Below are 57,671 nucleotides of genomic sequence, written 5' to 3'. Positions count from 1 at the left end.
AGTTTCATCTTTTCCAAACTTTTTCCACGCCAGCATACTTTTACAAATATGGATTCCGCGGTCGTTGATGATTTGGGTTTTATATACTTTTTTACCAGAAGCCTTTAAAATTTCAGCAACTGAATATCCTAATAAATTGTTACGCACATGCCCTAAGTGCAAAGGTTTATTGGTATTTGGCGAAGAATACTCAACCATAATCGCTTTACCTGATTCCGGCTCGTGACCAAAGTTTTCTTGTGTACGAATACGCTCAAAAAAATCAAGATAAAAAGAGTCTGCTATAACCAGATTTAAAAAACCCTTTACCACATTAAAATCTGAAATTTCAGCAAGGTTTTCTTTCACATAAGCCCCTATTTGCTCTCCTATCACAGCGGGATTACCTTTGGCAACGCGCAGAATCGGAAAAACAACAACCGTAAGATCACCTTCAAAATCCTTGCGAGTTGACTGAATTTCAACGCTTTCTAATTCGGCATTAAAAATACTTTGCACCGCATCTTTTACGGCTTGTGTAAGTTTATCTGATAAATTCATGAGTGCTTTTTCTGAAGGCGCAAAGATACGTAAAACCTAGCGTTGACAAAGCTAAAATACCACAGAGGCTTCAAAATTGATTTTTGATAAAAAGTTTATCTTTAAAAGAAAAAATGCTGCTGAATGTCTCTTACAATAATCTTGAAGTTAAACGGAAAATAGACACCCAAGTCGGCCCGCCCTTTACCATACGTGAACGTCTGAAAATGAAAGGTATTGGTTCTTCAAAACTCTTTATCACCAGTGCCTCTATAGAAATTCACAACCTGCTTATCCTTGACAGTTACATCAATACCTGTAATATAGAAATGCGCCCTAACGGAATTATTGTGGGTTTTAGATCTCTTTTGGAGTCTTATGCACTAATCATCCCCTACTACAAATTGAGTCTCTATAAAGGTAAAGCCGAAGAATACAGCATTTTCCGGGATCATTATTTTATAAAAATTAGAGCAAAAGCTAACGATAAAGCGACCCATAAATTCATTAAAAAAATAATGGATTATAAAGCTGAAAATCTACCCTTAGGCCCCGAAGGTCTTTAAGTGCGTTTGTAAAAACTTGCTATAAGTGCAACCACGCCAAGACCTATTAAAAGTAAAGATTCTGTTGTGAGTCCTTCTTTTGCACGAACACTAAGACCTGCAAAGTCTACTACTTTTTGCGGCACAAAAACTTGATATATACCAAGACTTATTAAAACCACTCCTACAACTAGAGTTATTGTGCGCATTGTTTTATTCATAGCATTTCAACATTTAAAAGGTATAAGTTAATCCTTTAGTATTTGTTTTACCTAAAAAATCTTTCAAATGGCTATCTTTAAAGAAAAGCGCTATGAAAATATTATTAACCGGAGCTAACGGGTATATTGGTATGCGGCTGCTTCCTCTCCTTCTGGAGCAAGAACACGAAGTAATTTGTGCTGTGCGGGACTCTAAACGCCTTTCGGTAAGTTCTAAAATACGAGAGAAAATACAAATTGTAGAAATTGATTTTCTTACAGAGCCAGAGACTTCCAAGCTGCCTAAAGATTTGGATGCTGCCTATTATCTAATCCATTCTATGACTTCTTCTACTTCTGACTTTGATGAGAAAGAAGAACTTTCTGCTAAAAATTTCAACAAATACCTTGCTAAAACCAATTGCGAACAGGTCATTTATTTAAGCGGAATTGTAAATGAAGAAAATTTAAGCAAACACTTAAGTTCACGCAAAAAGGTTGAAGACACCCTCTACCAAGGAACGTTTAATCTTACTGTTTTACGAGCGGCAATTATTGTAGGTTCTGGCAGTTCTTCTTTTGAGATCATTAGAGATTTATGCGAAAAACTACCCATTATGATTACTCCGAAATGGGTGAAAACAAGATGTCAACCCATTGCGATACGCAATGTGCTGCAATACCTTAGCGGTGTTTTAGGAAATGAAAAATGCTATAATGAATCCTTTGATATAGGCGGCCCAGACATCTTATCCTATAAGCAAATGATGTTGCTATACGCAAAAGTGCGAGAACTTTCGCTCACGATTATTGATGTTCCGGTAATGACGCCTAAAGTTTCTTCATATTGGCTTTATTTTGTTACTTCCACAAGCTATAAACTGGCTTTGAATCTCGTGGACAGCATGCGTATTGAAGTTATAAGCAAAGACACGCGCTTACAGAAAATGCTTCAGGTAAAGCCCATAAATTATATGGATGCAATACGTCTGGCTTTTGAAAAAATAGAACAAAATCAGGTCGTTTCTAGTTGGAAAGATTCTATGGTGAGCGGTCGGTTTAGAAAAGACCTCAACCACTATATCAAAGTGCCAGAATATGGTTGTCTTAAAGACAGACAAACCATCAAACTCGAAAATCCGGAGCAGGCTTTAGAAAACATCTGGTCCATCGGCGGAAAACGCGGCTGGTATTATGCCAATACGCTGTGGAAAATTCGTGGTTTTATGGATAAAGTTGCCGGCGGTGTTGGACTCAGACGTGGCCGTACGCACGACAACGAGTTATATGAAGGTGATTCTCTTGATTTTTGGCGCGTCTTACTTGCCGATAAAGAAGAAAAAAGACTGCTATTATTTGCTGAAATGAAAGTACCCGGAGAAGCCTGGTTAGATTGGGAAATAGACGACAATAATGCTTTGCATCAAACCGCAACCTTTAGACCTCGCGGGCTTTGGGGAAGATTATATTGGTTTAGTATGTTGCCGTTTCATTATTTTATTTTCGGCGGAATGATTCGTAATATCGCTCGTTATAAACCTAAAGAAAGAAAATTATTAAACACCTAAATTTTTTTAAAAAGAATCATCTCCTTTTTATTTCAGGAGCGATACTGTTAAGTATCTCTGCACTATTTTATGTCTTTACCGCAGAAAGTTATCAGATCATTGAAGCGCTTTCAATATGGGTTAGAGAATGGTTTGGCCAGTTTTATTTAGTACTCGGTCTTTTTTCCGTTTTGCTTCTTGTTGTTGTTGCATTTTCAAAATGGGGATTTTACAAATTAGGAAAAGCAAATGAGAAACCAGCTTTCTCTAATATCGCCTGGATCTCGATGTTGTACAGCGCTGGTATGGGTGCAGGTATTTTACTACGAGCGGTACAAGAACCAGTTTTTATGCAGCAAAACCCACCGATTCAAAACAATGCTTCCGCAGAAATTAAAGCGCTAGAATTCACATTTTACCAATGGGGGGTTACAGCTTGGGCGTTCTACACACTTTTTGCGCTCGCAATAGGCACCGTAGCTTTTAAGTACGGAAGGCCATTAATCACAAGCAGTACCGTTTTTGACACCAAAAAATATTCTTCAAAAAATAGATTTAAATATCTGGGAATTGCGCTAACAGATCTTTTAACAATTCTTACTACAGTTTTTGGACTCGTAGCTGCTGTAGCTCTTGGCGCCAGTCAAATTAAAGGTGGCTTGGATCATTTATTGGGGCTGACTTTAAATGCAAATTACAGTATTGCACTGATACTCTTTATTGGCTTTTTGGCGTTACTTTCCGCATTAAGTGGAGTAGAAAAAGGAATAAAAATAATATCCACTGCAAATATTTACCTGACACTTGCCTTACTGATTTTTGTATTTCTACAAACAGATATGCTTTTAATACTGAAGCAATATGCTCATGCATTGTATAGGTATCTTATAGACTTTATACCTATGAGCTTAGCGCTGGGAGCTTTTGATCCCGGTAAAAAATTCCTTACTGACTGGACCTATTATTATTGGGCGTTTTGGTTGGCTTGGGCTCCCTTCACCGGATTATTCATTGCCCGAATCTCAAGAGGAAGAACTATCAGAGAGATTATACTTGGAGTTTTACTTATACCCTCTCTGGGCAGTTTCTTTTGGTTTACCGTTTTTGGGCAATCTGCTTTTGAAATGATTAATGCCGCAGGAGAATACAAAGGGGAATTTGACAATGTTTTTACTTCGCTATTTATATTTCTTTCTCACTATCCTGCTCAAAGTATTGTAAACACAATTGTTGTGATTTTATTAGTAAGCTTTTTAGTTACATCTCTAGATTCGGCGATCTTGGTTTTGAGCATGTTTACTTCAAAAAATACTGACACCCCTTCTAAAAAACATCGAATAGTCTGGAGCACATTACTTACAATTTGTGCAATTGGAATAGTGCTGCTAAGTTTTGCCAAAAAAGAAGAAGATGTTTTGAGCGCTGTTCAGAAGCTCTTAATCATCACCTCGCTACCGCTAAGCTTCTTTATGATCGTGATGAGTTTTAAATGGATTCAAAATCTCAATAAAAAAGAATGCTAATTGGCTTTAGGGAGAAAAATCTCCGCCATCATACAACGGGCACTTCCACCACCACAGGTTTCGATGGTTTCCAGATCACTGCTTAAAATATCACAGTATTTAGTAATAGCTTCTATCTGGTTTTCTTTTAAAGCATTGTGTGCGCTGGCACTCATTACTAAATACTTTTTTCCAGCATTATTTTTTACCTGAAGCATATTACCTGCAAACTGATGCATTTGCTTTTCTGAAATTGCTATCACTTCTTTGCCTGATTCTTTCAACTGTTTAACAACAAGTTTACGCTCCTTCTTATCATCTATACTTTCCAGACAAATTACCGCAAACTCCTCTGCAATACACATCATCACATTGGTGTGATAAATAGGCAAACGTTTACTTGCTACAGACTGATATGCTGTAAAAATCACCGGTAGGTACCCAAAGTCTTCGCAAAATTCAACAAACAAATCTTCATCTGCACGAGCCGAAAGTGCGCAGTACGCTTTTTCATTTTCCCTATCTAAAATAATACTCCCAGTTCCTTCTAAGAAGACACCTTCCTCCTCTGCCTCAGTATAATCAACAACATTTTTGATTTCAAAACCAGAATCTTCAAGCAACTCAAAGAACTCGTTCCTGCGCTCTCTCCTTCGGTTTTCGGCATACATAGGGTAGACTCCAACATCTCCATTTGCGTGAGTACTCACCCAATTATTAGGAAAAATTGAATCTGGTGTATCCAGTTCTTTTTTATCCTGAAGTACCAAAACTCCAACATCAGCAGCTTTTAATTTATCTACAAACGCATCAAATTCTTGCTGAGCCTTAAGGTTAATTTCCTCATTTTTTAAGGAAACATCTTCCTGAAAATAATTATTTACAGCGGTTTGCTCATTCATTCTAAATGCAGCAGGGCGCACCATCAATACAGTATCTGTAACTTGTTTCATAAGGATTTTTTGAAATTGAATAGAAAAGAAAAACTTCAGTATTGAATTGTTGAACTACTCACGTACAAGCGGTAAAGTACTGCAACGCAATAAGCCTTCTTGCTTTGAGATTTCAGCATAAGGTACTTCTTCTACAGTAATTCCTTTACTTCGCAACCACGTATTTAAACGCGTAAAATTTCTTTCAGAAATCACAACATCAGGCGAAATGGAAAAGATATTAGAATTCATACTAAACATCTCTTCTGAAGTGATCTCAAAAATATTTTCAGAACCAAAATGATCTACAAGCCATTGATATTCTTCTTCTTCAAGAAAACCATTTTTATGCAGAATAGCATATTTATTTCCTACCGGCTGAAAACAGCAATCTAAATGCAAAGCATTTTCATACGGATTTGTATTCGATTTTCTCAAATTGAAAGATTTCACCTGTTTTTCTGGAAATGCTTGCTGAAGATGCTCTACTGCTAACATATTTGTACGCGCAATTATATAATCAGAATAATCAGAACCGCGGTAAACACCCACAAAAATGTAATTCCCAAAAGGCATCACATCGCCTCCTTCTATATGCGCTTCTTCAGGAAATCTTATAATTTTTTCCGGATCAATCTGAGTCAGCACGTGCTCTATCGCTTCAATTTCCTGCTCACGATCTGGTAATATATTGGCTTTTATAAAAATATCATCAATAACAAAACCAATATCTCTCGTAAAAATCTGATTGTAATTTTCAATCAATTTTGGTCTGAAAACCTGAACACCATATTTATTAAAAACTGCTTCAACTGCTTCCATCTCTACAATCATATCCTCTTCTTTGGGATAAGTATTTGCCTTGATGTGTAATAAAGATTTAGGATCATAAGCCTCTTCTACAGCAGGAATACCGCCGTTAGTTTTTGCTATTCCTAAAATCACAGACCGAAGTCGTGAGGTCTCATCGTTAATATTCAGCTTTATCATAAAAATTGAAGTTATCGCAAATATAAAAACATAAAGCGGGTTTTTGAACTATTGCCAAAAACCCGCTTTATTATTTAAAATCTTTAGGATTTCTATCTTTCTTCCATAGGTTTAAAGGCTCTTAAAGTCTCTCCAATATAAACCTGACGAGGTCTTCCTATAGGCTCTTTGCGTAAACGCATTTCACGCCACTGAGCAATCCATCCTGGTACACGTCCCATAGCAAACATCACGGTAAACATTTCTACCGGAATACCTAATGCTCTATAAATAATTCCTGAATAGAAATCTACGTTAGGATATAGTTTACGTTTCACGAAATAATCGTCTTCTAAAGCTTCTTTTTCTAATCCTTTAGCAATAGCTAAAACTTCATCTTCTACACCTAGTTGTTCTAAAACTTCGTCTGCAGCTTTTTTAATGATTTTAGCGCGAGGATCAAAGTTTTTATAAACTCTATGACCAAAGCCCATTAAACGGAAAGGATCTTCTTTATCCTTAGCCTTTGCCATATATTTTTTAGTATCACCACCGTCAGCTTTAATCGCTTCAAGCATTTCTATCACTGCTTGGTTAGCACCACCGTGAAGAGGACCCCACAATGCAGAAATACCTGCAGAAATTGAAGCAAATAATCCGGCGTGTGAAGAACCTACAATCCGTACTGTTGAAGTAGAACAGTTTTGCTCGTGATCAGCGTGTAGAATCAAAAGCTTATCAATGGCATCAATTATCGCCTTGTCAACCTTATATTCACTGTTAGGCTTAGAGAACATCATTTTATGTAAATTCTCTACATAATCTAAGCTATCATCCCCATAGTCAAGAGGCTTACTCATTTTTGTACGCATTGTCCAAGCTACGAGAACAGGAAACTTACCTAAAAGCTTAACAATAGCTGCGTACATATCTTCTTCAGAATCTACATTTACAGCACCTGGATTAAATGCTGTTAAGGCTGATGTCAAAGATGCTAAGACGCCCATAGGGTGAGCCGATTTAGGAAAACCATTTAAAATTTTCTTTACATCTTCATCAACGTGATTCTCTTCTTTTATATCATTATGGAATTTCGTTAATTGATCTTCGGTAGGTAATTCTCCAAAGATTAATAGATAAACCACCTCTAAAAATGAAGCCTTTTCAGCTAAATCCTCAATAGAATATCCTCTATACCTCAAAATTCCTTCTTCTCCATTTAAGAAAGTAATTGCACTCTCACAACTTCCGGTATTTTTAAAACCAGGGTCAATTGTGGTTAATCCACCAGTTACTGCTCGTAAACTGGCGATATCGATTGCACTTTCATTTTCAGTACCTGTAACTATAGGAAATTCGTAGGATTTCTCACCTATTATTAATTTAGCATTATCTGCCATTTTTAAATATGTTTTAGCTGATTATCAAAATTTTCAAGAGTTGCTAAATTACGAAATACAAAGGAATTTATAAAGGAATTAAGCCTTTAGCAAGGTTAAAAAAAAGCAAATAAAAAAGGGGTGCATACTTAGCAGCATGTCACCCCTCACCCAACTTCAAAACTTAGATATCATAGTTTGGACAAAAAAGAGCGATACATACTAATTTCAGAATCGCTCTTTCACCCAACTTCAAATTTTCAAATCTTTTAAATTAGATTTCGTTAGGTTAACAATCTAATTTGAAGCTTGGTAAAACCTTTTTAATTTTCAAGCTAAATTAATAGTTTTTTTCTTACCAATAATAAATAAAAGAGACAATTTAAACACTTAATCGTTAAAATATTACTTTTAAATATTATTATACAAGTAAAATATAATTAATGAAGAATTGCATTCTACTTAAAGATTGACCACAAAAAAAGGCATTGAATTCAATGCCTTTTGAAAAAATCCATAATGAAACCTTATTTCACTTTAAAAGCCTTAAGCTTAGGAAAATAAGCAACAGACCCTAATTCTTCTTCAATACGAAGTAATTGATTGTATTTTGCCATACGGTCACTACGTGAAGCAGAACCAGTTTTAATCTGACCTGTATTTAATGCTACTGCTAAATCTGCAATAGTATTGTCTTCTGTTTCACCAGAACGGTGTGACATAACCGAAGTATACCCTGCATTATGCGCCATATTTACAGCTGCGATAGTTTCCGTTAACGTACCTATCTGGTTTACCTTAATTAAAATTGAATTTGCAATACCATTCTCAATACCTCTAAATAGACGTTCTACATTAGTAACAAACAAATCGTCTCCTACTAACTGAACTTTATCTCCTATCTTTTCAGTTAAAGACTTCCATCCATCCCAATCGTTTTCATCCATACCGTCTTCAATAGAAATAATAGGATATTTACCAGCTAATTCAGCTAAATATGAAGCTTGCTCTTCACTAGTTCTTACCACACCTTTACCACCTTCAAATTTGGTATAATCATATTTACCATCTACATAGAATTCTGCTGCTGCACAGTCTAAAGCAATCATCACTTCATCACCAAACTTATAACCTGCATTTTCAACAGCTTTCTGAATACTTTCAATAGCATCTTCAGTACCCTCTAAAGTTGGCGCAAAACCACCTTCATCACCTACTGCTGTACTTAAACCACGATCGTGAAGCACTTTTTTAAGATTATGAAAAATCTCAGTACCCATTTTCATAGCGTGCGTAAAATTTTCAGCTTTTACTGGCATAACCATAAATTCTTGAAAAGCGATAGGCGCATCACTATGAGAACCACCGTTTATGATATTCATCATTGGTACCGGAAGTGTATTTGCACTTACCCCACCTACGTAGCGATAAAGTGGCATATTTAATTCGTTTGCCGCTGCTTTAGCGACTGCTAAAGAAACACCTAAAATAGCATTTGCTCCTAGCTTAGATTTATTTGGAGTACCATCTAAATCAATCATAGTTTGATCGATAAGGTTTTGTTCAAAAACAGAAACCCCTAAAAGTTCTTGAGCTATAATTGCATTTACATTTTCTACTGCTTTTAAAACTCCCTTACCCATATAATCAGAACCACCATCACGCAATTCAACAGCCTCATGCTCACCAGTAGAAGCTCCAGAAGGAACTGCAGCTCTTCCTAAAACACCATTTTCCGTTAAGACATCTACTTCAACTGTGGGATTTCCACGAGAATCCAAAATTTGACGTGCGTGGATATTGATAATTATACTCATTTTATTAAAAATTGATTAGTTCATTTAGCTCCCGCAATATAAGGAATACTTGACTATTTATAAGGAAGCCAACCTCCTTTTGGAGGATTTTAATGATTATTTAAAACATATATCTACCCTTTAATTAAATCACAGAAACGAATTCAACAAATTCATTGAAATAGATTAGAATTTACACAAAAAAATCCCGACTACTTGTCGGGATTTTTTCTTTATACAGTTTCTTTACTCATACGCTGAACAAACTCGTCAAATAAGTATGTAGCGTCGTTTGGTCCAGGACCAGCTTCTGGGTGATATTGAACAGAAAAACAGTTTTTATTTTTCATCTTAAGCCCCATTACAGTTTGATCATTAAGGTGCTTATGTGTTACTTCTATATTTGGATTCTGACTTGCTTCTTCATAATTAACAGCAAAACCATGGTTTTGAGAGGTGATCTCTCCTTTTCCTGTACCGTGGTTTAAAACAGGATGATTAATCCCTCTGTGACCATGGTGCATTTTAAACGTACTAATTCCGTTTGCTAGAGCGATAATCTGATGCCCTAAACATATACCGAACAATGGGATATCAGCATCTAATATTTGTTTTGTAGTTTCTATAACTTCGTGCAAAGGTTCTGGATCTCCAGGACCATTAGATAAAAAGAAGCCATCAGGATTCCAGGCTTTCATCTCCTCAAAAGAAGCATTATACGGGAATACTTTAATATACATATCACGCTTAGCCATATTTCGTAATATATTCTTCTTAATTCCAAGATCTATCGCTGCTACTTTAAAACTAGCATCTTCATTTCCGAAATAATAAGGCTCTTGAGTAGAGACTTTAGAAGCTAATTCAAGACCGTGCATATTTGGTACAGAAACTAATTGCTCTTTAAGACCTTCTACGTTTTCAACATCTGTTGAAATCACAGCGTTCATAGCGCCGTTATCTCTTATGTATGCAACAAGAGCTCGCGTATCAACATCTGAAATTACAAAAAGATTATTCTTATTAAGAAACTCCTCTAAAGATTCATCTACACGAATTCTTGAGTAATTATAACTGAAATTTTTACAAATCAGACCTGAAATTTTTACAGTATCAGATTCTGTCTCTTCATTATTACCTCCATAGTTACCTATATGAGCGTTTGTAGTCACCATAAGTTGACCAAAATATGAAGGATCTGTGAAAATTTCTTGATAACCGGTCATTCCGGTATTAAAACAAACTTCTCCAAAAGCAGTTCCTTCTTTATTACCTACAGATTTCCCGTAGAATATAGTTCCATCAGCTAAAAGTAAAATTGCTTTTCTATTGGTTTGGTATTTCATAAGGTAGATTCTATAACTTATAATTTGTTGCAAAAATAATTATAAAAAAAAGGATAAGCCCTAGGGCTTATCCTTTTTTAAAAGTTAAAAAACAAATATGCTTTTATTCTTCTTCGTCATTTGTTTTTACTTCTTTAGCAGGAGCTTCAGTTGTTACAGCTGCAGGAGCTTTTTTACCTGCTCTACGAGTCGATTTTTTCTTCGTTTTACCTAAGTTGTAAATCTCATTGTAATCAACCAATTCAATCATTGCCATATCAGCATTATCACCTAGACGATTTCCTAATTTGATAATTCTAGTATAACCACCTGGACGGTCACCTACTTTTACAGCAACATCTCTAAAGAGTTCTGCAACTGCATCTTTTTGACGCAGTTTACTCATAACAATACGACGATTGTGAGTAGTATCTTCTTTAGATTTTGTTACTAAAGGCTCAACAAACTGCTTAAGCGCTTTTGCTTTTGCAACAGTTGTATTGATACGCTTATGCTCTATTAGTGAACAAGCCATATTAGCTAACATAGACTTTCTATGTGCTGTTTGACGTCCTAAATGATTATTCTTTTTTCCGTGTCTCATGACATTTTAAAATTTTAACATCCATCTTGCTCAACCCTTTTTGAGGAGCAAACTATGGAGTATTACTAGTCTTTATCTAATTTATATTTTGATAGATCCATTCCGAAATTTAAACCTTTTACATTCACTAATTCTTCTAGCTCTGTAAGAGATTTTTTACCGAAGTTACGGAACTTCATCAAATCATTCTTATTGTAAGAAACCAAGTCTCCTAAAGTTTCTACTTCTGCAGCCTTAAGACAGTTAAGAGCACGAACCGAAAGATCCATATCTACTAATTTAGTCTTAAGCAATTGACGCATATGTAATGACTCCTCATCATAGGTCTCAGTTTGAGCAATTTCATCAGCCTCAAGGGTGATACGCTCATCAGAGAACAACATAAAGTGGTGAATCAAAGTTTTTGCAGCCTCAGTTAATGCATCTTTAGGATGAATAGAACCATCAGTAATGATTTCAAAAACTAATTTTTCATAATCAGTTTTTTGCTCAACACGATAGTTTTCAATGCTATACTTCACATTCTTTATTGGAGTATAAATTGAATCTGTAAAAATAGTCCCTACTGGTGCATTTTGCTTTTTGTTCTCTTCCGCAGGAACATAACCACGACCTTTTTCTACCGTGATCTCCATATTGATATTAACCTTCTTCTCCATATTGGCAATTACCAAGTCTGGATTAAGAATTTGGAAACCAGAAATAAATTTCTGAAAATCTCCAGCTGTTAATTGTTCTTTATCAGAAACCGAAATAGTTACCGTCTCATTGTCAATCTCGTCAATTTGTCTTTTAAAACGTACTTGTTTAAGATTTAGAATGATCTCTGTAAAGTCTTCTACAACTCCTGCAATAGTTGAAAACTCATGGTCAACTCCTTCAACACGTACTGAAGTAATTGCAAAACCTTCTAAAGAAGAAAGCAATACTCTACGTAACGCGTTACCCACAGTTAAACCATAACCTGGCTCTAAAGGTCTGAATTCAAACTTACCTTCAAAGTCAGTAGAGTCAATCATTATGACCTTATCAGGCTTCTGGAAATTTAGTAATGCCATATTGTGTTTTCTAAGAGTTGTTATTATTATTTAGAGTACAATTCTACAATGAACTGCTCATTGATATTTTCTGGAATCTGAATACGCTCAGGTATAGAAACGAAAGTACCTTGTTTTGAATCGTTGTTCCAAGTAATCCACTCATATACGTGGCTTGCATTAGCAAGAGAATCTTGGATCGCAGTTAAAGATTTAGACTTTTCACGTACAGCAATAACATCTCCAGGCTTAATTTGATAAGATGGGATATTCACTAACTCACCATTAACAGTGATGTGTCTGTGCGAAACAAATTGACGAGATGCTCTTCTTGACGGAGCGATACCCATTCTAAAAACAACGTTATCTAAACGAGACTCACAAAGTTGTAATAATACAACCCCAGTAATTCCTGTTGCACGTGTTGCTTTTTCAAACATATTTCGGAATTGATTTTCTAAAATTCCATAAGTATATTTTGCTTTTTGCTTCTCTTGAAGCTGTATAGCATATTCAGACTTTTTACCACGACGTCTGTTGTTTCCGTGTTGACCCGGAGGGTAGTTTCTTTTTTCAAAAGATTTGTCATCTCCAAAAATTGCTTCACCAAATTTACGAGCAATTTTAGTCTTAGGACCGGTATATCTTGCCATTATAATGATTATTAGTGGGGTGATTAAGGAATTAAGGTCTAGTCCTTCGCAAAATCAATACTCCCCGATTGATATAAAAAAAATTAATTAAACTCTTCTTCTTTTAGGAGGACGACATCCGTTGTGAGGTAATGGAGTAACATCAATAATTTCAGTTACTTCGATACCACTGTTATGGATAGAACGTATTGCAGATTCGCGACCATTACCAGGTCCTTTCACATACACCTTTACTTTGCGTAAACCAGCTTCGTGAGCTACTTTACTAGCATCTTCTGCAGCTAATTGTGCAGCATAAGGTGTATTTTTCTTAGAACCTCTAAAACCCATTTTACCGGCTGAAGACCAAGAAACAACATCACCTTTCTTATTAGTCAAAGAAATCAATATGTTGTTGAAAGATGCAGCGATATGCGCTTCACCTACAGACTCAACAATTACTTTACGCTTTTTGGTTCCTTTACCAGCTTTAGCGTTTTTTCCTCCACCTTTAGTGTTTTGCTTTGCCATTGTTACTTATTATTTAGTTGCCTTTTTCTTGTTAGCAACCGTTTTACGCTTCCCTTTACGGGTTCTTGAGTTATTCTTAGTACGTTGCCCACGTAATGGTAAACCAGAACGGTGTCTGATTCCACGGTAACAACCTATATCCATAAGACGTTTGATACTCATAGAAACTTCACTTCTAAGTTCACCCTCAATCTTATAAGTACCTACAGCTTCACGAATACGACCAATCTGATCATCATCCCACTCGTTTACTTTTAAATTCTCATCAACGTCAGCTTGAGCTAATATTTTTTCAGCTCTACTTTTTCCGATTCCAAAGATGTACGTCAAAGCGATTACACCTCTTTTTTGTTTTGGGATATCTACCCCTGCAATTCTAGCCATAATCCTTAACCTTGTCTTTGTTTGAACTTAGGGTTCTTTTTATTAATAACGTATAATCTTCCTTTGCGACGCACGATTTTGCAATCCGCACTTCTTTTCTTTACTGATGCTCTTACTTTCATCTTACTAGTATCTATAAGTTATACGAGCCTTAGATAAATCGTATGGGCTCATTTCAAGTTTTACTTTATCCCCAGGAAGTAATTTTATATAATGCATGCGCATCTTACCTGAGATATGCGCAGTCACGATGTGACCATTTTCTAGCTCAACGCGAAACATTGCGTTAGACAATGCTTCAATAATTGAACCGTCTTGTTCTATTGCTTGTTGTTTTGCCATTATGCTACTGCTTTTCTGTTTTTACCAGTTTTCATTAAGCCATCATAATGTCTATTCAACAAATATGAATTTACTTGTTGCATAGTATCGATAGCTACACCTACTAAGATAAGCAATGACGTTCCACCGTAAAACAAAGCCCATCCTTGTTGCATCCCTAAAACACTAACTGCGATTGCTGGGAAGATAGCGATAAGTGCTAAAAATACAGAACCTGGCAGTGTAATCTGAGACATAATTCGATCTAAATACTCAGAAGTTTCAGTACCTGGTCTAATACCCGCGATAAAACCTCCACTTCTCTTAAGATCATCAGCCATTTTATTAGTTGGCACTGTAATCGCCGTATAGAAATACGTGAAAATGATTATTAACAAACCAAATACTAAGTTGTACCAAAATCCAAAAATGTTAGTAAACTGAGATGCTATACTCTGAGCCATTGGAGATTCTGAAAGTCCAATAACTGCACCAGGAATAAACATAATTGCTTGCGCAAATATGATTGGCATTACTCCTGAAGCATTCAATTTCAAAGGAATGTACTGACGACTACCAAAAACATTACGCTCGTAACTACCGCTGGCAGTTCTACGAGCATATTGCACAGGTATTTGACGAACAGCCATAACAAGAAGAACAGAAAGTAAAATGATTACAAACCAAATAACTAATTCTATGAGGATCATAATTAATCCTCCATTAGATTCTGAAACTCTTGAAACCCATTCCTGAAGAAAAGACTGAGGTAAACGCGCGATAATACCCACCATAATTAATAGTGAGATACCATTACCTATACCTTTATCTGTGATCTTTTCTCCTAACCACATTGCAAAAATACAACCTGTAGCTAGAATAATAACCGAAGAAACTATAAATGTTACATTACTACCCATAACAAATGCTTCCGGAGGAAGAATATTGAAAAGATTTGTAATATAACCAGGACCTTGTATAAGTGTAATTGCAATAGTCAACCAACGTGTAATCTGGTTAATTTTACGACGACCACTTTCACCTTCCTTTTGAAGTTTCTGCAAGTAAGGCACTGCTATACCCATAAGCTGCACCACAATAGATGCAGATATATAAGGCATAATACCTAATGCAAATACAGAGGCATTAGAAAATGCGCCTCCTGTAAATGCGTTTAATAATCCAAGTAATCCACCGTCTGTTTGAGCAGACAAATTGGCTAACTGAGATGCATCAATACCCGGAAGTACGATTTGAGCCCCAAAACGGTATACCAAAAGCAAACCTAGGGTTAAAAGAATACGATTCTTCAACTCTTCAATCTTCCAAATATTTTTAATCGTTTCTATAGCCTTCATGCTGATTGTGTTATAAAGTTACTGCTTCTCCGCCTGCCGCTTCTATAGCTTTTTGTGCTGAGGCTGTAAATTTATGAACTGTAATCTTCAATTTAGCTTTTAACTCCCCACGACCTAAGATCTTTACAAGATCATTTTTCCCGGCAAGTCTGTTTTCTACTAAAACATCAATGGTAACTTCATCTTTGATTCTACCAGCATCAACATACTCTTGTAGTGTATCAAGATTTACTCCTGCAAATTCCTTACGGTTGATGTTTGTAAAACCAAATTTAGGAACACGTCTTTGAAGTGGCATTTGCCCACCTTCAAAACCTACTTTTTTAGAATATCCTGATCTTGACTTCGCACCTTTGTGCCCACGGCCAGCAGTTCCACCATTTCCTGTAGCTTCACCACGACCTCGCCTGCTGTCGTTCTTTTTTACCGAGCCTGCTGCCGGTTTTAGATTGTTTAAACCCATTTCTATTTATGTTTAAGCTTCTTCTACAGAAACTAAATGATTTACTTTATTAATCATTCCCAAGATGTTAGGAGTATTTTCATGCTCAACAACTTGACCCATTTTTCTAAGACCTAAAGCCTCTAGAGTTCTCTTCTGGTTCTGAGTACGGTTAATCGCACTCTTTACCTTAGTTACTTTAATTTTTGCCATTGCCTTAAAAATTATCCTTTAAAAACTTTTTCAAGAGAAATCCCTCTTTGTTTAGCTACAGTTTCCGCACTACGTAATTGCAACAAAGCGTCAAAGGTAGCTTTTACCACATTATGTGGGTTTGAAGATCCTTGATTTTTTGAAAGTACATCATGAATGCCTACCGATTCAAGAACCGAACGTATTGCACCACCAGCAATCACACCGGTACCAGGAGCAGCTGGCATAAGCAGAACGCGTGCTCCTCCATATTTACCTTTTTGCTCATGAGGAATCGTACTTTTATTAAGAGGGATACGTACTAAATTTTTCTTTGCGTCTTCAACTGCTTTAGCAATTGCACTAGCAACATCTTTAGACTTACCAAGACCCTGACCTACAACACCACTCTCGTCACCTACAACAACAATAGCAGAAAAACCAAATGCTCTACCACCCTTTGTCACCTTAGTAACACGTTGAACACCAACTAAACGATCCTTAAGATCTAATCCACTTGGTTTAACTAACTCTACGTTTTTATATTTTTGATACATAACTTCTTAGAATTTTAATCCGCCTTCTCGGGCTCCTTCTGCTAATTGTTTTACTCTACCGTGGTATAAATAACCACCTCTATCAAAAGCTACAGCTTCTATACCAGCTTCTTTAGCTTTCTCTGCAATTGCCTTACCTACCAGCTTAGCAACATCAGCCTTATTCCCTTCTGCAGAAAAGTCTTTATCTCTTGAAGACGCAGCACTTAATGTTTTACCAGTAGTATCATCTATAATCTGCGCGTAAATCTCTTTATTACTTCTATATACAGAAAGTCTTGGACGCACTGCAGTACCAGTAAGTGACTTACGAATTCTGCGACGTATCTTATTTCTTCTTGTGTATTTTGAAAATGCCATATCGCTATATATTATGCAGATTTACCTGCTTTTCTTCTGATTTGTTCTCCTACAAACTTGATACCTTTTCCTTTGTAAGGCTCTGGCTTACGGAAGCCTCTAATCTTAGCAGCAACCTGACCAACTAATTGTTTGTCGTAAGATGTTAATTTAACTATTGGGTTTTTACCTTTTTCAGTTATTGTTTCAACAACAACTTCAGGAGCAACTTCTAACACTATATTGTGAGAGAATCCAAGAGCCATATCTAATTTCTGACCTTGATTGCTGGCTCTGTAACCTACACCTACTAACTCTAGAGATTTAGTGTAACCATTAGCAACACCTTCAATCATATTAGCTATAAGAGCACGGTAAAGACCATGCTTAGCTTTATCATCCTTTTTCTCAGAAGAACGTTCTAATGTAATAACACCTTCTTCAATCTTAATATCTATGTTAGAATACTCTTGCTTAAGCTCTCCTAACTTTCCTTTTACAGTAATCATACCTTCAGCTACTTCAACAGTAACACCAGCAGGTATTGTAATTGGGTTTTTTCCTATTCTTGACATTGCTCTGTTCTTTTAACTGATTAATATACGTAGCAAAGTACTTCGCCTCCAACATTTTCACTTTGAGCTTGCTTTCCTGTCATTACTCCTTTTGAAGTAGAAACAATAGAAATCCCTAAACCATTAAGAATACGCGGTACATCTTTAGAAGATGAATATTTACGTAAACCAGGCTTACTGATTCTCTGGATATTTTTGATAACAGACTCTTTAGTCTCTTTATCATACTTCAAAGCAATTTTAATTGTGCCTTGAGCCGTCTTGTCTTCAAATTTGTAACTCAAAATGTAACCTTGATCAAATAAGATCTTAGTTATCTCTTTCTTCAAGTTCGAAGCAGGTATTTCCACAACTCTGTGGTTTGCTGCCGCTGCGTTTCTAATCCTAGTTAGAAAATCTGCAATAGTATCTGTATACATTTATATTAGATTGCGGTCTTGGTTTTCCTTATCGAACTATTCAATAACGAACCTAAAACCAATTTATTCTTAGTTTACCAGCTTGCCTTTTTAACACCTGGTATAAGACCTTGATTAGCCATCTCACGAAACATAACACGTGAAACACCAAAAGTTCTCATATACCCCTTAGGACGTCCTGTTAACTTACAACGATTATGTTGACGCACAGGAGATGCGTTTTTAGGCAGCTTTTGTAATGCTTCATAATCACCAGCCTCTTTTAAGGCTTTTCTTTTTTCAGCATATTTGGCTGCGAGCTTCTCACGTTTTCTTTCGCGAGCTTTCATTGATTCTTTTGCCATAATTACTTCTTTTTAAAGGGTAGCCCCAATTGAGTTAATAATGCTTTCGCTTCTTTATCGGTTTCCGCAGAAGTTTCAAAGGTAACATTCATACCTTCAATTTTACGCACTTTATCAATATCTATTTCAGGAAATATTATTTGCTCTTCGATACCTAAACTATAGTTACCGCGACCATCAAATCCTGTAGCATTGATCCCGTTAAAATCCCTTACTCGAGGTAATGCAGAAGTGATCAAACGATCTAAGAACTCATACATACGCTCGCCGCGCAATGTAACCTTAGCTCCAATCGGCATACCTTTTCTAAGTTTAAAAGCAGCAACATCCTTTTTAGACATTGTAGCGATTGCGCGTTGACCTGCAATAGTGGTTAATTCTTCTACAGAATAATCTATCAACTTTTTGTCAGCCACAGCGGCACCAACACCTCTAGAGATTACAATCTTTTTTAATTTAGGCACTTGCATAACATTCTTATACCCAAATTCTTCAGTAAGAGCCGCGATTACACGCTCTTTATATTCTGTCTTTAGTCTTGAAATGTAAGCCATAACTAAATTACTTCATTTGATTTTTTAGAAAAACGCACTTTCTTATCTCCTTCTACACGGTAACCTACACGAGTAGCATCACCATTACCATCAACTAATGACAGGTTAGAAATATGTAAAGCAGCTTCTTTCTTCGCGATACCACCTTGAGGATTAGAAGCACTTGGCTTCTCATGTTTAGACACTAAATTAATCCCTTCAACGATCGCTTTGTTCTTATCTTTAAAAACACGTTTCACCTTACCTTCTTGACCTTTATGATCACCTGCAGTAACACGAACGGTATCTCCAACTTTTATTTTAAGCTTTGTCATCTTAATACTGTATTAAAGCACCTCTGGTGCTAATGATACAATCTTCATGAATTGTTTCTCACGAAGCTCTCTTGCAACAGGACCAAACACACGAGTACCGCGCATCTCTCCCTGAGCATTTAAAAGTACACAAGCATTATCATCAAAACGGATATAAGATCCATCAGGACGACGTACTTCTTTACGTGTACGCACAACAACTGCAGTAGAAACAGCACCTTTTTTAACTTGGCCGTTTGGAGTTGCATCTTTAACAGAAACAACAATCTTATCACCTACAGAAGCATACCTTCTTTTTGTACCGCCCAACACACGAATAGTCAAAACTTCTTTTGCCCCGGTGTTGTCAGCTACTCTTAATCTTGATTCTTGTTGTAACATAATTACTTAGCTCTTTCAATGATTTCTACAAGTCTCCAACTCTTAGATTTACTTAAAGGTCTAGTTTCCATGATCTTTACTGTATCTCCGATATTGCAGTCATTTTGCTCGTCGTGTGCTACGTATTTTTTCGTTTTTAAAACGAACTTACCATACATAGGGTGCTTTACTTTCTTAACCTCAGAAACCACAATAGATTTCTGCATTTTATTACTGGTAACGACACCTATACGTTCTTTTCTTAAATTTCTTTTTTCCATCTTAAGCAGCATTATTGTAATTCTCGTTTTGTAAGCTCAGTAGCAATACGCGCTACAGATCTTCTTAGACCTCTAAGCTGAATGGGATTTTCCAAAGGAGAAATAGCGTGAGCCATTTTTAAGTCTGAATAAGCTCTCTTAGCTTTCACTAACTCTTCCTGTAATTCTGCTACAGATAGTTCTTTTACTTCTGATTGTTTCATTTTTCTAGAATTTAGTCAGCTTGATAATCCCGAGCCACTACATATTTTGTTCTAACCGGAAGCTTTTGAGCAGCCAAACGTAACGCTTCACGCGCTACAGGCTCAGCAACACCTCCTATTTCAAAAAGCATTCTGCCAGGTTTGACGACAGCTGCCCAATACTCAACAGCACCCTTACCTTTACCCATACGCACCTCAAGAGGTTTCTTAGTGATAGGCTTATCAGGGAATATTCTAATCCATAATGAACCCTCACGCTTCATAAAACGTGTGGCAGCAATACGTGCAGCTTCTATTTGTCTTGACGTAAGAAAGTTAGAATCTAATGATTTGATACCAAAAGTACCATTAGAAAGCTGATGCCCTCTTCCGGCATTACCTTTCATACGACCCTTCTGTTGCTTACGGAATTTTGTCTTTTTAGGCTGTAACATCTTGTTTTACTTTAAAAAATTACTTTCTACGACGTGATTTTGGAGCACCAGATCCACGACCGCCCTTTCCTTGCTTCTTAGCAAGACCTACTAAAGGAGATAATTCTCTTTTACCGTAAACCTCACCTTTCATAATCCACACTTTGATACCCAATCTACCATAAGTAGTATGAGCTTCAACCAAAGCATAGTCTATATCAGCTCTGAATGTTGATAATGGAATACGACCTTCTTTGTAAGATTCTGAACGTGCCATTTCAGCACCATTCAAACGACCTGAAATCTGTATCTTAATACCTTCTGCGTTCATACGCATTGCAGCCGCAATTGCCATCTTAGTAGCACGACGATACGAGATACGGTTTTCAATTTGACGAGCCACTGAGGAAGCAACCAAAAATGCGTCAAGTTCTGGACGTTTGATCTCAAAAATATTGATCTGAACTTCCTTATCTGTAATTTGTTTAAGTTCCTCTTTCAACTTGTCTACCTCTTGACCACCTTTCCCGATAATGATACCAGGGCGAGCAGTAGTGATAGTAACGGTTACAAGCTTAAGCGTACGCTCAATAATTACTCTAGACACACTAGCTTTAGATAAACGAGCGTGAATATACTTTCTAATCTTATCGTCTTCGGCAAGTTTATCACCGTAGTCGTTACCACCATACCAGTTAGATTCCCATCCTCTGATAATACCCAGGCGATTCCCGATTGGATTTGTCTTCTGTCCCATCTATTATTTGCTTTGTGTGTTATCTTTAGCACCAAGCACAACTGTAACGTGATTGCTGCGTTTTCTTATTCTGTGTGCGCGACCCTGTGGTGCTGGACGAAGTCTTTTTAACATACTCCCTCCATCTACACGTATCTCCTTAACAACTAAATCAGCATCTTCTATACTTGCATCTTCGTTTTTTTCTTGCCAATTTGATATGGCAGAAAGAACCAACTTTTCTACGCGACGAGAAGCCTCTTTGTTACTAAATTTCAATATTTGAAGCGCCTTTTCTACTTTCTGACCACGTACAAGATCCGCAACTAAGCGCATCTTACGAGGAGAAGTAGGGCAGTTGTTCAGTTTTGCAAAGGCTACAGTTTTCTTAGCCTCTTTTCTCTGCTCTGCTCTTTCTTTTTTACGAACTCCCATAGCTTCAATTATTTTTTACCTTTATTTTTTGACCCCACATGACCTCTAAAAGATCGTGTTGGTGAAAATTCTCCTAACTTATGACCCACCATATTCTCAGTTACATAAACCGGAACAAACTGGCGACCGTTATGAACAGCTATAGTTTGACCAACGAAATCTGGAGTAATCATTGAAGCTCTTGACCAAGTCTTGATTACTGTCTTTTTATTAGCCTCTATATTAGCAGCAACTTTTTGCTCTAACTTATAATGAACGTAAGGTCCTTTTTTTAATGAACGTGCCATATCTTATTATTTCTTTCTACGTTCTACAATATATTTATTACTCGCTTTCGTCTTAGTACGGGTTCTATAACCTTTAGCAGGTATACCGTTTCTAGAACGTGGATGACCTCCAGAAGCACGACCTTCACCACCACCCATTGGGTGATCGACAGGGTTCATAACCACAGGTCTTGTACGTGGACGTCTACCTAACCAGCGTTTTCTACCAGCTTTACCAGAAACGATAAGCTGATGATCACTATTAGAAACCGCACCTATAGTAGCCATACAGTTAGCAAGAATCAATCTTGTTTCACCTGAAGGCAACTTGACAGTTGCAAATTTTCCGTCACGAGCCATTAACTGCGCAAACGCACCAGCACTACGAGCCATAATAGCTCCTTGACCTGGGCGTAATTCTATACAAGAAATAATAGTACCTAATGGAATATCAGACAAAGGCATCGCATTTCCTATTTCAGGAGCTGAACCAGAACCAGAAACAATATTCTGATCTACCTGCAAACCATTTGGCGCAATAATGTAACGCTTCTCACCGTCTTGATAATTTAAAAGAGCAATAAAAGCAGTACGATTAGGATCATACTCAATGCTCGCTACTGTTGCAGGAACACCTTCTTTATTTCTTTTAAAATCAATAACGCGATAGCGTTTTTTATGACCACCACCTTTATAGCGCATAGTCATTTTTCCTTGACTGTTTCTCCCTCCAGACTTTTTAATCGGAGCCAATAGGCTTTTTTCCGGCTTATCAGTGGTAATGGCGTCAAACCCATTAACTACTCTAAATCGCTGTCCTGGAGTGATCGGTTTTAATTTTCTTACTGACATTTGTTTGTCTTAAATGTTACTATAAAAATCAATCACATCACCTTCCGCCACCTGTACAACAGCTTTCTTAAAGCCTTTTGTTTTACCAGTGATCATACCAGATTTTGTAAATTTGGTATTACGATCCGGGCGGACGTTCATTGTTCTTACTTTAATTACCGAAACACCATAAGTCGCCTCTACAGCGTTTTTAATTTCGATCTTATTCGAACCGGGATTCACTTCAAAGGTATAGCGGCTATTAAGCTCACTATCCGTTGTAGCTTTTTCGGTAATCACGGGTTTTATTAAAATACTCATGTTGTTACTTACTTAAAGTTTGCTCAATTTCTTCTAGAGATCCTTCCAAAAACACTACATTATTCGCATTCATAATTTTGTAAGTGCTTAATTCCGAACTCATTACAACCTCAGAAGTCTTCAAATTGCGTGACGACAAATATACATTATTATTTGAAGCGCCCAACACAAACAGAGACTTTTTATTATCTAAGCCTAAGGCTTTTACAACGTCAACAAAATCCTTAGTTTTTGGAGCATCAAAATTGAAATCCTCAACCACTAAAATTGCCTTGTCATTTGCTTTCAACGTAAGAGCTGAACGGCGTGCTAAACGCTTAAGACCTTTATTCAATTTAAATGAATAATCACGAGGTCTTGGACCGAACATTCTACCACCACCTTTGAATACACCAGACTTGATACTACCAGCACGAGCTGTACCCGTCCCTTTTTGCTTCTTTATCTTACGTGTACTACCTGCGATCTCCGCACGCTCTTTAGACTTATGAGTACCCTGTCTTTTATTAGCAAGGTGCTGCTTTACATCTAAATAAATAGCATGGTCATTAGGCTCTATTGCAAAAATAGCGTCAGAAAGGTTTGCCTCTCTCCCTATTTCTTTTCCTTTGATATCAACTACTGCTACTTTCATTATCTTTCAATAATTACATAAGAATTTTTGTGACCCGGCACACAACCTTTCACCACAAGTAGGTTCTTTTCAGCAACTACCTTTAAAACTCTTAAATTTTGAACTTTTACTCGCTCATTTCCCATTTGACCAGCCATACGCATACCTTTAAATACACGAGCTGGATAAGATGCCGCACCGATAGAACCAGGAGCTCTTAAACGGTTATGCTGACCGTGAGTAGCTTGACCTACACCACCAAATCCATGACGCTTTACAACACCTTGAAAACCTTTACCTTTAGAAGTACCAGCTACATCTACAAACTGACCTTCTTTAAAGACTTCTACAGTTACTGCATCACCTAATTTATACTCACCTTCAAATTCTTGGAACTCGACAACTTTACGCTTTGCAACTGTACCTGCTTTCTTGGCATGACCTTGAGCAGCTTTATTTGCAGTCTTTGCGTCATCGAAACCTAATTGAAGGGCACTATACCCGTCGACCTCTTCGGTTCTGACTTGGGTAACAACGCAGGGACCTGCTTCGATCACAGTACAAGGAATATTCTTCCCGTTCTCATCAAAGATGCTGGTCATTCCCACTTTTTTTCCAATTAACCCAGACATATTAATTATTATTGATTATTACTATTTATTTATTGTTTGGCTTTCGCCGAAATAAAACAGGGTCAAAATACTTTCGACCCTGAATGTATTTTTATCCGTTTTTCCTTCGCACGCAGCTCAGGACATGTTTATTCCGCTATGCGGAAATCAAACTATACTTTGATCTCTACTTCAACCCCACTAGGCAACTCAAGCTTCATCAACGCATCAATGGTTTTTGAAGATGAACTGTAGATATCAAGTAAGCGCTTGTAAGAGCTAAGCTCAAACTGCTCACGCGATTTCTTGTTTACGTGTGGAGAACGTAATACAGTAAAGATTTTTTTGTGAGTAGGCAATGGGATTGGCCCCGTTACTACAGCACCGGTACTTTTTACCGTTTTTACGATTTTTTCAGCAGACTTATCTACTAAGTTATGATCGTAAGATTTAAGTTTTATTCTGATTTTCTGACTCATTTCTTAGTAAATTAAGCGTTAGCAGTTCCTTTTGCCGCAGCGATAACTTCTTCAGATACATTAGAAGGAGTTTCTGCATAATGTGAAAATTCCATAGTAGAAGTTGCACGACCAGAAGAAAGTGTACGTAACGTAGTTACATAACCAAACATCTCAGACAATGGCACAGTTGCTTTAACAACTTTTGCTCCAGCACGGTCACCCATACTACTCATCTGACCACGACGACGGTTAAGATCCCCAACGATATCACCCATATTCTCTTCAGGAGTAATAACTTCAACTTTCATTATAGGTTCAAGCACAACAGCACCAGCAGCTTTAGCGGCAGCTTTGAATCCCATTTTCGCAGCAAGCTCAAAAGACAACGCATCAGAATCCACAGGGTGGAAAGAACCATCCTTAAGCGTAACTTTCATCGCATCAACTTCAAAACCAGCTAAAGGACCGTTGATCATTGCAGCTTTAAAACCTTTCTCTACAGACGGTATATATTCTTTAGGAACGTTACCACCTTTTACCATATTCACAAATTCAAGACCTACCTTACCTTCCTCTGCAGGCTCTAAAGTAAATACTATATCAGCAAACTTACCACGACCACCAGATTGTTTCTTATAAACCTCTCTGTGATCAGCAACTCTTGTAATAGCCTCTTTGTACTCAACTTGTGGCTGACCTTGACTCACCTCTACCTTAAACTCACGTCTAAGACGATCTACGATGATATCCAAGTGCAACTCACCCATACCAGAAATAATAGTCTGACCTGAAGCCTCATCAGTACGAACCTGGAAAGTAGGATCTTCCTCAGCAAGTTTAGCCAAAGCCATACCTAACTTATCAACATCTGCCTTAGTTTTAGGCTCTACAGCAATACCAATTACAGGATCAGGAAAGTCCATACTTTCAAGAACAATTGGGTGTTTCTCATCAGATAAAGTATCACCAGTCTTGATGTCTTTAAATCCTACAGCAGCACCTATATCTCCAGCTTCAATAAAATCAATCGCATTTTGCTTGTTAGCATGCATTTGATAAATACGAGAGATACGCTCTTTATTTCCTGAACGGTTATTTAAAACATATGAACCAGCATCTAAACGACCTGAATAACTACGGAAGAATGCTAAACGACCTACGAAAGGATCTGTAGCAATCTTAAATGCAAGCGCAGCAAATGGAGCAGTTACATCCGGCTTACGAATCTCTTCTTTATCAGTATTTGGATTAACCCCTTTAATACCATCCTTGTCCATTGGAGAAGGCAGGTAACGACATACAGCATCTAACAAGAACTGCACCCCTTTATTCTTAAAGGCAGAACCACAAATCATTGGAATGATAGACATATCCATTACAGCAGCACGAAGCGCAGCATGCACTTCATCTTCAGTAATTGAATCTTCATCTTCCATATATTTCTCAAGTAAATTCTCATCATAAGCAGCAACCTCTTCGATTAGCATACCACGATATTTCTTTACTTCTTCTTTCATTTCTTCAGGAATATCAACAACATCAAAAGTCGCCCCCTGAGTTTCATCATGCCATACAACCGCACGATTCTTCACAAGGTCAATAATCCCTCTAAAATCAGCTTCATCACCAATTGGCAAAACGATAGGCACCGCATTAGAACCTAACATCTCCTTAACTTGCTTACAAACCTCAAGGAAGTTAGATCCTTGACGATCCATTTTATTCACAAAGCCCATACGCGGTACTTTGTAATTATCAGCAAGCCTCCAGTTAGTTTCAGATTGAGGCTCAACACCATCAACTGCACTAAATAAAAAAACCAAACCATCAAGAACACGTAAAGAACGGTTCACCTCAACTGTAAAGTCAACGTGACCCGGAGTATCAATAATGTTAAAGTTATAATCCTTAGTATCAGGAAGTGGTTTAGCATTTTCCATTGGAAACTTCCAGGTACAAGTAGTTGCAGCAGAGGTAATAGTAATACCGCGCTCCTGCTCCTGCTCCATCCAGTCCATTGTAGCCGCACCATCGTGCACCTCTCCAATTTTATGACTTACACCAGTATAATAAAGTATACGCTCTGTTGTTGTTGTTTTACCAGCATCAATATGAGCAGCAATACCTATATTTCTTGTAAATTTTAAATCTCTTTGCGCCATTTTATTTAGAATCTAAAGTGAGAGAATGCTTTGTTAGCTTCCGCCATCTTATGAGTATCTGTACGCTTTTTAACAGCAGCACCTTCTTCTTTAGCAGCAGCTAACACTTCTGCAGCTAATTTAGAAGCCATCGATTTTTCATTACGCTTTCTTGAAAAGCTAATCAACCACTTCATTGCAGTAGAAATCTTACGATCTGGTCTAATCTGCATTGGGATCTGAAAGGTTGCACCACCTACTCTACGACTACGTACTTCCACGTGAGGCATAACATTAGATAACGCATCTTTCCAAACTTCTAAAGCCGTTTTCTCGTCGTTGTTTTTCTTTTCTTCTACGATATCCATTGCATCGTAAAAGATCTTAAAGGCTACCGACTTTTTTCCGTCCCACATCATCATGTTTACGAAACGCGTAACAAGCTGATCGTTAAAACGAGGATCTGGTAAAAGTGGTCTTTTTTTGGCCTGTCTTTTTCTCATTTCTTCTCTTTAAAAGTTTTTAATTACTTCTTAGGGCGTTTTGCTCCATACTTAGAACGACGCTGTAGTCTTCCCTGAACACCTGCTGTATCCAAAGCTCCACGTACAATGTGATATCTAACACCTGGCAAATCTTTCACCCTTCCGCCTCTAACCAATACTATCGAGTGCTCTTGTAAATTGTGACCTTCACCACCAATGTATGCATTAACCTCTTTCCCGTTTGTCAATCTAACACGCGCTACTTTACGCATAGCTGAGTTAGGCTTCTTAGGTGTCGTGGTATACACACGGGTACAAACCCCGCGGCGTTGTGGGCACGAATCTAAAGCAGCCGATTTACTCTTCTTGGTTATCTTGGCTCTTCCTTTTCGTACTAATTGTGAAATTGTTGGCATAATTTCCTTTACCTAAATTATAGTTATTCTAATAGCCCCTTTTCTAAGGGCTTGCAAAGGTATAAAATAAATTAAGTTATTCAACACATAAATCATTAATTTTCAAAGGTATTTTGTTATAATGGATATTTCCCATAAAATACCACTAACCAAACCCAAAACAAAACCTTGAAGCAAAAGCAAACATCCCTCATACTATTTTCAATTATTTGCTTATTAAGCTCACAATCTGTTTTTTCCCAAAAAATTTCTTTAGAAATAATCACAAATTCCAAAACAGAAGACAGCCTTATCTCAGAACACTTTCCAAACAATGAGTTTCACTCACTCATTGCAATAAACGAAGAAATCACCCTAATAAAGAACAAACTTTATTTAGAAGGGTATTTTCAGCATAAATTTTACAACCTCAAAAAAATCTCAAAAAAGCACTACAGCATAGAATTTTTAAGCAGACAAAGAACCAAACAGATTACCTTATATATACATGACAAAAAAACACTTGAACATTTAAAATATCTAAATCACAAAATATCAAAGAATTCGATTGAAATACCACCAAAGGAAATTAGCCAAACTCTCGCCAAGCTATCAGAAAACGAAGCCGAAACAGGCCAACCCCTCACAACATTCAAAATAATCAACATATCAACCTCTACAAAAACCACCTTTGCAGAACTACAGGTGAAAAGAAAAGAAAATAGAGATTTTACAAACATAAACATTAAAGGATACACTAAGTTTCCGAGGTCTTTCGTAAAACATTATGCAAAACTTAAAACCCCGGTACTTTTTCAAAAAAATAAAATCCTAGACAAAACAAAAACCCTAGAAGAATTAGACTTTGCAAATTTCACCAAGACACCAGAATTACAATTTAAAAAAGACAGCACCTCACTATACCTGTATATAGAGAAGAAAAACGCAAATATATTTGAGGGCTTTTTAGGTTTTGGCTCTAACACAGACGAATCAAAATTAAGACTGGACGGCTATTTAAACCTTGACCTTGTAAACAATTTCAACTATGGAGAACAGATCAACCTAACATACAAAAGCAATGGCGACAACCAGCAAGCTCTTGATCTAAACACAAGCTTGCCCTACCTATGCAAAAGCCCAATCAGTATTTCAGCCGGACTTAATATTTTCAGGCAAGACAGCACATTTTCAAACACTGCACAATTTCTAGAAACATCTTTAAACATAACCGCAAACACATCAATCTCAACTTCATTAAAACTAGAACAGTCGACAACACCACAAAACCAAACAGACAATACCGCAGAAGCGTACAAGAAACAAATATACTCAGCAACTTTCAACTATAGTAAAACAAAGAATTCTACACTCAAAAACCAGCCCACTTTCTTAAGATTTACCGCTGGAAGTGGTTTTAGAAAAACAGAAACACAAAAAACAACAAATCAATTCATAGCCAACCTAAACGCCGCGTATACATTCGACATAAGTCAAAAACACAGCTTCTACATAAAAAGCGAAACCGCTTTATTAGAATCTAAAAACTACCTAAACAACGAGCTATTTCGTTTTGGAGGAATGAACAACATTAGAGGCTTTAAAGAAAATAGCCTTATCGCAAACCTATATGCAACCCTCCAGACAGAATACAGATACTCCCCTAGCCCCAAAATTTACATAAACACAATTCTTGACGCAGCTTACTACGAAAACAACCTTAACAATCAAGAAGATATCCTATACAGTTTTGGACTCGGAACATCACTTCTAACAAATGCAGGAATACTAAAACTAAACCTCGTTAACGGAATTCAAAACAACCAAAGATTCAAGCTCCCCAACTCTATTCTACATTTAACACTAATAGCTAAATTCTAGCAAAAATCGATCTAAACAATAAATTCAATACAAGAAAATTTTAATTATATAGTCAATTTTAATAATTATTATTAGTTAAAAAATGTTAATATTAAAATATTATTATTTTAAAAGGCTAAAAATTAAAAATATCTTTAATTAACACTTTTATATCGATAAATTAACAAAAATTTAAAATATAGTACCTAATCACTTGTTTCAATTCTTTTTTTTAATCATTTTTAGTGTGGCTAATTCAAATAAATATTAAACATGAAAAAAAGATTACAAGGATTTCTAATGCTATTTTTCGCATTAGTTGTGCAAACTTCTTTTGCACAAACCAGAACAATTTCTGGAACCGTAACAGATGACAGCGGCGTCCCACTCCCCGGCGTTAACGTCCTAATATCCGGAACAACAACAGGGACTCAAACAGATTTTGATGGATTGTATTCCATCGAAGCGTCTACAGGAGATGTTCTTACATTTAGTTATGTAGGTTTTTCCTCAAAAGAAATAATTGTAGGAGATTCACCTACTATTAACATTCAACTTTCTGGAGGAGAAATGTTAGACGAAATAGTTGTAACTGGGGTTGCTGGAGCCACAAGCAAAAAGAAACTCTCAGTCACTGTAGCATCTGTTACCTCAGAAGAAATTGAAAAGGTTCCAGCTACTTCAGCAGCAAGCGCTCTACAAGGCAAAGTTGCCGGTGTCTCTGTTGGCAACCTCGGTAGACCAGGTGCAGGCGCTACAATAATAATGAGAGGCGCTGCAAACCTATATGGTTCCCAGTCTCCACTTGTTATTCTTGACGGAGTATTTGTAGAAGGCGGCCTAGCCGATATAAATGTTGACGACATAGCATCCTTTGAACTCGTAAAAGGTGCTTCAGCATCATCTTTATATGGATCTCGAGCTGGAAATGGAGTTATCGTTATATCAACTAAGCGCGGTAAAATCGGAAAGACAACAGTAACTGTACGAGTTGAAACCGGATTTTCGGAAGTCTCAGATTTCATCGAAACCAACCAATCACACAATTATGAACTTGCTCCAGATTGGCAAAACTTTCAAGGTCAATACACAAAATACGCAGGCGTAACCTACCCATCCAGTTACCAAAGTGTTTATGCTGCTTCTGGTCCTAATAGCGTTTCTGGATCAAGAATATTATCAGATGATGGTTATGCAGACAATCCATTTGGAGTTTATAATGATTTTCAAAAATTATTTTTCCAAACTGGAACTAATAAAACATTATTCACTTCTATAGCATCAGGATCAGAAAAGACAAAAACCTATTTCTCTGCAGAAAGCACAGAGAACGAAGGAGTATTAAAAGAAACAGAAGGTTATAATCGCGTAAGCCTAAGATTAAATGTTGACTATAACATCTTAGATTGGCTAACATTTAAAGCAAGCACCAACTATATTAGAGTTGTAGATAATAGCCCTGGAGGCGGAACAGGAATATACAGAACATTAACACGACTAAATCCAGATTCAAACATATCAGCACTTAATCCTGATGGTCAACCTTATTATTACTTACCCGACCCTTGGGAGAACGAGATCGTAAATCCTTTATACTCGTTAAGTGTTGCTGACGCTAAAACAAATCAGCAACGTTTTCTTGGAGGATATCTCTTAAATCTAAAATACACAGATTGGCTAAATATGGATATAGAATATGCTTTTGAAAACAACACCAGTAGATATTCTTCAAATAACAAATACGAAAATTACACTACAACTGGAGATGCTATAGGGTTTGGCTATAGTAAAGGATCACTAAGTAAAAATAATTATTATGATATTTCACAAAAGGTTCAAGCCACACTAAACTTTAAAGAATCAATGGGTGAATTAGATATTGCCGCAAAATTAAGCTATCTAGCTGAAGACCAAAAGTATGACTACTACTCAGTAACAGGAAATGACTACAAATTTAAAGATTTACCAAGCTTAGATAATTTTGATCCAGCTTACATTTCAGCCTCATCAAATCAACAAAGCGAACGCGCACAAAATGTTTTTGCTATTGCGGGACTAGTATTTAAAGATAGATACATTATTGATGGTCTCTTTAGAAGGGACGGATCATCGTTATTTGGAGCAGAGAACAGATGGAATAATTATTATAGAATTTCAGCAGCATATCGTATTTCAGAGGATATAAGCATCCCAGGAATACAAGAATTAAAAATAAATGCAGCCAAAGGTACTTCAGGACAACGACCAGGGTTTGATTGGCAATATGAGCAAACAAACTTAAGCGGCGGAACACTATCATCCGTTAGACGAAAAGGAAATCCTTTTTTAAAACCATCATTAACTACTGAAACAGAAATTGGTCTAAATTCTAGCTTCTTGAATATGTTTAACCTATCACTAGCTTATTCAAATCAAGTTGTATCTGAACAATTTATGATTGTGAATCTCTTTTCACCAGCAAATGCAGGAAAATCAACTCAGTGGCAAAATGTAGGTGACCTAGAATCTGACACATTTGAAGCAACCTTGAATGCCTCAATAATAAAAGGCAAGGATTTCTCATGGAATTTAGGTGCTAACTTCGCTAAAACAACAGCTACCATAAAAAAGCTTAATGCTCCTGAACAAATTGTAGGCCCCGATAATGGATCTATGTTTTTAATACGAGAAGGGGTTGATTTCGGAAGTATGTTTGGTCGTTCTTTTGTTACAGATTTAGAAACAATGCAAAATCAATTACCTCAAGGAGCATCAATTAACGATTATGAAGTAAATGCTGATGGTGTTGTTGTAGAGAGCGCAACAATAGGATCTTCTAATGAAAAAGCTATTATAAAAACAGATGAAAATGGCTCTCCATCATTTGAAAAAATAGGGAATCAAAATGCTGATTTCAGAGTTGGAATTACATCTACATTCACATACAAAACACTAACTTTCTATATGCTTTGGGATTGGAAAAAAGGTGGAGATGTTTACAACAAAAATGCTCAATGGAACACTATAGCTAAAAGAAACATTATTGTAGATCAAGCTGGCAAACCAGCTGATCAGAAAAAAACTGTCTCTTACTACGAATCTTTATACGATACAAACAACAATAATGCTTTTTGGGTTGAAGATGGTTCCTTTGTCAAACTAAGAGAACTATCATTATCCTATAATATCCCGAAATCTTGGATGAAAAATATTGGGTTCTTTGAAGACATAAAACTAAGTTTAATAGGACGAAACCTACTAACTTTTTCAGACTACAAGGGTTGGGACCCTGAAGTACTTAGCTATGACGGAAGTACTCAACAATATTTTGCTATAGATTATGGAGTTTATCCTATCCAAAAATCTTACTCACTATCAGTACAGTTTAAATTTTAAAAAATAACATGAGAAATTTTAAAAAAATATTATTCTCGACATTAGGACTAATTCTACTAATAACCTCTTGTCAGGAATTTGAAACAGATTTGGAAGTTGAAAACTTGGAAAATCCAAATGACGCTATACTAGCATCTGACCCAGTTGCTCTAGAAGCTACAGCTGGGAATATTTTAAACAGCTGGTACATGACCGTTCACAGCACAAGCGGTCCTGGAGCCGCCCTTCAAACTATGGCAGATGTTTCCACATGTTCTTGGGGTAATTTCGGAATGAGAGACCTTTCATCCGAACCTAGAGTAGCATTTAACAACACCACAGGATACAGCAATAATGTTACAAGCTCATATTTCAATTCACTTTATTCATTATTAACAGATTCAAACACACTAGTTACTGCTGTTGAAGGAGGTACAGAATTCAGTGAACCTGAAATGATATTAATGATGGGCAAAATGGGGCAAGCTTTATCTGTAGGATACCTTGCTTTAGTATTTGATAGAGTATGGCTCTATGATGCTGACGGTCCTATTGGCGATAATGAGACAGGAGAAACAGATTATGCTACAGCCATGTCTTATGCGTTAGATAGATTAGACGAAGCGATTTCCATTGCTGAAGGGAATACTTTTATCCTTCCAGAAACATGGCTGCCAGGTGTTAATGCAAGTTCATCAACTATAGCTGAAATTTTAAACAGCTTTGGTGCACGGATGTTAGTTTGTAATGTGAGAAATAGTTCTGAAAAAACAAATATAAATTGGGATCGTGTATTAGCATATACTAATGATGGTATTACTGCTGATTTTAATATCACTATGGATGATATAACTTGGTATGACCTCATCCCTAAAACATATCTAGTATACCCAGGTTGGGGTAAAGTTGATATGAGAATCGTTAACCTACTTGATCCTAATATGCCAAGCTACTGGGCAAACGACCTAACAAACCTGCCTGAGGCAACCTCTGCTGACGCCAGACTAGAAACAGATTACGAATACACTTCATCTAATAGTTTTAGTCCGGATAGAGGTTTATATCACTTTAGCAATTATAGATATTCGCGATTAGATGATTACATTACAGAATGGACCATTCCTGTTACTGAATTGTCAAAATCAGAACTTGACATGTATAAAGCTGAAGCTCTCTTAAACAAGAATGATTTGTCAGGAGCCGCTTCTGTAATAAATGCAGGAACAAGGACTACAAGAGGTAATCTACCTGATGTAGAAGAAAATACAACAGAAATTTTTGACGCTATATTTTACGAAAGAATGATTGAGTTTGCATACACAGGAATGGGACTTTCATTTTTTGAAATGCGCAAAGAAGACCTCCTTCAAGAAGGAACGCTTTTACATTTCCCAGTCCCTGGCACCTCACTTGATGCAATCCCTGAAGAATATTACACTTACGGAGGTACATCAGGAGAGCCAGGCAAAGACTATTCTACAGGTGGATGGAGATAAAAAAATCAAATAACCACGTAGATTATTATTAGCCAATAATCGAAAGAAAAAGCCCTCAATTTAAATTGAGGGCTTTTTTTTGCTTAAAACTGAAATTCAGTAAAAAAATTAACATCATATAATTCGATACACTCAAATCATTATATGATTGTAGCAAAAACAAAACGAAATCGATGTACCAACATTTTAAATAACTTCTAATAATTTTTTGAAAATTCTAGAATACAGATCTTTAACAAGGCTATTTAACGCTTTTTTAATATTTCACATTATAAGCCTAAATAAACAATATATAATTAAATTATTCCCAACGTTTACTATCCAAACGTGAATTTTCAGTAACACTTCATTGAAGTTTTAAGAGAAATAAATTGTTTATTGAATATTATTTATACAAATTCGCGATTGGCTAATTCAAATAAACAATAACATGAAAATTAAATTTACTGGATTGCTAACGCTAGTTTTAGCGTTAGTGGTGCAAATCTCGTTTGCACAAACGAAAGAAGTAACCGGAACGGTTACCGATGGAAGTGGAGTTCCTCTTCCCGGCGTAAACATCGTCATTCAAGGAACTACTACGGGTACACAAACCGATTTTGATGGAAACTATGCAATTTCTGCTTCTACAGGAGAAACATTGGTTTTTTCTTATGTTGGCTTTGGTGATTCAGAGCAAGTTGTAGGGGCTTCTAACACCATCAACGTTACATTACAAGCTGGTGAAGCTCTGGATGAAGTAGTAGTTACAGCTTTAGGCATTTCGAGAGAAAAGAAAACCCTAGGTTACGCAACCGAAGAGGTTTCCGGAGATCAAGTTAGCACTGTAACTCAAGGAGGTAACATTGCAAACTCTTTGTCAGGTAAAGTATCTGGTCTACAAATTAAACGTAACAGCAATATAGGTGGCTCTACTAACGTATTATTAAGGGGTACTAACTCTTTAACTGGTAATAACCAAGCTTTATTTGTAGTTGACGGTGTAATAATTGACAACTCAAATACTAACGGTAGTGATCAACAAGAAGCTAGAGGTGGTTTTGACTACGGTAATGCAGCTTCTGACATTAACCCAGACAACATTGCTTCTGTAAATGTACTTAAAGGTGCTGCTGCAACAGCTCTTTACGGTAACCGTGCTTCTAATGGTGCAATCATAATCACCACTAAAAAAGGAACTAAAAATGAAGGTATCGGTGTTTCTATCAATTCTGGGATTCAGATTGGTCGTGTAAACAAAGAGACTTTTGCAAAATATCAAAGTCAATATGGTGCAGGATATGGTCCTGGATTTTTATCAAGCGATGTTGATGGAGATGGTACTAATGACCGTTTGACGTATCTTAGTGATGATGCTTCTTATGGTTCCGCATTTGACCCTAGTCTTCTTGTTTATCAATGGGATGCGTTATTTGACCCTACAAGTCCAACTTTTGGTCAAGCTACTCCTTGGACTTTTGCTGGTGATAACGGTCCCATTTCATTCTTTGACACCGCAGTTACTTTAACAAATAGTGTGGCAGTATCTGGCGGAACTGAAAAATCGGCTTTCCGTTTAAACTATTCTAAATTTGATGCTACTGGTATTATGCCAAACAGTGAACAAAATAAGAATACTATTAACTTCAACGGCTCACACGATTTTACTGACAAGCTTTCGGTTTCTACAAATATTAACTTTGTAAATCAAAAAACTTTAGGTCGTAACAGCACGGGCTATAGCAATAACATTATTTCTAATTTCCGCCAGTGGGCGCAGACTAATGTTAACTTTGAAGATCAAAGAAGAGCTTACGAAAGAACTGGTAGAAATTACACTTGGAACTATACTTCTCCAACAAATGACGCACCTATATACTGGGACAACCCTTACTACAGTAGATATGAAAATTATCAAAATGATGAGCGTAACCGCGTTTATGGTAATGTCGCTTTAACTTATGATGTAACAGACTGGTTTAATGTTGTGGGTAGAGTTACAATGGATTCTTATGATGAATTGCAAGAAGAACGCACTTCAGTAGGAAGTAATCCAGTTGCAAAATATTCGCGTTTCAATAGAACTTTTAGAGAATACAACTACGATTTAATTATGAATTTTGATACTGACATATCTGATGATATAAGCTTTAACGGTATCTTAGGTACTAATATTAGAAGAAATAATATTAAATCTATTTATGCAATTACTAATGGAGGCCTGGTAGTTCCTGGAGTATATTCTCTTTCGAATTCTGAAAACCCTATTGAAGCTCCAATTGAGCAAGATGAAAAAATAGGAGTTGATGGAGTGTATGCTCAAGCAAGTTTTGGATTTTATAACAAATTTTTCTTAGAAGGAACAATTAGACGTGATGCTACTTCAACCCTTCCTGAAGGCAACAACTCTTTCTATTACCCATCTGTAACTGGAAGTTATATATTTTCTAACGACATCAATGCAGACTGGTTGAGTTTTGGTAAACTGCGTTTAAACTATGCTGAAGTAGGTACTGGAGCAGACTTTGCTCAATTAAGAGATGTATTTGCGAAGCCTACGAAGTTTGGTGATGCTAACATTTTTTCAGTTTCAAGCACAAGACGTAATCCTGATCTTAAAGAAGAGCGTTTAACGAGTTATGAAGGTGGTTTAGAATTAGATTTTTTCAAAAGAAGACTTGGCTTAGATGTTTCTTTCTATAAGACAAATACAAAAAATCAGGTTCTTCCATTACAAGTGTCTGGTTCTACCGGATATACAACAAAAATCATTAACTCAGGTGAACTACAAAACAAAGGTGTTGAGGTTTCTTTAAATGCTACCCCATTAATGTCAGATGACTTTAAATGGGATATTAGAGTAAACTTCGCACGTAACCGTAACAAGTTACTTTCTCTTGACGAAACAGATAATATTGTATTAGGAGACTTTCAAGGTGGTGTTACTTTAAATGGATCTATAGGTCAGCCTTTTGGTATCATAAAAGGTTCGGACTATGCAACTAATGATAATGGAGAAAGAATTATAGATGAGGATGGCTTGTATACCACAACCAGTCCTAATACTGTAATTGGTAACGTAAACCCAGATTATACAGGCGGTGTTTTCAACTCTTTCACTTATAAAAATTTAAGCTTAAGCTTTTTAATTGATGTTCAAAAAGGTGGAAGCGTATTTTCTCTTGACCAATATTACGGTCAGGCAACAGGCTTATATCCTAATACAGCATTTACGAATGACTTAGGAAACCCTGTGCGTAATACTATCGCAAATGGTGGTGGTGTAATTTTTGACGGTGTAACTGCTGATGGTTCTCCAAACACTACTCGTGTTGACGTTAGTGAATTTGGAGTATTTGGATATTCTACTTTCCCTAATTCAGAATTTGTTTACGATGCTTCTTACGTAAAATTAAGAGAGGTTGCTTTAAGCTATAGTCTTCCAACACGCTTTTTAGATAACCTTTTCTTCACTAAAGCAACGTTTACATTAACAGGATCTAACCTTTGGATCATTCACAAGAATGTGCCTTATGCTGATCCAGAAGCTGGTTTAAGTTCCGGTAACTTACAAGGATATCAAAGTGGGGTTTTACCTACTACCAGAGATTACGGCTTTAACGTAAGTCTTCAATTCTAAAAAAAAAAATGATGATAAAAAAGATAATTTTATTAAGTCTTGGACTTGTGCTCGCACAATGCTCTAGTGACTTAGAAGGTCTTAACGAAAACGGAAAGGCTTTTACCGATGTTCCAGGAGAGATGCTAATGTCTAATGCCCAGAGAGAACTTGCTGATCAATTAGTAAATACAAATGTTAATAACAATGTATTTCGATTATTCGCGCAGCAATGGAGTGAGGCTCAGTATACAGATGAATCTCGCTATAATATCATTACTCGATCAATTCCTGAAAGACACTGGAATATTATGTATCGCGATATTCTCAAAGATTTTGATCAAGCGACTATAAATATTGAAGCTGAAGAAATTTTAAATATATCTCCAGATCAATTTGCAGAAGACACAGCTAAAAAAGCTAACAAATTAGCTATTATCAAAATCCAAGAAACATTAGCTTGGCAAATACTAGTTGACACTTTTGGTGACATTCCATTTACAGAAGGTTTAGATATAGAAAATGTAAACCCTTCATATACGGATGATGAAGCTATTTACACGAGTATCATTGATAATTTAAATTCAGCTTTAGATGCACTAGATCCTACTTATGGTAGTTTTGGTGATCAAGATTTATATTACGGTGGAGACGTAGCAAATTGGGTTACTTTCGGTAATTCTTTAAAATTACGTCTGGGTATGCATTTAGCAGATGTGAATCCTACTTTAGCAGCTCAATTAGTTTCTGAAGCAGCAGATAATGTGATTACATCTAATGAACAAAATGCAACCATAACTTATTTTACTACGACACCTAATACCAATCCACTTTGGGTTGATTTAGTACAGAGTAAGAGAAAAGATTTTGTACCTGCAGACACTTTTGTTGATGTTGTTAATGATCTAGAGGATCCTCGTCGCCCAATTTACCTTTCAGACCCCATAGATGGTGAATACGTAGGAGCTCCATACGGAAGCAATATTACATATGACAACTATTCACATTTAGGAGCTTTATTTTACACCCCAGATTTAGAAGGTGTTATTTTTGATGCTGCTGAAGTTAATTTCCTGTTAGCTGAAGCTGTAGAACGCGGGTTCATAACGGGTGTTGCTGCTGATTATTATAATGATGCCATTACTGCCAGTATGGTTTATTGGGGTGTAAGCGACGCTGATGCTGCAACATATCTTGCTCAACCATCTGTTGCTTATGCAACAGCAGAGGGTGGTTACAAGCAAAAAATAGGTATCCAAAAATGGATAGGTCTTTACAATCGTGGTTTTGAAGCATGGACAGAGTTCCGTCGCTTAGATTACCCACAACTTGAAGCTCCTGAACAATCTCGTTTCGATGCTGTTCCATTACGTTTTACGTATCCTGTAATTGAACAAAACTTAAACAATTCTGGCTACTCTGCTGCTGCTTCAGCAATAGGTGGCGACGAACTGGACACTCCTGTTTTCTGGGATGTAAACTAAGTTCTCTAGTTATTATTTGATTTAAAAGCCATCTGCAATGCAGATGGCTTTTTTTATTTCTGCATCCACCAAAACAAACCTATCTTTGCACTATGTCAAAAAGCACTCACATTTACGGTACCCGGGCGATTATTGAAGCGATAAATGCTGGTAAAGAAATAGGTAAAATATATCTTCAAAAAGGTCTTAACAATCCACTTTCTAAAGAATTAGAAGGTTTAATTCGTGAACACGGAATTTCGGTTTCTTATGTTCCTCAGGAAAAACTGTATAAACTTTCTGATCAAAATCATCAGGGAGCGATTGCTACAATCTCCCCTATTCGATTTGCTGAATTCGAAGCTACTGCTGAAGCTATTTTGGCAGCAGATAAGCCGGCACTGTTTTTATTATTAGACCAACTTACAGATGTACGCAATTTTGGCGCAATTATCCGTACTGCAGTTTGCACAGGTGTTGATGCTATTATAGTACCCAAATCAGGAGGAGCACCAGTAACCGACGATACGGTTAAAACATCTGCCGGAGCAATTTTCAATATCCCGATTTGCAAAGTAGACCACATTAAAGATGCGCTTTTTTACTTACAGGGATCAGGTGTTCAGGTTGTAGCTGCAACAGAAAAAACAGAAAGCTCTGTTTACGATTTAGATTACACCACTCCTACTGCTCTGGTTATGGGTAGCGAAGGTAAAGGTGTTACCGCAGGAGTTTTAAAACTGGTAGATCAAAAAGCAAAATTACCAATGACCGGAACGATTAGTTCGCTTAATGTTTCTGTGGCTTGTGGTGCTTTTTTATATGAAATCGTAAGACAACGAAGCTAAGCATTAATATCTTCTTCTAAGTCTTCATCAGATTCTTCAGGCAGATCTATAAAGTTTCCGTGCTCATCAAACTGTCTTAAAAAAGGATCGTTTTCAGGGTTATAAGCTTCGGTTTCCCAATGATATTTAGCGGGTTTTGGTATTTTATTTTTAATTAAAAAAGCTAGTAGAAGTCCACCTAAAAAACCGGACAAATGGCCTTCCCAACTCATACCTTCCTGAATAGGCATTGTACCCCAAATAAGACTTCCGTAGAGAAAAACTACGATTAGTGAGAACGCTGTAAGCCGATAATGTTTAGACCAAATTCCTTTAAAAAATAAAAAGGAAGCTAACCCGTACACCACTCCGCTCGCTCCTATGTGATATGCCTGTCTACCTATTAGCCACGTTCCAAGACCGGAAATGAGTATTAATACAAATAGAACACGCCAAGCTACAGGTTTGTAGAAATAAAAAAGTCCTCCCATCAATACTAAAATAGGCACGCTGTTATGCCACAAATGACTTAATCCTGAATGAATAAATGGTGAAAAAATAATACCGCTTATGCCAGAAAATGTTCTAGGCAACACGCCAAAATCAGTGAAGTTGTACCCAAAACGGAGTTCAAACCAAAAAACCAACCACATCAACAATACAAATAACACCGGGTATAATATCACCCCTGTACTGAATTGAAAACTTGTGTTTTGATCTTTTGTTCGCATACTAAATAATTACAAGCAATTGTTTAACCAAAAATCTAAAACAGGAAATACTGGCAGTAAATTGCTTTTATTAAAAATCCTTAATCAATTAAGCTGGTACATTTTTCAATTTTAACTCATTTGCTAGTTTATTTTAAGTTGAGTTTTCAAGTTAATAAATGCTAAATAAATAATTTTGAAGAATGAATGCACCATTAGCAGAACGTTTACGTCCTAAAACTTTAAATGACTACTTAAGTCAGGAACATCTTGTAGGTGACAAGGGTTCTCTCACTTCTTCGATAAAATCAGGTATTATTCCTTCTTTGATATTGTGGGGACCTCCGGGAGTTGGCAAAACCACCTTAGCTTCTATTATTGCTGAAGAATCAAAGCGTCCGTTTTATATTTTAAGCGCTATTAACAGTGGTGTTAAAGATGTGCGCGAGGTGATTGAAAAAGCAAAAAATGCCGGAGGATTATTCACGCAGAAAAATCCATTGTTATTTATAGACGAGATACACCGCTTTAGCAAATCGCAACAAGATTCGTTACTCGCAGCGGTAGAAAAAGGCTGGGTAACGTTAATAGGTGCAACCACCGAAAATCCAAGTTTTGAGGTTATACCTGCACTCTTGTCGCGTTGTCAGGTTTATGTGCTCAATCCGTTTTCTGCAGATGACCTGAGAGCGCTTTTAAAGCGTGCAATGACTCAGGATGCAATTCTTGCTAAAAAGGAAATAATACTCGAAGAAACAGAAGCTCTGTTACGCATAAGTGGCGGTGACGCTCGTAAACTGCTCAATATTTTTGAATTGCTTGTTACTACCACAAATTCTGAAAAAGTAATTATAACCAATGAAATGGTGCAGCAAAAAGTGCAACAGAATACGGTAATGTATGACAAAACCGGCGAGCAACATTATGATATCATTTCCGCATTTATCAAATCGATTAGAGGTAGCGATCCCAATGCAGCGGTTTATTATTTAGCCCGAATGATCGAGGGTGGAGAAGATCTTAAATTCATTGCAAGACGTTTAATCATTCTTGCTTCAGAAGATATTGGCAATGCCAACCCAACGGCTTTAATAATGGCCACAAATGCCTTTACAGCAGTAACAACCATAGGCTATCCTGAATCTCGTATCATATTAAGTCAGTGCGTGACCTATCTGGCAACCTCAGCAAAAAGCAACGCTTCTTATATGGCGATCAACAAAGCTCAACAATTGGTTAAGCAAACAGGAGACCTCCCTATACCGCTTGCTTTGCGTAACGCCCCAACTAAATTGATGAAAGAACTAGGCTATGGAGATGAATATAAATATTCACACGATGGCACCGGAAATTTTATTTATCAGGAATTTCTACCTGAAGAAATAAAAAACCAAAAGCTCTATGATCCCGGAAATAATGCGCGAGAAGATGGTATTCGTAAGTTTCTGAAAAACCGTTGGGGGGATAAGTACGACTATTAAAACGACTTTTCACCCAATAAAAAACTCCCTCTTGATTATCAAGAGGGAGTTTTTTATTGGGTGAATTATATGGTATTACTTTTTAGAGAAAACCATTTTCACTAATCCAGACACACCTTTTATTTCACGTTCTACAGTAAACTCTGTACCGTTATAATAACCTACTCCCGTGAATTCTGAAGTACTTACTAAATAAGAACCTGAAGATGTTTTTACAGCCGTTCCTATCTTAGAACTTCCTTCATAAACATCAAACCCAGAAGTTGTAGCCTGCATACTAAATGATTTATCTGCACTGGTTAAAACAGTTGTACTATCTTTTTCAATCACAGATTCATTGGTACTTGGAGCAGCAGTCTCTGTATCAATCGCTGTGCTTACTTCTTCTTTGATTTCTTTACCAGTGTTCTTAACAACAGCAGTCACGGCAACAACCTTAGGCTCCTGTTTTCTTCGTATTTCCGGTACCAATTCTGCTTCTTCATCTTCCTCAACCTCAATGAGCTCTGCACGCTCTACAATCTCTTCAGAATAGGTATAACCATATTCTTCTTCGAGCTCTTCAAACGCATCTCTAAATGCATCCTGATGACCTGCTTTAAATTCCTTTATTTTACTTTTCCCTTCTGGTAAAACAAAAACCTCTTTACCTCTACAGTTTACTAATGAGATCAAAGCTTTAGTACTTAAAAATCCACTGATAGTAGCTCGTGCATACAACGTATTACAACCCGACTGGTTTAAATCTGACGGCAACTCTTCATTTTCCATATAAGCATTAAAACCATATTTTATAAAAAGAAAACGGGTTAGCGCATTCACATCATATTGACCGGCCTCATCCTGAAACTCAAACTTCTGAGGTACAACGATGTATTTATAATCTCCTAATTCTTGAGCCGAAAGGCTTATAACTCCTAAAAGTAATGCTAAGGCTAGTATTAAATTCTTTTTCATCATGTTTTATAATCTATTAATCTAACGAATTAAATCTTGTTTTGTTATCGTTCTTAATTTACAAAAATAAGCGAACAGACTTAATATCATCTACCACAACTTCATCAGCCTTCAATACAGCTTTATGATAATTGAAACAGATCGTCTGCATCCCTATATTTTGAGCCCCTACAATATCTGCCTCATAGGTGTCTCCTACCATAATACTTTCGGTTACAGTTGCAGCTGCGACATTTAAAGCGTGGTGAAATATTTTTGAGTCAGGTTTCTTTACACCTGCTGCTTCACTACTTGTCATCGTCTTAAAATAGTGTTCTATTTTTGAATTCTGAAGTTTTAAAGTTTGTACCTCCTTAAAACCATTGGTAATGATATGCAATTGATACTTCTCATTGAGTTCTTCAAGCAGTTCTAAAACTCCATCAAAAAGATGATTGTGCTTCGGTAAATAATCTATATAATCTATAGAAAGCCTGTCTATCAAAAAGTCATCAATATTTATCTGCAAAGCATCAAATGACTTCTTTAATCTTCCGTAACGCAATTGCTCTTTTGTTACGCGAGCTTCCCGGTAATACTTCCAATATTCAAAATTAATAGGAGTGTAAACCTTTAAAAAATCTTCAACATTAACACGGATGCTATTCTTCTCAAATATATCCTGAAACGCCAATTCTGAATTGCGATCAAAATCCCAAAGGGTGTGATCCAAATCAAAAAAAACGTGTTTAATACCCTTAAATTTAGTCATTGACTAATTCTCTAAAAAATTGTTTCCACTGGCCTTCATCTTGTCCTTTACCAGTAACTGATTTATTTTTAAAACTGAACACAAAATTACCTTTTACCCGCTCAACTTCTTCTTTCATTTTAAAGAAAATATCAAGTTCATGATTCAGTTCTTTTACATCTACACTTCGGGATTCAAAAGCTCTAGCCTGTGCACAAATAGGATGAATGATCAACGGGGTAATACTCTCATAATCTAAATCATAAAAATTAAAAGGCGTACACGTACCCGCTCTAAAACCCAAAACATCTGGATATCCCATTGAATAATCATTCTTAGCTTCTTGCTGAATCATCTCGCGATAATGCGTGGGTAAACTCCCCATATACGCACTGCAACGCACCGCATTCAATTCTTTATTTATAATTCCCTCAATACGCTTTTTCTCAAGCTTCATTTGCTTTTTATCCGATAACGCCTCTTTAGAAAGTAACAACCCAATCTCACTATAATCTCCTACCATTTTTATGAGTTCTCTGAAAGTTTTCTTATTATATCTGATATTCTTTGTATACGTAGAATAATTACCTACCATAAAGAAAAATACAAACTTGAACTTGGCATTTTTCTGAACATTTATCAACCAACTAAAGGTATCATATGGATCTTTCCTCAATCCTAAATTCACTCTAAAACGCAACCATATATGTTGAAACTGAAAATGCACCAAGTCGCTTAAAAAACTGGTCACCCAGCGCATAATTCCTATACCATACATTTCATATGCTTGCTCAACATCTACTAAAGCTTGAAAAGAAAATTTCCGCTTTGCAAAATCATAACCAGGATATTTTTCCTCTAGAACTTCTTTAAAATAATACGCCCAGATATCAATAACAGGCTGTGTTAAAAATTCATTTTGAAACCCTAGACTCTCCGCCGCCGGAAACCTACCCTGCTCGTCTTTTACGTGTGGTAAAAATTCTTCATACCTACTCAAAAGAACAAAAGCTGCAGCAAAAATATCGTAAGGCAAAAAACTTTTAATTCCCGTAACAAAGAAGCATTTTGTATCACGCCATTCTTGCACTTTGACTTCCATATCTGTTATTCCCTGCTCAAAAAGCACTTCTTGACTTTTGATGTGCAGTTCTTTACCCAGTGGTTTATTGGTGTAAGAAAGCTTGAGACTGTCGTGCACGATAAACTCATCTACCGCAGTCGTAAACTTGACAGGAATCCCTAAAATATTGGTGCAAATATGCTTAAACGTATAACGTAAGCGCGGGGTTATTTTATGAGTATAAATCAGAAGCATTTACAAATTCTTAGTGGCAAGTTCTGCAATTTTCTATTAAAGGCGAAAGAATTGCAGTTAATTAGATTGAAGTAAGATTATAAGGGTTTAAAACCCTAAATTTTTCTTCCTACAGCAAACTAGCACTGAAGATTCTAAAGTAAACCTTCATCAGCAAAGCTAAAATAAGCATTTTCGGTAATGATTAGATGGTCTAGCACTTTTATATCAAGACTTGCTGCTGCGGTTTTGAGTTTTGCGGTGATATCTTTATCAGCCTGGCTGGGACGCAAACCACCTGAAGGATGATTATGTGCCAAAATTATCGAAACCGCACCCGTCTCTAAAGCTTTACGCAATACCAATCTTACATCTACCAATGTCCCGGTCATACCACCTTTACTGAGCTGATGCATCGTCACCACTTTATTAGAGTTATTAAGGTATAATATCCAGAATTCTTCGTGCCCGAGTTCGCCTAGTATGGGATTCAAGAGCGCATAAACTGCATGACTCCCGGTAATTTTCTTAACATCTTCGGTTTTTTCTGCACGACGTCTGCGACCGAGTTCCATCGCTGCGGCAATTGTTATTGCTTTGGCTTCGCCTATACCTTTAAACTCCATTAGCTGAGTAATACTTAACTTCCCTAAAGCAGTGAGGTTATGTTCTGCGGAAGCTAAAATGCGTTTGCTTAAACTTACTGCACTTTCATTGCGGCTTCCTGAACCTATCAGAATTGCGATGAGTTCTGCATCGGTTAATGCGTCTTTACCTTTTTGCAGTAATTTCTCTCTGGGTCGGTCATCTAATGACCAATTCTTAATTGAAAAATATTCGGTTTTGTGCTCCATAAAAATGAGTTGGGTGTAAAGCCATATCAATAGACCTTAGCAATTATTTTTATCTAAACAGTTGTAGGGGTAGGGAGATAATCAGTTCTAAAGTTAAAAAATGTAACTTTAAATCACACCATTAAACTTTTAAAAAGCATGAAAAACCTTTTTGAATCAGACACTTACAACACAATCCTAAAGCGAATAGCAAATCTTTCTCCTGAAAGCACTGCGCAATGGGGTAAAATGAATGTTGGTCAAATGCTAAATCATTGCCAAAAACCTATTGAAATTGCGCTTTATAATAAAGATTTTGGTCTCAAATCAAATTTTCTAATTCGTACTTTTTTTAAAAAGTCTATGTATGACGACAGTGCATTACGGAAAAATATGCCAACCCCAAAAGGGTTTAAAGTTGCTGAACCCAAAGATTTCTCTACTGAAAAAGAACGTTTAAAATCACTTATTAAATCTTTTCACAGCCTTAAGAATAAAAAAGATTGGACACCGCATCCTGTTTTTGGAAACTTAACACCAGAGCAATGGAGTAAAATGCAATACAAACATTTGGATCATCACTTTAGACAATTTGGAGTATGAGTTTATATCCTCCTAAACACCATCAAGAAGCCCAGTTTGAAAATGTTATCAAAACAATTGAAATAGTTCCTCTAGCCACGCTAATTTCAGTTTATGAAAATAAGCCCATTGTTACGCATTTGCCGTTACGGTATTCTAGAAATGAAAAATGAGGAACACTCACCGGACACATAGATAATAATAACCCACAACTCAAAAATCTAAAAAAGGAGCTCCTGCAACAATTGTCTTTAACGGACCTGACTCCTATATTTCACCCAGTATTCATAGAACAAAACAACTACCAACCTAGAATTATATCAAGGTACATTTAGAAGGAAAAATAACGCGGATTTTGAATAACGACGAACTCAAAACTGAAATGGTAGAACTTACCAAATTTCTTGAAGGCACTGATCAAAAGTATATTTTAGAAAAGGAAAATTCACGAATGGAAGCTTTTGTAAATTATGTTACCGGCTTTGAAATTGAAATAACAAGCTGGGAAGGCAAATTTAAATTATCGCAAGACAAGAATAAAAAAGATCAAGCTGCAGCTAAAGACACGCTTACCACAAATTACACTAAAGCCACTCCTAGCTACTTAGATCTAATCTACGCCAATCATATAAAAAAGGCTAGAGCATATTCTGCACACTATCAAAATCTAAACCGCCATAATTACCACTACTCATTAGTAACAACACCGAATTCTTGAATTCCTGCTCGTTTAGATAATTTTTAAAATCAGCGGAATCTGTAAAAATAATAAGGTCTTCACGCTCAAAAGCTGCTGCTATTTGTTCTTTACTGATCGCATCGAGTTTTTTTACCGCAACAGCTTCAGGCGAATAAAAAACTACGGCTTCTTCGGCTGCATCTAAAGCGCCTTTATATCCTTTTATAAATTCGGCGTTAAGGCTACTGTAGGTGTGTAACTCTAGGCAAGCATAAAGTTTACGGTCTGGAAATTGATTTTTTACCGCTTTAGTAGTGGCTTCAACTTTACTAGGCGAATGCGCAAAATCTTTAAAAGCAATATTATCAGCGGTCTCCCCTATTTTTTCAAGTCGCTTAGCGGCACCTTCAAAACTGGCGATTGCCTCATAAAAATCATCTTCATCAACTCCCATATGCTGACAAATCCATTTAGCACCGGCGAGATTACTCAGGTTATGCTTTCCGAAAACAGATATTGGCATGGGACCTTCTGGTGTTTCTAATAAAGTTTCTCCATTTTCAATCGTATATTCTGGTGTCGTATAAGTATGCTTTCGGGTAGGAGCTGTAGCAGCTTCGGCAATTCTTTTCACCTCAGCGTCTTCTTCATTATAAACTAGTATTCCGCCTCGAGAAATAGAGTCTGCGAAGATCTCAAACTGCTTCACATAATTCTCATAAGTAGGAAACACATTTACGTGATCCCAGGCAATACCGCTTATCAAAGCAATATTGGGTTTATATAAATGAAACTTGGGTCTGCGATCAATTGGAGAAGAAAGATACTCATCACCTTCAAGCAATATAAAATCGTTTTCTTCAGTCAGATGCACCATTGTTTCAAAACCCGGCAATTGCGCACCAACCATAAAATCTACTTCGCGATCGTGGTAATGCAAAACGTGCAGAATCATCGAAGTAATCGTGGTTTTTCCATGAGAACCGCCAATTACAACTCGCGTTTTTTCTTTAGCCTGCTCGTATAAAAACTCCGGATAACTATAGATTTTGAGTCCGAGATCTTGCGCTTTTAGCAATTCTGAATTATCTGGTTTCGCGTGCATTCCTAATATAACAGCATCCAGATTTTCTTCAATTTTATCAGGAAACCAGCCCATTTCTTCCGGTAACAAATCATAGCTTGCTAGTCGGGATTTAGAAGGTTCAAAAATCGCGTCATCGCTTCCGCTTACCTGATATCCTTTGTGCTGTAGTGCTAAAGCCAGATTGTGCATAGCGCTACCACCAATTGCTATAAAATGTACACGCATAGTCTGTAATTGCTGTTAAGATAGAAGATGCAAGTTAAGAAATCAATGGCATCAAAAGCGACCGAAATACAAGTATTCTATAATTTGGAAATACGTTCTTTTTCTTCTAAAGCTTGCTCAAAATCAGGCTTATCTGCAAGTGCCAAATTGATGTAGTGAATTGCACGAGTTTTGTCGCCTCTATTTTTATAGATCTGAGCCATACGATAATGCGCCCAGCTAACCGGCACTCCATCTTTTGCCGAATAATTTGCAATATAATGCTTGAGGCTTGCTAAACCCAAATCGTGCTCGATATTAAATTCCGCTGCAATTTTACCTATCTGATAATTAATCTGATTACGCTTGTGAAGTTTTAGACTAGAAGCCGCTGTATTTAAAGCCTTTTTAGGTTCATTCTTTTTCTCATAAAGATTGATTAGCTTTTCATAAGTCGTGGGAGACCCCCCCACTTCAATCGCCTTTTTGTAAAGCACCTCCGCATCCTTCATATCTTTTTTATATTCGGCTACATAGCCTCTTGCGAGGTAACCATCTACCGGAGATATATTTTGAAGTTCCATCGCGTAAGCCTCTGCTTTTTTCTCACTCCCACCAATAATTCCCGGAAGTTGAAGATATAATTCTACAAGCGCCCAACGCGTTTCTATATGTTTGGGGTCTAATTCTGCAGCACGTATAAAATGCTTTTTAATATCATCTATATAAGTGAGTGCACGTAGTTTGCTAATATTTAAAGCTTTCATCCCCATAGCTCCTCCATATTTAAAGTTGAAGTTTGCACTTGACGGATTCTCTTCTAAAAGCTCCTCATAATATGCTATAGCATCATCCCAATTTTCTTCATAAGAAGCTATATCACCGAGATATTCACGTGTTTTAGCATCATTAGGATGCTGCTTTAAATGAGCTAAAAAAATAGGTTTTGCCTTATTAAAATTTTCAGTTTTAAAATACCCTTCAGCCTTTTGAAAATCTATTTTTTGAGCAAATATTGTTGCTGAAAAAAATAGAAAAAAAAGAATTCTTAAATGCATATCTGGTTGTTTGAGTCAAATCTAAACAAAAAGGAGACCACGTTTTTTAATTTCTGTATATTAACAATATCAATCAAATAATGTTTCGATGTATAAAACCATTACTACTGTTCTATTAATTCTATGCACGATAAATCTTTGCTGGGGACAGGATTCCAGATATAAAGAGTCTTGGAGAACTATACATTTATATGAAATCGATGGTAAAATTGCTTCTGCGTTAGAGGAAACCCAATCTCTCGTCAACCAATCAAAACGAAAAAAAGATTATAACACCTACCTGAAAGCTAAAATATACCGCTGGAAATTTTTACAAATAAATACCGAAAACTCAAATAACCTGATTCTGGAAGAGGTTAATACAGTCATCAAAGATATCCCTTTCCCATACAAAGCCATTTTAGCAACCTATAAAGCCAAGTGGCTTACAGATTATTATAAAGATAATCGCTGGTCGATTAGCCGACGTGGGCAAATTGACAATCCCGATTTGAGCGACATAGAAACCTGGGATCTGATGACGCTTTTAGAAGAAATACGTAAAACCTATCAATTTGCACTTGCAAAAGGCCAAAAACTCATTATCGAGCCGGCTGGGAATTTTGAGGTTTTGCTCCAAACAGCACAACTAAACCGAAAATACAGACCCAGTCTTTATGATATTCTGGCTCACGAAAGTCTCGATTTTTATAAAAACAATTTTTACAACCTTACCAGACCTAACGAAACCTATGAACTCACAAATGAAAAACTCTTCGGTTTAGGTAAGACATTTACCGAAATACAATTTAAAACTCCTGACAGCTTATTTTCTAAAGTAGATATACTTAAAGAATATCAAAATCTTGAGCGCTTATATCAAGGAGATCAAAATTCCGAAGCTTTAGTTTTTACAACTTTACAAAGACTGGAATACGTGTTTCAAAATCATCAGTCTAACAACAAATGGCAGCTATACGAAAAGACGTTGTTAGAATTGGAGGAAGCGTATATGGGAAAAGAAATTCAAGGTTTAATCCGTTTAAAACTTGCTGAAAAATACAGGGATTTGTCTGACACTAAACTGGAAGCGTATACCAAAGACTCCGCTTATACTGAAGAAGAATTTGAACGCCTCCAAAAATTAAACAATGGTAACTGGCTGCTCAAATACCCTGATTACAACTCAAATGCAATTAAGCTTTCAAGAAAGATTGTTGCTGATTTCCCAGAGTCTGCCTACGCTATAAAAGCTGCGCAACTATTAGAACAACTGCAAAAACCGGAGCTCAACCTAAAATCTGAAGAAATCTGGACTCCCGATGAAAAAGGACGATTACTCATCACCTACAAAAACATAGATACGCTTACTTTAAAAATTTATAAAGCTAACGCTACCATTCTTGACGCCCGGGATAAGTCCTATTTTCAAGATTCTATCCTTAAAGATTTTATTCAAATAAGACCTCAAATTGAAGCGCAAATCCTGCTACCAAAATCTCAGGATCACAATCAACACAGCACAGAAACCATTTTGCCGGCATTGGAAAAAGGATCGTATTTAATTTATGCTTCCTCAGCAAATATTCCGGCTAATGAAGGAAGTTACAGTTTTATAAATGTAAGTGAACTTACCGCAAGTCTTACTGATTACGACCGTTACGAATCTATTCAAGTCTTAAACAGAACAACAGGACTACCGATCAAAAATGCTGAGATCAAGACGTACATTATTTTAAATAGAGGTGAATATGCTAATAAGGTAATTGACCAGCTGAAACACACCGATAAAAATGGCATTGCAAATCTTTTAAAACGACCAAATGACAGAAGATTAAACAATATTACCATCAAAACTCCATCAGACTCTACCAACCTTTCCTATTACCCCGGTTACTATCGCAGTCTCGAGGAAATAAAAGAGAACACAGACTCCATCGCCAGAACTGTTATTTATACAGATAGAGCTATTTACAGGCCGGGACAAAAAGTGTATTTCAAAGGAATTTTATTATTGCGTCTTAATGGAGAGGCTCAAACGGTTGCAAATGAAATGATAAGTGTTTTCGTAGAAAATGCAAATGATGATGAAATTGAAGAATTTGTTTTAAAGACCAACGAGTTTGGTTCCTTCTCAGGTGAATTTGTGCTTCCAAAAAGTGGACTTAACGGAGATTTTTCAATCTATGCTGATGAAAACTATGATGTAGATACTTTTTTTTACGACAGCATTGATGAATTTGACTGGCAAACCACAACCTTTAAAGTCGAAGAATACAAACGGCCTACCTTTGAGGTTACCTTCACCCCCCTAGAAGAAGCCTTTATGCCGGGAGATAGTATTCAAATACAAGGAATGGCGGAGTCGTTTATGGGCGCTAAACTCTCTGAGATACCAGTTAAATATACCATTACAAGAACCAAGCAATTCAGCTACTGGCGCTATGGAGGGTCTCAGGAATCACTGCAAATTGCCAATGACACCATTGCAACTAACAACGAAGGAAGTTTTGAAATCAAATTTGCCTCCGATATTCCTGCGGAAGATGAAGCAATTTACAGCTATAAAATCTACGCAGAAGTAACCGATCTCAGCGGGGAAACCCGAAGTGCTTCAACTACGGTCAGAATTGGTAATAAGAATTTAATCGCAAGCCTGCGCTTACCTCAACAGACTTTAATCAATGACAGTCTTGATATTTATATCGAATCAAAAAACCTCAACGATCAGGAAGTTACAGCCTCAGGCACTTTAAAAATTTATAAGCTACAGGCTCCCGACCGTATTTTAGGAGAACGACTTTGGGAAGCTCCCGAAATTCAAACCATTTCTGCTGCAGACTTTAAAAAAGCCTTCCCAACTGAACCCTATTTTGATGAGCAAAAAGTGGAAAACTGGCCAAAGGGCAAGCTCCTTTTTGAAACAACATTTGAAACCAGCGGATCTTACAAACAAAAACTTTTGCCGGATGAAAAATGGCCTTCAGGAAAGTATGTGGCTATTATAAACTTAAAAAGTGAGAACGGAGCTACAACAGAAACCAAAGAAACTTTTGACCTTACCGACACAGCAGCTAAATCACTTCCCGACCATAAATCTTTTGAAGTCTCTGTACTGGACAAAGACCTAGAACATTCTAAGAAAATTCAACTCTTGTTAGCGACCGGTTTTGACAGCCTTTCCGTTTACGTAAAAGCATTTGACGGTCAGGAGAAATTTTATGACAAGAAAGTTACTTTTTCAGGTAGTAAAAAGCTCGATATCCCGTATAGAAACACCGAGCAGAACGGGACACTTATTCAGATTTTTGGCATAAAAAACGGTTTGCCGGTTTCCTGGCAAACAACGATTTCCACATCAGCCTTGGTACAATCAAAACTTAATTTTAGCACCAAAACATTTAGAAACAAAATGCAACCAGGCGTTGAAGAAACCTGGAGCTTCACACTAAAAGACGATTCGGGTAAAACCCCTGATGCCGAAATTCTGGCTTCGATGTATGACGCATCTCTCGATCAGTTTACTACACCTTCCTGGGAAACAACAGTTGATTTTGACGATTATTACAATAAAGGCTATACCAGCTTCCCATCGTTTAATAGACCTCAGGTAAACGAACTCACCTATTTTAGAAATACCTTTAGCAATCGCAGCAATTATCGCAACACTATATTGTCAAACTTTGATGAATTAAAAACATTTGGGTTCACATTTGGGCAACCCAATTCGTATCAATATAAGCGTTACGTTCAAACTGTGGCCAGCACTGTTTCAGAGAGCATATCTCTTCAGGGAAATACACGAGGCATTGTTACAGATAGTGATGGGCAACCCCTGCCTGGGGTGACAGTTATTGTAAAAGGCACGGATACCGGCACCACCACCAATTTTGATGGGGAATTTGCTTTAGACACAAAACCTGGTGCTGTTTTGGTTTTCAACTACATAGGCTTTATCGAAAAACAAGCTACTACCGCTAAAGACAAAAATCTGTATATCATGCTTGATGAAGACTCGGCCCATCTAGATGAGGTAGTTGTTGTGGGTTATGGAACACAAACTAAAAAAAATATCACAGGCTCAGTTGCTATGGTTCAATCTGAGAGTGTAGAAAGTGTTCTTCAGGGTCGAGTAGCAGGGGTTGAAGTAAGTGCTCCAGGAGCTTCAGAAGAAATTCGCATTCGTGGCGCCGCATCTGTAGCGGGTGGCAAGCAACCTTTATACATTGTAGACGGTGTACCTGTAGAAAAGTTTGATATGTCTGCCAGTGAAATTACGAGCATAGACGTGCTTAAAGATGCAGCGTCAACCGCGCTTTACGGTTCAAGAGGAGCTAACGGAGTAATTGTAATCACGACCAAAAAAGCACTTGACGAGCTTACACAGGTTGAAGCCCGAAAAAATCTGGACGAGACCGCCTTTTTCTTTCCACATATACAAACGGATAAAAATGGAGATTTCTCTTTTTCATTTACAACACCTGAAGCATTAACCCGTTGGAAACTGCGGTTACTGGCTCACGATAAAAACTGGGTAACCGGGCAAATGCAACAAACGGCAATTACGCAAAAAGAACTCAGTATCGTTCCTAATGCCCCACGTTTTTTAAGAGAAGAAGACACTATCAGTTTTAGTGCAAAAATCACCAACCTCAGTTCATCTACGCAAAGTGGTGCTGCAACCTTATTACTTTTTGACGCGCTTACCCAAGAACCCATAGATACCAAACTCGCAAACACACAAGCAAATCGTACGTTCAATCTAAGTTCAAAAAAGAGCACTGCAGTAAGCTGGGATCTAATCATACCTAAGGATATTGAAGCGGTCACCTACCGGGTCGTTGCAAAAGCAGGCTTTTTTTCTGACGGAGAAGAAAACATACTTCCGGTTTTGACAAACCGTACTTTGGTTACTGAGAGTATTCCGCTGTTTATTCGGTCTGGAGAGACCAAAACTTTTGAATTTGAGAACCTTAAAAACAACACCTCAAAAACACTTGCTAATCACAAATTTACCTTAGAATATTCTTCCAATCCCGCATGGTATGCCATACAGGCACTACCCTATTTAATGGAATTTGAACACGATTGTTCTGAACAGATTTTTTCAAGGATTTATGCTAATACGCTAGGCTCACATATTGTTACCAGCGATCCTAAAATTGCAGACGTTTTTAAATCCTGGAAAAAAGACAGCGCTCTGGTAAGCAATCTCGATAAAAATGAAGAACTCAAGAATCTCATTTTGGCTGAAACCCCTTGGGTACGTGATGCCGAGTCTGAGACCGATCGCAAAAATAGAATTGCTCAACTTTTTGAAGTAGAAAAATTAAAAACGCAACAACAAGCAGATTTAGCAAAGCTAGAGAATAGCCAGTTAGACTCTGGGGCATTCCCGTGGTTCTCCGGGGGCCCCGCAAGCGAATTCATTACCCGTCATATAGTTGGCGGTTTTGGTCATCTTAAAAAACTAGGTGTGACACTCGATGACTCAGGCATTCCAGATCTTGCCTTAGTGTATCTTGACACTAAGCTTATTCGCGATAAAAATAAGTTTAAAACCTTTTCAACGAAGCCCGAAGATTTTTACAAACAACGCGGACATTTGCATTATCTATATGCACGCAGTTATTATCTCGAAGAGGCACCTTTAAACGATGAACTTAAAGTAATTAGTACTAAAATTCTAAACTATCATGAAAATAACTGGCAAGAGCTTTCGGTTTATGAAAAAGGAATGTTTGCCTTGGTAGCAAACCGAATGGGCAAGACCGATTTGGCTACAAAAATAATGACAAGCCTTAAAGAAAGTGCGGTGTATTCTGAAACCAATGGTATGTACTGGAAGTCCAACAGACCCGGATGGTACTGGTATCAGGCGCCCATAGAAACCCATGCATTGATCATCGAAGCTTTTACTGAAATTACACAGGATACAGAAGTCCTTGAAGAACTTAAAGTTTGGTTATTGCAAAACAAACGCACCAACAGTTGGCCCACTACAAAATCAACCACCGAAGCTGCGTATGCATTGCTTTTAAGTGGAAATGACTGGCTAAGTGTCACAGACAATACCAAAATTGAACTGGGAGGAACCACCCTCAAGACAAAAAAGCTTGAGGAGTCAGACAAGGAAGCAGGTACCGGCTATTTAAAATTAAACTGGAATGCTGAAGAAATTGACGAAACCTTTGCTTCCATTGAAATTAAAAATAAAAATACATCTCCTGGTTTTGGCGGAGCTTACTGGCAATACTTTGAAGATTTTGATCAAATCAAATCGCATACCGAAAGTCCGTTGAATGTAGAACAGCAATTGTATCTTAAAGAAAATGGACCTACAGGCGCAACACTGAAGCAAATTGACTCAGACACACCTATTAAAGTAGGTGATCTCATCACCGTTCGTCTTGTGGTACGGGCCACTTCAGATATGGAATTCATTCATCTGAAAGATACTCGAGCCAGTGGGTTTGAGCCGGTCAATGTATTGTCAAAATACAAATATCAGGATAGGATTTCTTATTACGAAAGTACTCGGGATGCAGCCACGCACTTTTTCTTTGATACGTTACGCAAAGGAACCTATGTGCTGAAATATAATTTACGAGCAAATAATGCCGGAAATTTCAGTAATGGAATCACCACTATCGAAAGTATGTATGCTCCTGAATTCTCAGGCCACACTAAGGGAATACGTGTAAATATTGACAATTAAACCAAATGTAGGAAACCGAAAAGTTTTACGTAAAGATCTATTTCTCCGGGGGAAATTCTGAAAATACCTTTTGAACGAGTTTAGCAAAATACGTTACCCGATCTTGAGGATTGGTGTTAACAGCAACATTGCTGTCGCTTACAGCCTGCCAGACTAATATATCTTGACGTGCATCAACGAGGTCAAAGGTTATAGTTTGATGGTCTTTTCTTCCGCCTAGCGGGATGCCGGCACCTACACTTACTCCGCCTCCATAACTACCACCACCTACTCCTATTCCCACTGAATTTTGAGGCGCGGTCTCATACTGATCTGCAACAATATTAATGAGTAAATCTGGAGTTTCAGATTTTGCAAATCCATTTGCCTGCATTACAACGTCAGTTGCGTCCATAAGACGATTATCATCAAGCTGACTCAAACCGGTTTGCATATCGGCAATGTAATTATAGGTCTTGTAAGTTGAGAAACTTATTTGCTCATCATAGTCGTAAGCTACTTTGGTGCTTCCGCAAGAAAAGAGTGTAGCTGTTACTACTAGAAATAAAAAATGCTTCATCATATCTTTTCTTTTAAAAATAGACAAAATGAAGCACCTTATGAGTCAATAAAATCCTAAAATAAAGAAAGTTATTCTTCTACCGCAGGACGATTTAGCATCGCCCATAGACGGTCTTTTAACTGTGTAAGACCTTGCTGAGCAACAGACGAAATAAACAAATACTCAACGGGTAAGTTTTTATCAAGTTCACTTTTAAGTTCTGCCTTCAACTCGTCATCAAGCATATCACATTTTGTAATAGCGATGAGTTTGTCTTTATCTAATAATTCCGGATTGTATTTCTCGAGTTCATGCAATAAAATCTGATACTGCTCTGCTACATCAGGC

General features: G+C 37.0%; 61 protein-coding genes and 1 pseudogene (2 of these 62 cut by a window edge). 14 read left to right on the top strand and 48 right to left on the bottom strand.

Annotated features, from left to right (window positions below; all coding sequences use genetic code 11):
• Positions 1-540: the 5' portion of an arginine--tRNA ligase gene (gene argS / locus BUB91_RS15060; RefSeq protein ID WP_073100108.1), read on the bottom strand. Its footprint begins 1,236 nt before the window's first position; 540 of the gene's 1,776 nt are visible here — the first part of the coding sequence; its start codon is at positions 538-540; its stop codon lies off the left edge, out of view.
• 113 nt (positions 541-653) lie between these two features.
• Here argS and BUB91_RS15055 point away from each other — a divergent pair, with 113 nt between their 5' ends.
• Positions 654-1,085 carry a hypothetical protein gene (locus BUB91_RS15055; protein ID WP_073100128.1) on the top strand — a complete coding sequence of 144 codons (432 nt, stop codon included), beginning with the start codon at positions 654-656 and terminating at the stop codon, positions 1,083-1,085.
• On the opposite strand, the gene BUB91_RS15050 is transcribed toward BUB91_RS15055, so the two are convergent.
• Positions 1,082-1,273, bottom strand: a complete 192-nt coding sequence (locus BUB91_RS15050; RefSeq protein WP_254796109.1) for a hypothetical protein — start codon at positions 1,271-1,273, stop codon at positions 1,082-1,084. The genes BUB91_RS15055 and BUB91_RS15050 overlap by 4 nt on opposite strands.
• Before the next feature lie 104 nt (positions 1,274-1,377).
• On the opposite strand from BUB91_RS15050, the gene BUB91_RS15045 reads away from it, so the two are divergent.
• Positions 1,378-2,832, top strand: coding sequence for an SDR family oxidoreductase (locus BUB91_RS15045; protein ID WP_073100106.1), 1,455 nt, complete (start codon positions 1,378-1,380; stop codon positions 2,830-2,832).
• Positions 2,817-4,334: a BCCT family transporter gene (locus BUB91_RS15040; protein WP_317041352.1), complete on the top strand. Its 1,518-nt coding sequence runs from the start codon at positions 2,817-2,819 to the stop codon at positions 4,332-4,334. Before BUB91_RS15045 ends, BUB91_RS15040 begins: the two co-directional genes overlap by 16 nt.
• Here BUB91_RS15040 and ctlX read toward each other — a convergent pair.
• From ctlX to rpsL, 37 genes are all read right to left on the bottom strand, one after another.
• On the bottom strand, positions 4,331-5,266 hold the full coding sequence (ctlX, locus tag BUB91_RS15035) for a citrulline utilization hydrolase CtlX (protein ID WP_073100104.1): 936 nt from the start codon (positions 5,264-5,266) through the stop codon (positions 4,331-4,333). The genes BUB91_RS15040 and ctlX overlap by 4 nt on opposite strands.
• Before the next feature lie 54 nt (positions 5,267-5,320).
• The gene (locus tag BUB91_RS15030; RefSeq protein ID WP_073100103.1) at positions 5,321-6,235 is read right to left on the bottom strand and encodes a dimethylarginine dimethylaminohydrolase family protein; all 915 of its coding nucleotides are present in this window, start codon (positions 6,233-6,235) and stop codon (positions 5,321-5,323) included.
• Positions 6,236-6,327: 92 nt separating this feature from the next.
• Positions 6,328-7,614, bottom strand: a complete 1,287-nt coding sequence (locus BUB91_RS15025; protein WP_073100102.1) for a citrate synthase — start codon at positions 7,612-7,614, stop codon at positions 6,328-6,330.
• 506 nt (positions 7,615-8,120) lie between these two features.
• A complete protein-coding gene (gene eno / locus BUB91_RS15020) occupies positions 8,121-9,410 on the bottom strand; it encodes a phosphopyruvate hydratase (RefSeq protein WP_073100101.1) in 1,290 nt (429 codons plus the stop codon).
• Between the two features lie 212 nt (positions 9,411-9,622).
• Positions 9,623-10,735, bottom strand: a complete 1,113-nt coding sequence (gene carA / locus BUB91_RS15015) for a glutamine-hydrolyzing carbamoyl-phosphate synthase small subunit (protein ID WP_073100100.1) — start codon at positions 10,733-10,735, stop codon at positions 9,623-9,625.
• A gap of 103 nt (positions 10,736-10,838) precedes the next feature.
• Positions 10,839-11,318, bottom strand: a complete 480-nt coding sequence (gene rplQ, locus BUB91_RS15010; RefSeq protein ID WP_073100099.1) for a 50S ribosomal protein L17 — start codon at positions 11,316-11,318, stop codon at positions 10,839-10,841.
• A 65-nt stretch (positions 11,319-11,383) separates the two neighbouring features.
• A complete protein-coding gene (locus BUB91_RS15005; protein ID WP_072984068.1) occupies positions 11,384-12,376 on the bottom strand; it encodes a DNA-directed RNA polymerase subunit alpha in 993 nt (330 codons plus the stop codon).
• A 26-nt stretch (positions 12,377-12,402) separates the two neighbouring features.
• Positions 12,403-13,008 carry a 30S ribosomal protein S4 gene (rpsD, locus tag BUB91_RS15000; RefSeq protein WP_073100098.1) on the bottom strand — a complete coding sequence of 202 codons (606 nt, stop codon included), beginning with the start codon at positions 13,006-13,008 and terminating at the stop codon, positions 12,403-12,405.
• A gap of 87 nt (positions 13,009-13,095) precedes the next feature.
• Positions 13,096-13,518, bottom strand: a complete 423-nt coding sequence (gene rpsK, locus BUB91_RS14995) for a 30S ribosomal protein S11 (protein WP_073100097.1) — start codon at positions 13,516-13,518, stop codon at positions 13,096-13,098.
• Positions 13,519-13,527: 9 nt separating this feature from the next.
• Positions 13,528-13,902: a 30S ribosomal protein S13 gene (gene rpsM / locus BUB91_RS14990; RefSeq protein WP_073100096.1), complete on the bottom strand. Its 375-nt coding sequence runs from the start codon at positions 13,900-13,902 to the stop codon at positions 13,528-13,530.
• A gap of 5 nt (positions 13,903-13,907) precedes the next feature.
• On the bottom strand, positions 13,908-14,024 hold the full coding sequence (gene ykgO, locus BUB91_RS14985) for a type B 50S ribosomal protein L36 (protein WP_009779203.1): 117 nt from the start codon (positions 14,022-14,024) through the stop codon (positions 13,908-13,910).
• Positions 14,025-14,028: 4 nt separating this feature from the next.
• On the bottom strand, positions 14,029-14,244 hold the full coding sequence (gene infA / locus BUB91_RS14980) for a translation initiation factor IF-1 (RefSeq protein ID WP_028376332.1): 216 nt from the start codon (positions 14,242-14,244) through the stop codon (positions 14,029-14,031).
• Positions 14,244-15,581, bottom strand: coding sequence for a preprotein translocase subunit SecY (gene secY, locus BUB91_RS14975; RefSeq protein WP_073100095.1), 1,338 nt, complete (start codon positions 15,579-15,581; stop codon positions 14,244-14,246). Before secY ends, infA begins: the two co-directional genes overlap by 1 nt.
• Positions 15,582-15,591: 10 nt before the next feature.
• Positions 15,592-16,044 carry a 50S ribosomal protein L15 gene (rplO, locus tag BUB91_RS14970; protein ID WP_073100094.1) on the bottom strand — a complete coding sequence of 151 codons (453 nt, stop codon included), beginning with the start codon at positions 16,042-16,044 and terminating at the stop codon, positions 15,592-15,594.
• A 12-nt stretch (positions 16,045-16,056) separates the two neighbouring features.
• Positions 16,057-16,236: a 50S ribosomal protein L30 gene (rpmD, locus tag BUB91_RS14965; RefSeq protein ID WP_073100093.1), complete on the bottom strand. Its 180-nt coding sequence runs from the start codon at positions 16,234-16,236 to the stop codon at positions 16,057-16,059.
• Between the two features lie 11 nt (positions 16,237-16,247).
• The gene (rpsE, locus tag BUB91_RS14960) at positions 16,248-16,772 is read right to left on the bottom strand and encodes a 30S ribosomal protein S5 (RefSeq protein WP_073100092.1); all 525 of its coding nucleotides are present in this window, start codon (positions 16,770-16,772) and stop codon (positions 16,248-16,250) included.
• A 6-nt stretch (positions 16,773-16,778) separates the two neighbouring features.
• Positions 16,779-17,132: a 50S ribosomal protein L18 gene (rplR, locus tag BUB91_RS14955; RefSeq protein ID WP_073100091.1), complete on the bottom strand. Its 354-nt coding sequence runs from the start codon at positions 17,130-17,132 to the stop codon at positions 16,779-16,781.
• Positions 17,133-17,143: 11 nt separating this feature from the next.
• The gene (gene rplF / locus BUB91_RS14950; protein ID WP_073100090.1) at positions 17,144-17,686 is read right to left on the bottom strand and encodes a 50S ribosomal protein L6; all 543 of its coding nucleotides are present in this window, start codon (positions 17,684-17,686) and stop codon (positions 17,144-17,146) included.
• Between the two features lie 20 nt (positions 17,687-17,706).
• On the bottom strand, positions 17,707-18,105 hold the full coding sequence (gene rpsH / locus BUB91_RS14945) for a 30S ribosomal protein S8 (protein WP_073100089.1): 399 nt from the start codon (positions 18,103-18,105) through the stop codon (positions 17,707-17,709).
• Between the two features lie 74 nt (positions 18,106-18,179).
• Positions 18,180-18,449 (bottom strand): 30S ribosomal protein S14, encoded by a 270-nt coding sequence (gene rpsN / locus BUB91_RS14940; RefSeq protein ID WP_073100088.1) that lies wholly within the window; start codon positions 18,447-18,449, stop codon positions 18,180-18,182.
• Positions 18,450-18,451: 2 nt separating this feature from the next.
• Complete coding sequence (gene rplE / locus BUB91_RS14935) at positions 18,452-19,003, bottom strand: 50S ribosomal protein L5 (protein WP_073100087.1); 552 nt, start codon at positions 19,001-19,003, stop codon at positions 18,452-18,454.
• Positions 19,004-19,005: 2 nt separating this feature from the next.
• On the bottom strand, positions 19,006-19,317 hold the full coding sequence (gene rplX / locus BUB91_RS14930) for a 50S ribosomal protein L24 (protein WP_073100086.1): 312 nt from the start codon (positions 19,315-19,317) through the stop codon (positions 19,006-19,008).
• Between the two features lie 12 nt (positions 19,318-19,329).
• Positions 19,330-19,698, bottom strand: coding sequence for a 50S ribosomal protein L14 (gene rplN / locus BUB91_RS14925; protein ID WP_009779191.1), 369 nt, complete (start codon positions 19,696-19,698; stop codon positions 19,330-19,332).
• Positions 19,699-19,700: 2 nt separating this feature from the next.
• Entirely contained in the window at positions 19,701-19,958 is a 258-nt protein-coding gene (gene rpsQ / locus BUB91_RS14920; protein WP_040533212.1) for a 30S ribosomal protein S17, read from the bottom strand.
• 11 nt (positions 19,959-19,969) lie between these two features.
• Complete coding sequence (gene rpmC, locus BUB91_RS14915) at positions 19,970-20,161, bottom strand: 50S ribosomal protein L29 (protein ID WP_009779189.1); 192 nt, start codon at positions 20,159-20,161, stop codon at positions 19,970-19,972.
• An 11-nt stretch (positions 20,162-20,172) separates the two neighbouring features.
• Positions 20,173-20,595, bottom strand: coding sequence for a 50S ribosomal protein L16 (gene rplP, locus BUB91_RS14910; RefSeq protein ID WP_072984087.1), 423 nt, complete (start codon positions 20,593-20,595; stop codon positions 20,173-20,175).
• Between the two features lie 19 nt (positions 20,596-20,614).
• Positions 20,615-21,331 (bottom strand): 30S ribosomal protein S3, encoded by a 717-nt coding sequence (rpsC, locus tag BUB91_RS14905; protein ID WP_073100085.1) that lies wholly within the window; start codon positions 21,329-21,331, stop codon positions 20,615-20,617.
• A gap of 3 nt (positions 21,332-21,334) precedes the next feature.
• Positions 21,335-21,745, bottom strand: coding sequence for a 50S ribosomal protein L22 (gene rplV, locus BUB91_RS14900; protein ID WP_073100084.1), 411 nt, complete (start codon positions 21,743-21,745; stop codon positions 21,335-21,337).
• 8 nt (positions 21,746-21,753) lie between these two features.
• A complete protein-coding gene (gene rpsS / locus BUB91_RS14895) occupies positions 21,754-22,032 on the bottom strand; it encodes a 30S ribosomal protein S19 (protein ID WP_073100083.1) in 279 nt (92 codons plus the stop codon).
• Between the two features lie 6 nt (positions 22,033-22,038).
• Positions 22,039-22,863, bottom strand: a complete 825-nt coding sequence (rplB, locus tag BUB91_RS14890; RefSeq protein ID WP_073100082.1) for a 50S ribosomal protein L2 — start codon at positions 22,861-22,863, stop codon at positions 22,039-22,041.
• A 9-nt stretch (positions 22,864-22,872) separates the two neighbouring features.
• A complete protein-coding gene (gene rplW / locus BUB91_RS14885; protein ID WP_073100081.1) occupies positions 22,873-23,163 on the bottom strand; it encodes a 50S ribosomal protein L23 in 291 nt (96 codons plus the stop codon).
• Between the two features lie 4 nt (positions 23,164-23,167).
• Positions 23,168-23,797: a 50S ribosomal protein L4 gene (gene rplD, locus BUB91_RS14880; protein WP_073100080.1), complete on the bottom strand. Its 630-nt coding sequence runs from the start codon at positions 23,795-23,797 to the stop codon at positions 23,168-23,170.
• A complete protein-coding gene (gene rplC, locus BUB91_RS14875) occupies positions 23,797-24,408 on the bottom strand; it encodes a 50S ribosomal protein L3 (RefSeq protein WP_073100079.1) in 612 nt (203 codons plus the stop codon). The genes rplD and rplC overlap by 1 nt, the downstream gene beginning before the upstream one ends.
• Before the next feature lie 152 nt (positions 24,409-24,560).
• A complete protein-coding gene (gene rpsJ, locus BUB91_RS14870; RefSeq protein WP_009779180.1) occupies positions 24,561-24,866 on the bottom strand; it encodes a 30S ribosomal protein S10 in 306 nt (101 codons plus the stop codon).
• Between the two features lie 11 nt (positions 24,867-24,877).
• On the bottom strand, positions 24,878-27,010 hold the full coding sequence (gene fusA, locus BUB91_RS14865) for an elongation factor G (protein ID WP_073100078.1): 2,133 nt from the start codon (positions 27,008-27,010) through the stop codon (positions 24,878-24,880).
• A 5-nt stretch (positions 27,011-27,015) separates the two neighbouring features.
• Positions 27,016-27,492: a 30S ribosomal protein S7 gene (gene rpsG, locus BUB91_RS14860; RefSeq protein WP_073100077.1), complete on the bottom strand. Its 477-nt coding sequence runs from the start codon at positions 27,490-27,492 to the stop codon at positions 27,016-27,018.
• 23 nt (positions 27,493-27,515) lie between these two features.
• The gene (gene rpsL, locus BUB91_RS14855) at positions 27,516-27,890 is read right to left on the bottom strand and encodes a 30S ribosomal protein S12 (RefSeq protein ID WP_009779177.1); all 375 of its coding nucleotides are present in this window, start codon (positions 27,888-27,890) and stop codon (positions 27,516-27,518) included.
• A 684-nt stretch (positions 27,891-28,574) separates the two neighbouring features.
• On the opposite strand from rpsL, the gene BUB91_RS14850 reads away from it, so the two are divergent.
• From BUB91_RS14850 to rlmB, 6 genes are all read left to right on the top strand, one after another.
• Complete coding sequence (locus BUB91_RS14850) at positions 28,575-29,750, top strand: BamA/TamA family outer membrane protein (RefSeq protein ID WP_128759368.1); 1,176 nt, start codon at positions 28,575-28,577, stop codon at positions 29,748-29,750.
• A gap of 252 nt (positions 29,751-30,002) precedes the next feature.
• Positions 30,003-33,104: a SusC/RagA family TonB-linked outer membrane protein gene (locus tag BUB91_RS14845; protein ID WP_073100075.1), complete on the top strand. Its 3,102-nt coding sequence runs from the start codon at positions 30,003-30,005 to the stop codon at positions 33,102-33,104.
• Positions 33,105-33,292: 188 nt separating this feature from the next.
• Positions 33,293-34,579, top strand: coding sequence for a RagB/SusD family nutrient uptake outer membrane protein (locus tag BUB91_RS14840; RefSeq protein ID WP_164917866.1), 1,287 nt, complete (start codon positions 33,293-33,295; stop codon positions 34,577-34,579).
• A gap of 430 nt (positions 34,580-35,009) precedes the next feature.
• Positions 35,010-38,198, top strand: a complete 3,189-nt coding sequence (locus BUB91_RS14835) for a SusC/RagA family TonB-linked outer membrane protein (protein WP_073100073.1) — start codon at positions 35,010-35,012, stop codon at positions 38,196-38,198.
• Between the two features lie 8 nt (positions 38,199-38,206).
• Positions 38,207-39,661, top strand: a complete 1,455-nt coding sequence (locus tag BUB91_RS14830) for a SusD/RagB family nutrient-binding outer membrane lipoprotein (protein ID WP_083557960.1) — start codon at positions 38,207-38,209, stop codon at positions 39,659-39,661.
• A gap of 92 nt (positions 39,662-39,753) precedes the next feature.
• Positions 39,754-40,488: a 23S rRNA (guanosine(2251)-2'-O)-methyltransferase RlmB gene (rlmB, locus tag BUB91_RS14825; protein ID WP_073100072.1), complete on the top strand. Its 735-nt coding sequence runs from the start codon at positions 39,754-39,756 to the stop codon at positions 40,486-40,488.
• On the opposite strand, the gene BUB91_RS14820 is transcribed toward rlmB, so the two are convergent.
• Positions 40,485-41,198: a rhomboid family intramembrane serine protease gene (locus tag BUB91_RS14820; protein ID WP_073100071.1), complete on the bottom strand. Its 714-nt coding sequence runs from the start codon at positions 41,196-41,198 to the stop codon at positions 40,485-40,487. The two genes, rlmB and BUB91_RS14820, sit on opposite strands and share 4 nt — an antisense overlap.
• Positions 41,199-41,380: 182 nt before the next feature.
• On the opposite strand from BUB91_RS14820, the gene BUB91_RS14815 reads away from it, so the two are divergent.
• The gene (locus tag BUB91_RS14815) at positions 41,381-42,658 is read left to right on the top strand and encodes a replication-associated recombination protein A (protein ID WP_073100070.1); all 1,278 of its coding nucleotides are present in this window, start codon (positions 41,381-41,383) and stop codon (positions 42,656-42,658) included.
• 75 nt (positions 42,659-42,733) lie between these two features.
• On the opposite strand, the gene BUB91_RS14810 is transcribed toward BUB91_RS14815, so the two are convergent.
• The 4 genes from BUB91_RS14810 to radC all read right to left on the bottom strand — a co-directional run bounded on the left by BUB91_RS14810 (position 42,734) and on the right by radC (position 46,496).
• Positions 42,734-43,618, bottom strand: a complete 885-nt coding sequence (locus BUB91_RS14810; protein ID WP_128759369.1) for a hypothetical protein — start codon at positions 43,616-43,618, stop codon at positions 42,734-42,736.
• A gap of 55 nt (positions 43,619-43,673) precedes the next feature.
• Positions 43,674-44,366: a YjjG family noncanonical pyrimidine nucleotidase gene (locus BUB91_RS14805; RefSeq protein ID WP_073100068.1), complete on the bottom strand. Its 693-nt coding sequence runs from the start codon at positions 44,364-44,366 to the stop codon at positions 43,674-43,676.
• Complete coding sequence (locus tag BUB91_RS14800) at positions 44,359-45,663, bottom strand: polysaccharide deacetylase family protein (RefSeq protein WP_073100067.1); 1,305 nt, start codon at positions 45,661-45,663, stop codon at positions 44,359-44,361. Before BUB91_RS14800 ends, BUB91_RS14805 begins: the two co-directional genes overlap by 8 nt.
• 134 nt (positions 45,664-45,797) lie before the next feature.
• On the bottom strand, positions 45,798-46,496 hold the full coding sequence (gene radC / locus BUB91_RS14795; RefSeq protein ID WP_073100066.1) for a RadC family protein: 699 nt from the start codon (positions 46,494-46,496) through the stop codon (positions 45,798-45,800).
• Between the two features lie 138 nt (positions 46,497-46,634).
• Between radC and BUB91_RS14790 the strand changes: the two genes are divergently transcribed.
• The 3 genes and pseudogenes from BUB91_RS14790 to BUB91_RS21345 all read left to right on the top strand — a co-directional run bounded on the left by BUB91_RS14790 (position 46,635) and on the right by BUB91_RS21345 (position 47,775).
• Positions 46,635-47,078 carry a DUF1569 domain-containing protein gene (locus BUB91_RS14790; protein WP_073100065.1) on the top strand — a complete coding sequence of 148 codons (444 nt, stop codon included), beginning with the start codon at positions 46,635-46,637 and terminating at the stop codon, positions 47,076-47,078.
• On the top strand, positions 47,075-47,230 hold the full coding sequence (locus tag BUB91_RS21350; protein WP_241652623.1) for an FMN-binding negative transcriptional regulator: 156 nt from the start codon (positions 47,075-47,077) through the stop codon (positions 47,228-47,230). The genes BUB91_RS14790 and BUB91_RS21350 overlap by 4 nt, the downstream gene beginning before the upstream one ends.
• Before the next feature lie 71 nt (positions 47,231-47,301).
• Positions 47,302-47,775: pseudogene (locus BUB91_RS21345) on the top strand (FMN-binding negative transcriptional regulator).
• On the opposite strand, the gene BUB91_RS14775 reads toward BUB91_RS21345, so the two are convergent.
• Positions 47,696-49,048, bottom strand: coding sequence for a UDP-N-acetylmuramate--L-alanine ligase (locus BUB91_RS14775; protein ID WP_073100063.1), 1,353 nt, complete (start codon positions 49,046-49,048; stop codon positions 47,696-47,698). The pseudogene BUB91_RS21345 and the gene BUB91_RS14775 sit on opposite strands and share 80 nt — an antisense overlap.
• A gap of 77 nt (positions 49,049-49,125) precedes the next feature.
• Positions 49,126-50,085: a tetratricopeptide repeat protein gene (locus BUB91_RS14770; RefSeq protein ID WP_073100062.1), complete on the bottom strand. Its 960-nt coding sequence runs from the start codon at positions 50,083-50,085 to the stop codon at positions 49,126-49,128.
• An 88-nt stretch (positions 50,086-50,173) separates the two neighbouring features.
• On the opposite strand from BUB91_RS14770, the gene BUB91_RS14765 reads away from it, so the two are divergent.
• Entirely contained in the window at positions 50,174-56,782 is a 6,609-nt protein-coding gene (locus tag BUB91_RS14765) for an alpha-2-macroglobulin family protein (RefSeq protein ID WP_073100061.1), read from the top strand.
• A gap of 37 nt (positions 56,783-56,819) precedes the next feature.
• Here the strand turns inward: BUB91_RS14765 and BUB91_RS14760 are convergent, their stop codons facing one another.
• Both BUB91_RS14760 and obgE read right to left on the bottom strand, forming a co-directional pair.
• Positions 56,820-57,344 (bottom strand): DUF4136 domain-containing protein, encoded by a 525-nt coding sequence (locus tag BUB91_RS14760; RefSeq protein WP_241652625.1) that lies wholly within the window; start codon positions 57,342-57,344, stop codon positions 56,820-56,822.
• A gap of 68 nt (positions 57,345-57,412) precedes the next feature.
• Positions 57,413-57,671 carry the end of a GTPase ObgE gene (gene obgE, locus BUB91_RS14755; protein ID WP_073100059.1) on the bottom strand. Its footprint extends 755 nt past the window's final position, so only the last 259 of its 1,014 coding nucleotides appear in the window; its start codon lies off the right edge, out of view; it ends in the stop codon at positions 57,413-57,415.

The sequence above is a fragment of the Leeuwenhoekiella marinoflava DSM 3653 genome (genome assembly GCF_900129005.1).
In the GTDB taxonomy this organism is placed as follows: domain Bacteria; phylum Bacteroidota; class Bacteroidia; order Flavobacteriales; family Flavobacteriaceae; genus Leeuwenhoekiella; species Leeuwenhoekiella marinoflava.
The sequence above is the reverse complement of the archived record's forward strand: the minus strand, read 5'-3'. Positions and strand labels throughout refer to the sequence as shown.

Bases quoted from the DNA above. Each gene is read 5' to 3' on its own strand.
- rpsC (WP_073100085.1), bottom strand. From the start codon at position 21,331: ATGGGACAGAAGACAAATCCAATCGGGAATCGCCTGGGTATTATCAGA.
- rpsH (WP_073100089.1), bottom strand. From the start codon at position 18,105: ATGTATACAGATACTATTGCAGATTTTCTAACTAGGATTAGAAACGCA.
- BUB91_RS14775 (WP_073100063.1), bottom strand. From the start codon at position 49,048: ATGCGTGTACATTTTATAGCAATTGGTGGTAGCGCTATGCACAATCTG.
- rpsD (WP_073100098.1), bottom strand. From the start codon at position 13,008: ATGGCAAGATATACCGGTCCTAAGACTAAAATTGCTCGTAAATTTGGT.
- rplN (WP_009779191.1), bottom strand. From the start codon at position 19,698: ATGTTACAACAAGAATCAAGATTAAGAGTAGCTGACAACACCGGGGCA.
- BUB91_RS14830 (WP_083557960.1), top strand. From the start codon at position 38,207: ATGATGATAAAAAAGATAATTTTATTAAGTCTTGGACTTGTGCTCGCA.
- secY (WP_073100095.1), bottom strand. From the start codon at position 15,581: ATGAAGGCTATAGAAACGATTAAAAATATTTGGAAGATTGAAGAGTTG.
- rplO (WP_073100094.1), bottom strand. From the start codon at position 16,044: ATGGGTTTAAACAATCTAAAACCGGCAGCAGGCTCGGTAAAAAAGAAC.
- BUB91_RS14805 (WP_073100068.1), bottom strand. From the start codon at position 44,366: ATGACTAAATTTAAGGGTATTAAACACGTTTTTTTTGATTTGGATCAC.
- rpsS (WP_073100083.1), bottom strand. From the start codon at position 22,032: ATGGCACGTTCATTAAAAAAAGGACCTTACGTTCATTATAAGTTAGAG.
- rplF (WP_073100090.1), bottom strand. From the start codon at position 17,686: ATGTCAAGAATAGGAAAAAACCCAATTACAATACCTGCTGGTGTTACT.
- rplR (WP_073100091.1), bottom strand. From the start codon at position 17,132: ATGGCATTTTCAAAATACACAAGAAGAAATAAGATACGTCGCAGAATT.
- rpsM (WP_073100096.1), bottom strand. From the start codon at position 13,902: ATGGCTAGAATTGCAGGGGTAGATATCCCAAAACAAAAAAGAGGTGTA.
- BUB91_RS21350 (WP_241652623.1), top strand. From the start codon at position 47,075: ATGAGTTTATATCCTCCTAAACACCATCAAGAAGCCCAGTTTGAAAAT.
- rplE (WP_073100087.1), bottom strand. From the start codon at position 19,003: ATGGCTTACATTTCAAGACTAAAGACAGAATATAAAGAGCGTGTAATC.
- rplQ (WP_073100099.1), bottom strand. From the start codon at position 11,318: ATGAGACACGGAAAAAAGAATAATCATTTAGGACGTCAAACAGCACAT.
- carA (WP_073100100.1), bottom strand. From the start codon at position 10,735: ATGAAATACCAAACCAATAGAAAAGCAATTTTACTTTTAGCTGATGGA.
- rplD (WP_073100080.1), bottom strand. From the start codon at position 23,797: ATGAAAGTAGCAGTAGTTGATATCAAAGGAAAAGAAATAGGGAGAGAG.
- BUB91_RS14790 (WP_073100065.1), top strand. From the start codon at position 46,635: ATGAAAAACCTTTTTGAATCAGACACTTACAACACAATCCTAAAGCGA.
- BUB91_RS14760 (WP_241652625.1), bottom strand. From the start codon at position 57,344: ATGATGAAGCATTTTTTATTTCTAGTAGTAACAGCTACACTCTTTTCT.
- BUB91_RS14810 (WP_128759369.1), bottom strand. From the start codon at position 43,618: ATGATGAAAAAGAATTTAATACTAGCCTTAGCATTACTTTTAGGAGTT.
- rplX (WP_073100086.1), bottom strand. From the start codon at position 19,317: ATGACAAAGCTTAAAATAAAAGTTGGAGATACCGTTCGTGTTACTGCA.
- ykgO (WP_009779203.1), bottom strand. From the start codon at position 14,024: ATGAAAGTAAGAGCATCAGTAAAGAAAAGAAGTGCGGATTGCAAAATC.
- BUB91_RS14800 (WP_073100067.1), bottom strand. From the start codon at position 45,663: ATGCTTCTGATTTATACTCATAAAATAACCCCGCGCTTACGTTATACG.
- ctlX (WP_073100104.1), bottom strand. From the start codon at position 5,266: ATGAAACAAGTTACAGATACTGTATTGATGGTGCGCCCTGCTGCATTT.
- BUB91_RS15050 (WP_254796109.1), bottom strand. From the start codon at position 1,273: ATGCGCACAATAACTCTAGTTGTAGGAGTGGTTTTAATAAGTCTTGGT.
- rpsK (WP_073100097.1), bottom strand. From the start codon at position 13,518: ATGGCAAAGCAAAACACTAAAGGTGGAGGAAAAAACGCTAAAGCTGGT.
- rplV (WP_073100084.1), bottom strand. From the start codon at position 21,745: ATGGGAGTTCGTAAAAAAGAAAGAGCAGAGCAGAGAAAAGAGGCTAAG.
- fusA (WP_073100078.1), bottom strand. From the start codon at position 27,010: ATGGCGCAAAGAGATTTAAAATTTACAAGAAATATAGGTATTGCTGCT.
- BUB91_RS15045 (WP_073100106.1), top strand. From the start codon at position 1,378: ATGAAAATATTATTAACCGGAGCTAACGGGTATATTGGTATGCGGCTG.
- rpsE (WP_073100092.1), bottom strand. From the start codon at position 16,772: ATGTATCAAAAATATAAAAACGTAGAGTTAGTTAAACCAAGTGGATTA.
- rpsN (WP_073100088.1), bottom strand. From the start codon at position 18,449: ATGGCAAAAGAATCAATGAAAGCTCGCGAAAGAAAACGTGAGAAGCTC.
- BUB91_RS15025 (WP_073100102.1), bottom strand. From the start codon at position 7,614: ATGGCAGATAATGCTAAATTAATAATAGGTGAGAAATCCTACGAATTT.
- radC (WP_073100066.1), bottom strand. From the start codon at position 46,496: ATGGAGCACAAAACCGAATATTTTTCAATTAAGAATTGGTCATTAGAT.
- BUB91_RS14770 (WP_073100062.1), bottom strand. From the start codon at position 50,085: ATGCATTTAAGAATTCTTTTTTTTCTATTTTTTTCAGCAACAATATTT.
- BUB91_RS14820 (WP_073100071.1), bottom strand. From the start codon at position 41,198: ATGCGAACAAAAGATCAAAACACAAGTTTTCAATTCAGTACAGGGGTG.
- rpsQ (WP_040533212.1), bottom strand. From the start codon at position 19,958: ATGGAAAAAAGAAATTTAAGAAAAGAACGTATAGGTGTCGTTACCAGT.
- BUB91_RS14835 (WP_073100073.1), top strand. From the start codon at position 35,010: ATGAAAATTAAATTTACTGGATTGCTAACGCTAGTTTTAGCGTTAGTG.
- BUB91_RS15055 (WP_073100128.1), top strand. From the start codon at position 654: ATGCTGCTGAATGTCTCTTACAATAATCTTGAAGTTAAACGGAAAATA.
- rplB (WP_073100082.1), bottom strand. From the start codon at position 22,863: ATGTCAGTAAGAAAATTAAAACCGATCACTCCAGGACAGCGATTTAGA.
- BUB91_RS15030 (WP_073100103.1), bottom strand. From the start codon at position 6,235: ATGATAAAGCTGAATATTAACGATGAGACCTCACGACTTCGGTCTGTG.
- rplC (WP_073100079.1), bottom strand. From the start codon at position 24,408: ATGTCTGGGTTAATTGGAAAAAAAGTGGGAATGACCAGCATCTTTGAT.
- BUB91_RS14845 (WP_073100075.1), top strand. From the start codon at position 30,003: ATGAAAAAAAGATTACAAGGATTTCTAATGCTATTTTTCGCATTAGTT.
- rpsL (WP_009779177.1), bottom strand. From the start codon at position 27,890: ATGCCAACAATTTCACAATTAGTACGAAAAGGAAGAGCCAAGATAACC.
- BUB91_RS15005 (WP_072984068.1), bottom strand. From the start codon at position 12,376: ATGGCATTACTAAATTTCCAGAAGCCTGATAAGGTCATAATGATTGAC.
- rpmC (WP_009779189.1), bottom strand. From the start codon at position 20,161: ATGAAACAATCAGAAGTAAAAGAACTATCTGTAGCAGAATTACAGGAA.
- rpsG (WP_073100077.1), bottom strand. From the start codon at position 27,492: ATGAGAAAAAGACAGGCCAAAAAAAGACCACTTTTACCAGATCCTCGT.
- eno (WP_073100101.1), bottom strand. From the start codon at position 9,410: ATGAGTATAATTATCAATATCCACGCACGTCAAATTTTGGATTCTCGT.
- BUB91_RS14765 (WP_073100061.1), top strand. From the start codon at position 50,174: ATGTATAAAACCATTACTACTGTTCTATTAATTCTATGCACGATAAAT.
- rpsJ (WP_009779180.1), bottom strand. From the start codon at position 24,866: ATGAGTCAGAAAATCAGAATAAAACTTAAATCTTACGATCATAACTTA.
- infA (WP_028376332.1), bottom strand. From the start codon at position 14,244: ATGGCAAAACAACAAGCAATAGAACAAGACGGTTCAATTATTGAAGCA.
- rplP (WP_072984087.1), bottom strand. From the start codon at position 20,595: ATGTTACAGCCTAAAAAGACAAAATTCCGTAAGCAACAGAAGGGTCGT.
- BUB91_RS14840 (WP_164917866.1), top strand. From the start codon at position 33,293: ATGACCGTTCACAGCACAAGCGGTCCTGGAGCCGCCCTTCAAACTATG.
- rpmD (WP_073100093.1), bottom strand. From the start codon at position 16,236: ATGGCAAAAATTAAAGTAACTAAGGTAAAGAGTGCGATTAACCGTACT.
- BUB91_RS14815 (WP_073100070.1), top strand. From the start codon at position 41,381: ATGAATGCACCATTAGCAGAACGTTTACGTCCTAAAACTTTAAATGAC.
- rplW (WP_073100081.1), bottom strand. From the start codon at position 23,163: ATGAGTATTTTAATAAAACCCGTGATTACCGAAAAAGCTACAACGGAT.
- rlmB (WP_073100072.1), top strand. From the start codon at position 39,754: ATGTCAAAAAGCACTCACATTTACGGTACCCGGGCGATTATTGAAGCG.